Source organism: Paenibacillus tyrphae (genome assembly GCF_027925525.1).
GTDB lineage: Bacteria > Bacillota > Bacilli > Paenibacillales > NBRC-103111 > Paenibacillus_G > Paenibacillus_G tyrfis_B.
This window is the reverse complement of sequence record NZ_BSDJ01000002.1, coordinates 346029-391336: the sequence shown is the minus strand read 5'-3', so window position 1 is coordinate 391336 and position 45308 is coordinate 346029. Positions and strand designations below refer to the sequence as shown.

At 55.3% G+C, this 45308-nt stretch carries 26 protein-coding genes, 1 pseudogene and 1 riboswitch; of the genes and pseudogenes, 23 read left to right on the top strand and 4 right to left on the bottom strand.

The window, feature by feature from the left end:
* Positions 1-67 precede the first annotated feature (67 nt).
* The 18 genes and pseudogenes from QMG93_RS03570 (at position 68) to QMG93_RS03485 (ending at position 16756) form a co-directional block, all read left to right on the top strand.
* Positions 68-493 (top strand): hypothetical protein, encoded by a 426-nt coding sequence (locus QMG93_RS03570; protein ID WP_281933567.1) that lies wholly within the window; start codon positions 68-70, stop codon positions 491-493.
* A gap of 483 nt (positions 494-976) precedes the next feature.
* Positions 977-1513, top strand: a complete 537-nt coding sequence (locus QMG93_RS03565; RefSeq protein ID WP_281933565.1) for a hypothetical protein — start codon at positions 977-979, stop codon at positions 1511-1513.
* 515 nt (positions 1514-2028) lie between these two features.
* Positions 2029-2373, top strand: coding sequence for a DUF2512 family protein (locus tag QMG93_RS03560; protein WP_281933562.1), 345 nt, complete (start codon positions 2029-2031; stop codon positions 2371-2373).
* Positions 2374-2462: 89 nt separating this feature from the next.
* Positions 2463-2839, top strand: a pseudogene (locus tag QMG93_RS03555) (DUF2243 domain-containing protein); the annotation flags it as partial.
* Positions 2840-2866: 27 nt separating this feature from the next.
* Entirely contained in the window at positions 2867-3142 is a 276-nt protein-coding gene (locus tag QMG93_RS03550) for a hypothetical protein (protein ID WP_281933588.1), read from the top strand.
* 641 nt (positions 3143-3783) lie between these two features.
* Positions 3784-4077 carry a DUF3349 domain-containing protein gene (locus QMG93_RS03545; protein WP_281933560.1) on the top strand — a complete coding sequence of 98 codons (294 nt, stop codon included), beginning with the start codon at positions 3784-3786 and terminating at the stop codon, positions 4075-4077.
* 485 nt (positions 4078-4562) lie between these two features.
* A riboswitch (cobalamin riboswitch) is annotated at positions 4563-4766 on the top strand.
* 160 nt (positions 4767-4926) lie between these two features.
* Positions 4927-6009, top strand: a complete 1083-nt coding sequence (locus QMG93_RS03540) for a FecCD family ABC transporter permease (RefSeq protein WP_281933559.1) — start codon at positions 4927-4929, stop codon at positions 6007-6009.
* Positions 6010-6024: 15 nt separating this feature from the next.
* Complete coding sequence (locus QMG93_RS03535) at positions 6025-6831, top strand: ABC transporter ATP-binding protein (protein WP_281933557.1); 807 nt, start codon at positions 6025-6027, stop codon at positions 6829-6831.
* Positions 6828-7838, top strand: a complete 1011-nt coding sequence (locus QMG93_RS03530; protein ID WP_281933555.1) for an ABC transporter substrate-binding protein — start codon at positions 6828-6830, stop codon at positions 7836-7838. Before QMG93_RS03535 ends, QMG93_RS03530 begins: the two co-directional genes overlap by 4 nt.
* Positions 7839-7859: 21 nt before the next feature.
* A complete protein-coding gene (locus tag QMG93_RS03525) occupies positions 7860-8951 on the top strand; it encodes a class I SAM-dependent methyltransferase (protein WP_281933553.1) in 1092 nt (363 codons plus the stop codon).
* A 179-nt stretch (positions 8952-9130) separates the two neighbouring features.
* Positions 9131-10006, top strand: coding sequence for a sensor histidine kinase (locus tag QMG93_RS03520; RefSeq protein WP_281933551.1), 876 nt, complete (start codon positions 9131-9133; stop codon positions 10004-10006).
* 50 nt (positions 10007-10056) lie between these two features.
* Entirely contained in the window at positions 10057-10857 is an 801-nt protein-coding gene (locus QMG93_RS03515) for a nicotianamine synthase family protein (RefSeq protein WP_281933549.1), read from the top strand.
* A gap of 131 nt (positions 10858-10988) precedes the next feature.
* Positions 10989-11327 carry a DUF6262 family protein gene (locus QMG93_RS03510; RefSeq protein WP_281933547.1) on the top strand — a complete coding sequence of 113 codons (339 nt, stop codon included), beginning with the start codon at positions 10989-10991 and terminating at the stop codon, positions 11325-11327.
* Positions 11328-11465: 138 nt separating this feature from the next.
* Complete coding sequence (locus QMG93_RS03505; protein ID WP_281933545.1) at positions 11466-12785, top strand: c-type cytochrome; 1320 nt, start codon at positions 11466-11468, stop codon at positions 12783-12785.
* Positions 12782-13804 (top strand): cytochrome c class I, encoded by a 1023-nt coding sequence (locus tag QMG93_RS03500; RefSeq protein ID WP_281933543.1) that lies wholly within the window; start codon positions 12782-12784, stop codon positions 13802-13804. Before QMG93_RS03505 ends, QMG93_RS03500 begins: the two co-directional genes overlap by 4 nt.
* 258 nt (positions 13805-14062) lie before the next feature.
* Positions 14063-15571 carry a monooxygenase gene (locus QMG93_RS03495; protein WP_281933541.1) on the top strand — a complete coding sequence of 503 codons (1509 nt, stop codon included), beginning with the start codon at positions 14063-14065 and terminating at the stop codon, positions 15569-15571.
* Positions 15572-15646: 75 nt separating this feature from the next.
* Positions 15647-16132, top strand: coding sequence for a MarR family transcriptional regulator (locus QMG93_RS03490; protein WP_281933539.1), 486 nt, complete (start codon positions 15647-15649; stop codon positions 16130-16132).
* Positions 16133-16195: 63 nt separating this feature from the next.
* A complete protein-coding gene (locus QMG93_RS03485; protein ID WP_281933537.1) occupies positions 16196-16756 on the top strand; it encodes a nitroreductase in 561 nt (186 codons plus the stop codon).
* Between the two features lie 6 nt (positions 16757-16762).
* Here the strand turns inward: QMG93_RS03485 and QMG93_RS03480 are convergent, their stop codons facing one another.
* Positions 16763-17968: an MFS transporter gene (locus tag QMG93_RS03480; protein ID WP_281933535.1), complete on the bottom strand. Its 1206-nt coding sequence runs from the start codon at positions 17966-17968 to the stop codon at positions 16763-16765.
* Between the two features lie 121 nt (positions 17969-18089).
* On the opposite strand from QMG93_RS03480, the gene QMG93_RS03475 reads away from it, so the two are divergent.
* From QMG93_RS03475 to QMG93_RS03455, 5 genes are all read left to right on the top strand, one after another.
* Entirely contained in the window at positions 18090-18965 is an 876-nt protein-coding gene (locus QMG93_RS03475; RefSeq protein ID WP_281933533.1) for a LysR family transcriptional regulator, read from the top strand.
* A 336-nt stretch (positions 18966-19301) separates the two neighbouring features.
* Positions 19302-20480, top strand: coding sequence for an ACP S-malonyltransferase (fabD, locus tag QMG93_RS03470; RefSeq protein ID WP_281933531.1), 1179 nt, complete (start codon positions 19302-19304; stop codon positions 20478-20480).
* A 25-nt stretch (positions 20481-20505) separates the two neighbouring features.
* Complete coding sequence (locus tag QMG93_RS03465; RefSeq protein WP_281933529.1) at positions 20506-41889, top strand: non-ribosomal peptide synthetase; 21384 nt, start codon at positions 20506-20508, stop codon at positions 41887-41889.
* Positions 41890-42011: 122 nt separating this feature from the next.
* Entirely contained in the window at positions 42012-42539 is a 528-nt protein-coding gene (locus QMG93_RS03460; protein ID WP_281933527.1) for a GNAT family N-acetyltransferase, read from the top strand.
* A gap of 25 nt (positions 42540-42564) precedes the next feature.
* Positions 42565-43035, top strand: a complete 471-nt coding sequence (locus tag QMG93_RS03455) for a DinB family protein (protein WP_281933525.1) — start codon at positions 42565-42567, stop codon at positions 43033-43035.
* A gap of 58 nt (positions 43036-43093) precedes the next feature.
* Here QMG93_RS03455 and QMG93_RS03450 read toward each other — a convergent pair whose 3' ends face one another.
* From QMG93_RS03450 to QMG93_RS03440, 3 genes are read right to left on the bottom strand one after another with little or no spacing between them, the layout of a single operon-like run.
* The gene (locus tag QMG93_RS03450; protein WP_281933524.1) at positions 43094-43402 is read right to left on the bottom strand and encodes a hypothetical protein; all 309 of its coding nucleotides are present in this window, start codon (positions 43400-43402) and stop codon (positions 43094-43096) included.
* On the bottom strand, positions 43399-44259 hold the full coding sequence (locus QMG93_RS03445) for an aminoglycoside phosphotransferase family protein (protein WP_281933522.1): 861 nt from the start codon (positions 44257-44259) through the stop codon (positions 43399-43401). The genes QMG93_RS03450 and QMG93_RS03445 overlap by 4 nt, the downstream gene beginning before the upstream one ends.
* Positions 44260-44279: 20 nt before the next feature.
* A complete protein-coding gene (locus QMG93_RS03440) occupies positions 44280-44876 on the bottom strand; it encodes a TetR/AcrR family transcriptional regulator (protein WP_281933520.1) in 597 nt (198 codons plus the stop codon).
* Between the last annotated feature and the right edge of the window lie 432 nt (positions 44877-45308).

Below are 45308 nucleotides of genomic sequence, written 5' to 3'. Positions count from 1 at the left end.
AAAGAGAACTTTTTTGATAAGTCTATTATGAAATATTTAATATTTCATGAGGATAGGCGGTGTTTTTTTGAGTCTAGTTGAGCACACCTACAGAGTTTTCAAATCTACATGGGGAATTTACATCAAAATAATTGCCAAGTATACTTCAATATCAAATTACAATGAACAAGATGGCATAATAGAAGTGTGTGATGGGTTAAAATTGGTTTTTGCTAATAAGCAAATAGTCGGTGAAGATACCATTTTTGACGAAGATGTTATTTATTTGATAGAAGGGCTGAAGAAAGTAAGCGGCCAAATTCTGAGTAATTCAAAGTATGAAAAAAATACAATAATTGTCATCCACTCTATAAATATAGCACCGTGTGATTTTCAAGAAGAGGGTTTAGTAGTTGCTATGATCGAATGGGCTTCCATAGCATTTGGTTTTGAGGTCCCCCCAATTGATGTTACTTTTAATAAAGAAACAAACAAGTATGAATTCTTATATTAAATTTGCAATCTCCTTGAGTGGTTTCCGTCACTCAAGGTTTTTTTCTTCAGCGAGGTTACTCGATGAGAAACCCATCATTTAAATAAAAATATACTTAAATGGCGTATGAATATTTTCCAGATTTTTTTTAAACACCTCAACAAGTTACACGTTTATTTTACTGACCTTAAATAAAATTCATCTTCCATGATTCCGGATTAATGAAACTTTAGTGAATAAGCTTTATGTTTCATACAACGAATCGGATCGACTGTCGGGCCTGACCGTACAGGATCTTATGCTGAAATGGTCGTACGGAAAGCTGCGGCTTGAAGAAATAAAAATGACGCGGTTTCCCGGAGCTCATGCCCGAATGCAGCTCGGGGGCATCATGAGCGAGGAAGAGCCAAGCTTTGGTGCGGCAAGGCAGCTACCGCGACCCTATCGGCCTGTATGCAGCTCAGGAAGGGCAACCGGAGGAACCGTTGTTCCTCGGTCAACTGCATGAAATCTATGGATTTTCCGTTTAATGTAAAAGGACGCTGTTCTTTGCCCGAGCTATATGGTTGTAAAAAAGAAGGGGGGGGTCGACAACTCTTACCTAATATAATAGTAAGTATCCAAGAACTAAGCCAAAATAATGGAGGAGTTATGAAAAATAATCCGAAATATGTTACCAAATCGGCAAGAGATTTTCTCATAGAAAAGTTAGGTTTGCCAGAACCTGATGAATTTTGTCAAGATTGGGAGTACATTGTAGCAAACGCATCTCGTATAGAAGAATTTCTTGCATTTTATGAAAATACTCTACTTAATATTGAAGGAAAATTTGCACTTATGGTGATAATTATAGCCTCATTTAATGATTATCTTAATGAAAAAAATTTCAGTCCTTTAATATGGAACAGAATAAAAAATTTTCTTGAAAAGGATGATAAAACCCATATGAATACAATTTTATATTGGTCCTTAGGGGATGAAGATTTGGAAAATTGTTTTGCAGTAACTCGCTACATGAGAGAGATAAAAGTTAGAGATTGAGAAAATGGAACAGTTTGTTAAACCAGTCGCTCCCAAAAAAATGGATTTCTAGCTCAAGAATACGGGCCGCAAAGGGTACAGCTTCCATTGGTGTCATGACGGCCCAACCCACCGGAGCGCACTGCGTTCATACGTACGGGGACGACTAAGGCACATCACATACAATTTGAAATGCCCACAGATGAATTTTTTGAATCATGTTCCAAAGAAATTAATAGAAGTTTCCGTATCCTTGGCCTATATTGATATTGATAGTGAAGTTATGTATTGATAACGGGTGAGTATATAGATATTTTTAATCGTTCCTGAGAGAGCGATCTTTATGATCGAAATATCAAGATGATCTATACCCATGCCTTTGACAATGAGCCGAATATATTTTTGATTAAAATAAGGGAGGTTGTGTAAGGCATCTCATTGACGAGATGCCTTTTTCCGTTCAAACTCACTCCATGAATTTGTAAAGAAAATAATGAGCACATTAAAGTTACCATCCTAAAAAAAGGGGCTTTGTTGTGAAAATTCTTTTCAAGCTTTTGCTTAATGGAGCGATTGCCGTTACGATCCTCCTTTGGCTGACAAAGGCAACGTTCTGGGAAGCGACCATAGCTTCCGTTGTCCTTAGCGTGATAGCTTATTTGGTGGGGGACCAGTATGTGCTGAGGATAAGCAACAATACAGTCGCAACGCTTGTTGATGCGGTACTGGCCTTTGTATATTTTTGGGTCGTCGCTTCCTTGCTGAAATGGGATTTGAGTATCGGCGGGCTCATCTTCCTCACGCTGTTTCTCGGGGTCGGTGAAGCGGTGTATCACCGATTTTTGGCAATCGACCGGGAAAGAAAAAAGGTTACCGGCTAATTGGCGAATTTATGGCTAGTCAAACGATAAAACCGAAAGACACACAATCCCATTTTGGGCGTAATGTAGGGGCAGGCTGTCTGTTCTGACTGGTCTTGGTAGCTTTTATCGATGAAGTCGTATTTCATCAATTGCTGCATTGGCACCATTTCTACGATAAATCTACAACCGGCATCGGCTTGGTCTCGGATGGTTTGTTTCACGCTTTTAGTTGGTTTGCAACGATCGGCGGGCTGTTTATGTTTGCCGATCTTCTCCGACGAAACGCCCTGCATCTCCAAAGGTTTGGGGTGGGGTCTTTCGTGGTAGCGGCGCTTTCCAGTTGTATGACGGAACGATCCAGCACAAGCTCATGCGAATCCACCAAATCCGCTATGTCGAGAATGTCATCGTCTACGACCTGATATGGAACTTTACCGCCATAACCATGATCTTGGCCGGAAGTATGTTCCTCGTTCGTTCGAAAAGGTCAAGCTTGGAAGGATGTCACCGAATGAATCATGAGTCGTTTCATTACGAGATGAGGGGTTTTGTCGAGCTTGGACTGGCGATGTTGGCCGTAGTGGTTTTCGTTCTTTATGTTTATGCAGCCATCGCAGTTGGACGTCGCTTCAAGCCATGGCCGTTTTACCGCTATGTATGCTGGTTTATTTGGTGTTGGCATGGCGGCTATGGCTGTGATCGGACCATTGGCTCAACGGGCTCTTACGGATTTTGCGGCTCATATGACCGGGCATTTGCTGCTTGGAATGCTGGCATCAAAGTTTGATTATACATCTCCTAATGCATGTCCATGTTTTTTTGGCGGGTTTATTTATTTACGGTGTCCATGATCTATGTTGACCCGGTGCCGCATCGGAAGAGCTTCTTTTACCGCGCGACTGTGCTTGTATTTGCCTTAGCGGCAAACGGCATGTTTTTTGCCTGCAATGGTTTAAAGCAGCCCGTCCCCGCATGAAAGTGGCCGCAGCGGCTTAACATCTGAATACTACAAGGAGGAAAATATTATTCCATGTCCCACCAATGCTATTATTGCGAAAAAAACACCGAAACTGCACACAGCATTACGATCTATGACGACAGCGGCATTGAAGAACGTCTCGAAGTCCTTTGCAGTCCCTGTTATGAGGATTGGCTGCTTTCGCAAAAAGGATAATTGTAAAATATGGAATCTCATCGAAGCCACAATACGGAAAAAAGCCGTACTGTGGTTATTTTTTTGTTGGAATATTTTATTGTGTGTCCAAGAACTGATAGAATGTTGGAGAGAGTATCGGTGCCAAGGAACTGTTTTACGGGAAAAGAGTTTGTTTTTATGACAATAACGAGAAGTGCAGACAGGTCCTCCGCTGGAATCGTTTCAGAGGAAAATTTTCCCGGCTTGGCATCATCTTCTCAGGAGGAATTAACATGAGCGATCCAATACCGGACCATTTGGAAAGGACTTGTAACATGTTAAGTAAAGCGTTCCCGGCAGGCATTGGAGAAGAGGAATACTATCCGCTGCTCGCCTTATTGTACGAACATCTGACGGATAGAAATTTAGCCGAGGTCATTGTTATAGTTACCGGTAAAGATAGCGCTGCAGCTCATAATGATGTCCATCGATCGGTAACGACAAATCGGCCTGGGCAGGAGAGTCTAGACTTAGTAATAGGGAAGCTAATGCCCCATGGTTACGAAGCATGGCTAAATGAAGAGTAATGAAAGTGTGGGAATGTTGGAGAGGGTACCCGTATTTGCGATATCTATATTGGACCAAGGCGCTGAACTTATTTTAAAAAATCCGGATCGTAAAACTTGAAGGTCCGATGGAGGAAGCCCGGGCGCATTTTAAATTCACACTGCTAGATGATCAAAGCGATCCGATGGAGATAGCCCACCGTATACCGTTCTTTTATCGATTTTGTATTCTGCGACGAATTAAAAAAATATATTGCATCAAGCAAAGAATCCATCCATAGACTAGTTTATATAGGTAGCTTCAACTTACCCTATGTGATGACGAGCGAAGAGCTGGACATTTGGGAGAAAGGCAGAGCATCCTATCCTGTGGCAATATGATAGGAAACCGGCCGTTATTTCAAGCGATCGTCGAAAACTTGCAAGAACAGGGCGTCACGGTTGTCTCTGCATGAATAATTTCAGTTGACATTGGCTTCCAGACTGCTATAGACTTACTGTGGACAACCGAATAGGTGGAAACAGGTGCTTCAGCGCTCGGCTGAAGCTTAAAAGGGAAGTACGGTGCAAATCCGTCGCGGTCCCGCCACTGTTATGGGAGCCGGAAAGTCCGGCTATTTTTTGGCACAACGTCACTGGAGCTTATTTCCGGGAAGACGCCGAAGGAGAACCCCTGAGTCAGGAGACCTGCCTGTTTTGACAACACTGCTATAACCTGCGGAGAATGGGGAGGTGTTAGGATGCTGGAGCTAATTCGAGACCTTGATGGGTTCATCGGGTCGTCATCTCTTATGGAGGAGCATTTCTAACCGCTGAGCGTGGTTGGAGATGCTCCTTTTTGCTTGTACATAGAAAAAGAGGGGGAGTCCGATGAGCAGCATCATACAAGAGAGGTCTGCGCCAGCGGACCGGGCCGTAGCCGAAGGACGTTTCCCCTTGGTGCTGTTGGGGTTGTTCGGAATTTTGCTCGGTTCGATTACACTTGCAGTCATGCTGGGACCGGTTCGCATCGAGCCGTCGACCGTCTGGAAGATTGCCTTCTCGCATATTCCTGGATTAGACCGGTGGCTAGAGCCCGATTGGTCCAAAGCGCAGGGCAACATCGTCTGGGATATCCGTTTCCCGCGGGTGCTGCTTGGCGCCGTCGTTGGAGGCGGACTGGCTGTGGTGGGCACCGCGATTCAGGCATTGACCCGCAATCCGCTGTCCGACCCGTATATTCTGGGCGTGTCCTCGGGGGCATCCGCTGCCGCGACGCTCGTCATTTTGTTCGGCGCTTTCCAGTTGTTCGGGCAGTATGCTTTATCCGTGTCGGCTTTTATCGGTTCGCTCATTGCCATTGTTCTGGTGTACATGCTGGCCCGTGTTGGAGGCGCGCTGTCCAATACCCGCTTGTTGCTCGCCGGTATTGCGGTATCCATGATGCTGTCGGCCTTGACCAGCTTCATCGTCACGATGGCTCCCAAGGAAGAAGGCATCCGCTCGGCGATGTTCTGGATGATGGGAAGCCTGACCGGGGCCAAATGGAGCTACTTGACGTTTCCGTCCTGTATTGTCGTTGCCGGTACGTTGTATCTGCTGCTCCAATACCGTTCGCTGAACGCGCTGCTCATGGGGGAAGAGACGGCCGTGACCTTGGGGGTGAACATGGACCGCTTCCGTAAAGTCCTGGTGATTCTGACCTCCTTGCTGACAGGGGTGATCGTTGCCGTGAGCGGAGCCATCGGGTTTATCGGCTTAATGATCCCGCACTTGGTTCGGCTGATGGTCGGTTCGGATCACCGCCGCGTTTTACCGGTTAGCGTATTGCTGGGAGCGTCGTTCATGATCTGGGCCGACGTGTTTGCGAGGCTCATCATTGCGCCGGAGGAGCTTCCGGTCGGGATCGTGACCGCGCTGTGTGGCGGACCGTTTTTCATTTGGCTGCTGCGCCGCAGCGCATACTCGTTCTAGAGGGGGACCAAGAAGATGAAGGTGGAGGTTCAAGGGCTCTCCTACGGTGTGAAGGGAGTGCCAATCATTCAAGACGTGGACCTGCGGATTCAGCCGGGCGAATTCGTCGGCATTATCGGCCCGAACGGAAGCGGCAAATCGACGCTGCTCAAAAATATCTACCGCGTGCTAAAGCCTCAAGCGGGGTGGATCTCCTTGGACGGGCAGCAGCTGTCCGAGCTGACCCATAAGGAAACGGCGCAGCGGATGGCCGTCGTCAGTCAAGAGACGTCGTCCGCGTTTGATTTTACGGTGCGGGATATCGTGCTCATGGGACGCCATCCGCACAAACGGATGTTCGCCGCAGACACACGGGAAGACGACGCCTTGGTCGGCGAAGCGCTGGAGCGCGTGGGGATGGAAACGTATGCGCGGCGGAGCTTCTCCAGCCTGTCTGGAGGGGAGAAGCAGCGCGTGCTGATCGCTCGGGCGCTGGCGCAGCAGTCGCAATTTTTGATCATGGACGAGCCGACGAACCACTTGGACATCCGGTACCAGCTGCAAATGATGGACTTGGTCAAAACGCTCCGGATGACCGCCTTATCCGCGCTGCACGATCTGAACATGGCCTGTTATTTCTGCGACCGACTCATTGTGATGAATGAGGGCAAAGTGTACGCTTCGGGCACGCCCGAAGAAGTGATGTCAGCGGAGCTGCTGCGCCAGGTGTTCGGCGTGAGCGCGCAGCTGGCCGTGCATCCGGTGACCCGGAAGCTCAGCATTACGTATTTTCCAGAATCGCTACAACTTCATTTGAAGCAAAAAGGAGCTTTAATTTCATGAAACGCATCTTAGCCAATACAATATCATCCTTACTGTTCGTCTGTTCGTTGCTTCTCTTGGCCGCTTGCGGTCAAACGACGTCGAAAAGCCCGGCGGCAAGCGGGGACACCCCGCAGAACGGTACGCCCAAGACGGCAGCCTACAGTCCCGTGACGATAGAAAATATGGGCCGCACGCTCACCTTCAAGGAAGCGCCCAAGCGGGCCGTCAGCTTAAACCAACATACGACGGAAATTATGCTGTCGCTCGGCCTAGAGAAGTCGATGGTCGGCACCGCATATATGGACGACGAGATTCTCCCGGAATTGAAGGAGAAGTACACCGCCATTCCGGTGTTGGCCGACAAATATCCTTCGCTGGAAGTGCTGCTCGGTGCGGAGCCGGATTTTGTCTACGGCCGGAAAAGCGCTTTTGCCGAAAAAGGCGTCGGCACCGTCGAAGCGTTGAAGGAAAAAGGAATCGAGGCCTATGTGTCCAAAGGGACGTACGTGCCGTTCGGCACGCTGGAGGACGTGTACGAGGATATTTCGAATATCGGGCGGATATTCAACGTGCAGGCCAAAGCCGACGCGCTCGTCGAGTCGATGAAAGCGAAAGTGAAGGAGATTCAATTGAAGGTCGGGAAGCCCGAGAAGCCGCTGCGGGTATTTGCTTTTGACAGCGGACAGGACACGGCTTATACGGCGGGCAAGTCGTTGTCGACTGAGTTGATCCAGCTTGCGGGCGGCAAAAATATATTCGACGATGTCGAAAAAGGCTGGGCGAAGGTCAGCTGGGAGGAAGTCGTCAAGCGCGATCCGGAGGTTATTCTGATTTTCGACTACGACAAGCCGTCGGCCGCGGAGAAGATTAAGTTTCTGCAAAGCCTTCCGGCCTTGGCGAACGTAACGGCCATCAAGAACAACAAGTTCGTTATTATGCCGCTTTCCGATGTGTTCGAAGGGGTAAGAAACACGACGGCTTTGGAAAAAATGGCGACGGGTTTTTATCCCGAAAAATTTAATTAAAAAACGTCAGGAGGAGCGGCGTTGACCACAACGGAATGTTCATTTTGCCATTATATTTATGACGAGTGGTTCGGCGATTGCCGCAACGGCGTGCCGGCGGGCGTGGCGATCGGGGCTTTGGCGGGAACGGTCTGCTCGCGGTGCGGCCTCCAGGGCGTGCGGCACGAGCCTCGGGCCAACGCGCCGTATGCGGGGCTGGAAGCGGAGCTGTACGACCAGTTCGCCGGGAAAGCCGGCGTCGTCTTTGCCCGCGACTGGATCATGGGCACCGCCGCCGGCTTCTCCGAGCCGCCCAGCGTGCTGGAGCTGGGCACCGGCACCGGCCGGATCGCGGTGGAGCTAGCGCAGCACGGCATCCGGGTATGCGGCGTGGACCGGAGTCCGGACATGCTGAAGCTCGCGGAAACGAAGCGCCAGCGCGTGCTTAAGGACCGCGCGGACACGCTGGAGCTGGTGGAGCAGGACATGCTGGAACTGGAGCTTGCGGGGACGTTCACGCATGTTCTGTGCCCCGAGGGAATTATCCAGCATGTGACCCGGATGAGTGAGCACCGGACCGTGCTTGGGAAGATCCGAAAGCATCTGGTTCCTCAAGGGCTGCTTGCCGTGGAGCTGCTGCTGCCGCCCGTGCAAGCGAGCTGGAAGACGGTGCAGCGCAAAGTGCTACCGAAGGACAAAATCGTCTACAAGCATGTGGAAGGGGAAACGTCGCTACGGCGTCAAATTTATCGGCTAACCGCCACCTACGAAACTTTTGTACAAGGCTTGGAGCAGCCGAGATACCGGGTGGAACGGGAGTTGGCCCTGATGACGCCGAAGGAGCTTGTGCTGCTGCTGGAGTCGGAGGGCTTCGAGGTGGTCGGTCTCGTGGAAAACGAAGGCGGCAGCAAGCCGTGGAGCACCGTGCTTCCAAGCGGGCTTGACCGGGGCGTGTCCGATCTGAAGCGGGACGATACCTTGGAGACGCTGGAAGCCGAGGGGCGTCTCGGCTCGACGACGTTGCCCTATGCCCCCGAAGTGTGGCTTGCTGGAAGCTTTCCGGTCGGAACGGACGCCGGAATGAACGCGCATGCGGCGGCTGCGTCCTTCACGATCCTGGCGAAGAAGCGCTGATCCGGCTATATCTATACCATAATCCTTGTCGAAAGGCGGCAGGGATTATTTTTTTTTGCAGACGTTTTTTGATCGAAAAGATAGCCCCGGCGAGTCATAGGCATGGGTACTTCATTTATGTTTAGATGAAGGAGCGTGGTTTTGCCGACGCCGAGTTCATACCGGGAGGATTTTTCTCATTGTATAAGCATTTGAAGAGTTTGATCTTGATCATTCCTACGCTAACGATCGGGATATGGGAATATACCCGGCATGCGTTTTTGCTTCCTTATATTTCGATGGATTTGGGCAATTGGCTGGCGCCTTTGCTCGTTTACCTCGTCACGATGACGCTGCTTCGGAAGCTGTTCGCGCTAATGGAGCAGTTGCAGGAGCAGCTGCAGCAGGAGCGGGCCGCGAAGGCGGCTTTGGAGGAGCGGGAAAGAGTGGCCTCGGAGCTTCATGACGGCATCGCCCAATCGTTATTTCTGTTATCGGTCCGCGTGGACCGAATGGAGCAAAGCCATGCGGTTCCACTGGGCGACCTGTATCAAAGCCTGCGGAAAACCGTGCACGAAGTGAACGACTATGTCCGCCAGGCCATCGACGGCCTGCGATATCCGGCCGTGCCGCAAGCACAGCCGTGGATGGAGTCCGTCCAGCATCTGATCGCGGATTTCAGGAAAGATACCGGCATTGCCGTCCACTTGGAGTGGGGACTGTCCGAGGAGCGCATGACCGTGAAAGAAAAGGTGGAGCTGTACGCTACGCTGCGCGAGGCGTTAATCAACGTCTTCAAGCATGCGGCGGCGGAAAATGTCTGGATACAAGGCAAGGACGCCAGCGGACCGGGCGGCGGCTGGAGGTGTACGGTTGCGGACGACGGCCAAGGCTTCGCATCCGATCCGCTGTCGAAGAAGAACGGCTACGGCTTGAAAATCATCCAAGACCGCGCGGCCAAGAGGGGCTGGACGTTCGCTCTCCGTAGGGAGAACGGGCACACTGTGCTGGCCGTGAGCAAGCCGGATGACGCAGCATTCGGGCATAAGGGACAAGAAAACCAAATACGTATTTGAGTAAGCCGCACAGTTTCCTTGGAAATGGAGCAAGAAACGGAGGGAGCTTATTGAAGCACAGGGATGCTTTTTTGCTTTCCTTGAAGCTACTCGAATACGAGATCCGTCAATTAACCGATTTGTCCAGACAATGCCCGGATGGCTTTGACTTGCTTCAAACCAAATTGGGCGATCTTTGCCGGTTTATGATCAGCGAAGAGAACGAACGGCAGTGGCTCTTATGGAGCGATCATGAAGAAGTAAGACAGCATGGCGAGCGGTTGCGGGAGACGTCGGCGCGGGCGCTGTGCGATATGGAGAAATATCAGTCCATCCGTACGCTGGAGCGGCGGACGGACATGGGTCGGTATTTATCCATCTTGTCGGACACGGTCCAGGACGAGCTTCGGCATTTTCGGATCGGCTGTACGTCGAAGGTGCTGTTCGTCGGTGCGGGTGCGTTCCCGCTGACGGCCCTGACCATTGCGAAGGAGACGAGGGCGGATGTGCTGTGTCTGGATATCGATGCCGAAGCCCTCGATCTGGGAAGCAGAATAGCGAAAGTCTCAGGCTTGCACGATAAGGTGCAATTTTCGGGCCATGGTCTGAAGGAGCTGTCGTTTGCTAAAGAAGCCACGCATGTCATGATTGCGTCTCTGGTCAAAAACAAGCTTGAAGTTCTGGAGGACTTGAGGCAGGCCGTACATCAGGATACGAGCGTCATTTTGCGCTACGGCAACGGGTTGAAATCGATTTTCAATTACCCGCTCGAAAGCGATTTGTCGCAAGAATGGGAGCTATCTCCGGTCGTACAGGGCAGGAGCATTTACGATACGCTCATGATCAAGCCCAAATGGACGGAAGGACGCTGAAGCCGGTCATCCACCGTTTGTTCATAAAAAAGGCGGAAATTTGACTCAAAGGGGTCATTTTTCGCCTTTTATCGTTCGTTATAATAAGGACAAGGTCACGCGAAAAGAACAGAATGCAGGGAGGCAGCCTTATGCAGCGTAGAAATGTCGAAGGGATTAAAAAATTCAGCGAGCAAAAGACGGTAGAGGCGTACCGCAAGGCCGTATCGGCCATTGAACGGTTGAGGAAGGAAAAGCTGAAGATTAATTTCAATACCGTATCGATCGAGGCCGGCGTGTCCAAGCCGTTTCTGTATACTCATCCTGAGCTGCGCGACAAGATCGAGCGGCTGCGCAGGCAAGAGCAGACGGAGACGAGCGAGAAATGCAGGTTAACGCAGCGGCTGGAGGAAGAGAACGAGAGATTGCGAAAAGAAGTACGGAAATTGCAAGAAATTCTAAGAAAATCGAAGATACCCGTTATTATTTAAAGTAAATGACGTGTTTGTTCATTTTTTTATCAATATATTAGCCCTGAGGAGTCATTTTGAACGAAAACGACTTCTATACAATAATTCTTGTCGCTTGCGGCAAGGATTATTTTTTTTACGGAAAGGGAGTGCGGGAAGGTGGAATTTCCGACAATCGATTTCGGTTGGGTCGGCAACGGCAACCTGATCGGCATGATGGCGGTGCTGCACGTCATGATCAATCATGCCGTCGCTATTGGCGGGTCTGTTCTTATGGTCTCTATTGAGTATGCCGCTTTCAAAAGAGGTAGCGAAAGGCTGGAGGCGTACGCCCGATGGCTGAGCAAGTGGATTCTGATCATCACGACGACGGCGGGAGCGATGACGGGAGTAGGCATTTGGTTCACAACGACCGTTATACTGCCCAATGCGATCGGCTCGCTGCTGCGTATTTTTCATTGGGCTTGGTTTACGGAATGGCTGGTGTTCGTATCGGAAGTCGTCTTGCTGCTGACGTATTTTTACACATGGGACCGCTGGAAGGGAGAAAAGAAAAAGCTGCATTTGCGGACCGGCCTTGCCTTGTGCATCATGTCCTGGTTTACGATGGTGATCATTACCGGCATTTTGGCCGCCCAGATCAATCCGGGTGATTGGGTCGAGACGCTGTCGTTCTGGAGCGCGTTCCTGAATACGACTTGGGTGCCTTCGACGCTGTTCCGCACCTTCGCCGCCATCACGCTGGGGGTTGCGGTACTGACGCCGCTGAACCGATGGTTTGTGAAAGACCCGCTTGACCGCCACATCGTCTTGAAGCTGTACGGCAAATGGCTCGTCGTTTCCGTGCCGCTGATGCTCGCATCCGGGTGGTGGTATTTAAAGACGCTGCCCGATCAAGCGCAAACGCTGGTCGTCTGGGCGTCGGGTATGAGCGACTTCACGTTCGCCTTTATCAACGTGCTCGGCCTGCTGCTCATGTTCGTGCTCGGCGTCATGCTGATGGATGGCCGAACGAAGTATCCGGTGGTGCTCACTGTATTCACGGCGGCCTTCTCGCTGCTGCTGATTACCGAATTCGAGATCGTCCGGGAAAATATTCGAAAGCCGTATGTCATTTACAATTACATGTACGCGAACGGCGTGCTGAAAACGGATGTCGAGCGGTTCCGCAAGGACGGCGCGCTGGCGCAAGCGACGCTTTCACCGGTCCGGGAGGTGACGGAGGCGAACAAGCTCCAGGCCGGGGAAGAGCTGTTCCGGATGCAGTGCATCGCCTGTCACAGCATCGACGGTCCGCGGCGCAGCCGGGTCATGACGGAGAGGGCGAAGGGCTGGAGCGAGGAAGCGCTGGCGTCTTTCATCCCACAGATGCACAATATTCGTCCGGTCATGCCGCCGTTTGCGGGAACGGACGAGGAGGTTAAGGCGCTGGCCGCCTATATTCACAAGATGGTTTCGGAGAGGAACGGTGCAGAGTGAACGCCTATTTGACCGCCAAATCGCCGGTGCCCAACGATCTGGGACTGGCCATTCCGGGCGACCTGCCTTTTTTCGAAGTGCTGATGGTCGTCGGATTTATTCTTCATATCATTTTCGTTAACATTCTGGTAGCCGGCTCCGTGTCCGCGGTGTACAACGAGCTGAAAGGAATCGTTCGCAAGGATGCGGTTCCGGACCGTCTGGCGCAGCATATGGCGACGCACGTATCGATTGTCAAAAGCATCGCCGTCGTGCTCGGCATTGCACCGCTGCTGATCATCAGCACCATTTACACCCAGTTTTTTTATCCGTCGACGATCCTGATCGGCAAAATGTGGCTGCTGCTCATTCCGCTGCTGACCGTCGCATTTCTGGCGCTGTACGTCTATAAATTCACATGGGAGCGCTGGCAGAAGCGCAAGGCGCTGCACCTTAGCTTCGGCTTATTCGGCACGCTGATCTTGCTGTTCGTTCCGCTGCTGTTCATCACGAATGTGACCTCGATGCTCCATCCCGAGCTGTGGGACCCGGAGCGCGGCTTCTGGCGCTCGCTGTTCGCGTATCCGACCATCTGGCAGCGCTACCTTCACTTTATGGCGGCGAGCTTTACGATGCTCGGCCTGTTCCTGTACGGATGGGGGAGACGACGCGAGCGGAACGGGGCCGGACCGGTCACGGAGGCGGCCAAGCGCTACGGCAAAACGATGGCGGCGGGCTTCACGCTGCTCCAACTGCTTGCAGGACCGCTGCTCCTGCTTAGTATGGACGGACGCGTCCGCCATGCGTTTATGGGCGGGTCCGCGTTCCATACCGCGCTGCTCGCGACCGCGGTGCTGCTGGCTATCGGCTTATGCTGGCTGCTGGTCCGCCTGGTCAGGCAGGACGGGCGCAGGTTGTTCGCTGCCGCCGTTAGCGTGCTGCTGATCGTGCTGACACTAATGAGCTGGGTCCGGCACGAGGTGAGGGAGATTTACTTGCAGCCGTATATGGAGGAATCGCCGCGCACCGTGCAAAAATAAGTCGGGAAAGGCTGCTGAGGAGGCGGCGTTAAGTTATAAGTAATAAGTAATAAGTAATAAGTAATAAGTAATCGGAAAAGGGCCGATAGGGCCCTTTTTCATTACAACCTCCGAATTCCTGTAAAAACAAAGTGCAGCGGGGTTGTATAAAATTGCCAAACTGCTATAATGATATTGTTTCTCGCAAAACAAAATACCCATATTGTTTTGTGTGAAACAAAAAACGTAACGGTAATTGGAGAAAAGGAGAGGATACGAATGGATTATGAAGTGATCGTTGTCGGCGGAGGTCCGGTCGGCATGATGCTAGCCGGGGAGCTGGCTTTGGCCGGAGTAAAGGTATGCTTGCTTGAGCGCTTGAAGGAAACGATGCCGTATTCCCGGGCGCTGAATCTCCATCCCCGCTCGCTTGAGCTGTTCGATTTGCGCGGCTTGAAAACGAAGCTGGTGAGTATCGGAAAGCTGCTTCCGATAGGGCATTATGCGGCGCTGGATACCAAATTGGATTTTTCGTTATTTCATTCTGCCTCCAACTACACGCTGTATATTCCGCAGCACGATACCGAGAAAGTGCTGGAAGCGTGGGCGCAAAGTCTCGGCGTGGAAATTCGGCGGGAGACGGAGGTGGTGTCGGTGCGCCAGGATGCGCAAGGCGTGGAGATTACTGCCGTTGGTCCGAAAGGGGAAGCCGTACTGACCGCAGCGTATGTTGTCGGCGCAGACGGGGCAGGCAGCCTTGTCCGCAAGCAGGCTGGCATCCCGTTCGAAGGTACGGACGCGACCTTCACCGCGATGCTCGGAGACGTCGTTCTGGCGTATCCTCCGGAAACGAAAGTGCTTACCCGCTTCACCGAGCACGGGCTGGTCATGATTCTCCCCGTGACGGACCGGCTCCATCGGATTGTGATGATCGATCCCACGAGGATGAAGGTGCCGAAGGAAGAGCCGGTAACGCTGGAGGAGCTGCGTTCGGGGCTGGTGCGTATTCTCGGAAGCGATCTGGGCATTTCCGAGCCGTACTGGTTGTCCCGCTTCGGCAATGCGACTCGTCAAGCGAAGCGTTACCGGAAGGGACGGATTTTTCTTGCGGGGGATGCGGCGCATATTCATTTCCCGGCCGGCGGTCAGGGGTTGAACGTAGGGCTGCAGGAAGCGGTGAACCTTGGCTGGAAGCTGGCGGCAGAACTGAAGGGGCGGGCTCCCGCGTGGCTTCTGGACAGCTACCATGCGGAACGATTCCCCGTGAATACGGCGCTGCTTCGCAATACTCAGGCGCAAACACTGTTGATGGGACTTGAATTTTCGCCGAGAATGATTGAACTGCGCAGCCTGCTGTCCGACTTGCTTCGCATTCCCGAGGCGAATAAGGAGGTAGCTGCCCGGATCGGGGCGTTCGCTGTCCGGTATGCGCCGGATGAGGATGCGTTGCCGCACGCGTTGAACGGACGCCGCTTTACGGAATTGAAGCTGCGGCTGGACAGCGGTGCCGTTCTGAATGCTTATGAACTGTTTCACTCCGGCTGCTTCGTCCTGCTCCATCTCGCTTCCGATGACCAGTTGAACGACGTTGTCCCTCGGGAGGAGTACGGGCATGTCCGGGTCGTTCACGCCTCGACCGCCGGGAAGGAGGCCGAATGGGAAGACGTGCATACGGCGCTGATTCGCCCGGACGGATATATGGCGTGGGCGGTTCCCCGATCGGAGCCGCAGCCGTTGGAAGCCGTCAAGCGGGGAATTGCCCGCTGGTGCGGAAGCCGTCCTATGTAAAACACGATTGTTTTGTGAGAAACAATCGGTGTATAATAAGAAGGAGATGATGCGCGAAGAGGAGACCCTAAACCGATGTCCAAAGCCGAGCTTAACAAGCAGTGGATTTTCAAGCTTTTCCTAGAACTTATCACGCAGCAGGAGACGAGAGACAGCAAATTTGCCGTCCGATTCGGAGAAGAGAAGCGGAAGGTGGAATTCGAGCTGGACCAGAAGTTGGATCTCAATCTGTCCGAGGTTCACCTGATCGCCTGTATTGGGGATCATGGGCCCATCAACGTGACGACGATTTCGGAGAAAACCGATTTGACGAAAGGTTCCGTCACGCGGATTACCCAAAAGCTGCTAGCCATGGATTTGATCAAAAAACAGCAGCTTCATGACAATAAGAAAGAAGTTTATTTCCGCTTAACGGCCAAAGGCCAGAAGCTGTACAAAATTCATGACCGGGTACATCGCGAGATCGAACAGCGGTTTATGCACTTATTGGATAAATATACGCCGGAGCAATTGACCTTTGCCCGGGAGCTGTTGCAGGATTTGCTGGAATGGGATTTCTGAGCGGTTAACCATAACATCTGACATGCCGATTGTCTCATCGGCACAGTAAAGGAGACAGGCGCCATGAGCATCGCCCAAACGATCAGGGAGAGAAGAAGTATCCGGACGTTCAACCAAACCCCTGTTCCCCAGGATCTGGTTCTGCAGTTGCTGAATGATGCGGTATGGGCGCCCAATCACGGCCTCCGGGAGCCTTGGCGGTTTATTTATGTGGGAAGCGCCGAGGGAAGGGAAAAGCTGGCCGCCCTTACGCTTGAAGCCTCCGCCCACTTGAAACGGGTTAAGCTGCTGCCGTCCAAATTAAAAGAAGTGATGCGAAAAAAGCTGGCCGAAATTCCGGCCAATCTGATTGTCGTCATGACGGAAGATAAAAACGAGCATAAAAGAGATGAAGATTTCGCCGCCGTCTGCTGCCTGATGCAAAATATGCAGCTGCTCGGGTGGGAGCAAAAGCTCGGGATGATCTGGTCGACGGTTGACTTTATTCATTCTCCTGTGTTTCGCAGCGGACTGGGCGTCCGCGAAGGCGAACGGATCGTCGGCATCCTGCACATGGGGTATTTCGATAAAGTCCCCAAGCCGAAAACCCGCACGCCGGCGGAAGCTAAGCTTGTTGTATGGTAGGATCGTTCAAGAGGGGGAGAGCCCCCTCTTTTCTGCTTGCGGCTTCACTCGCGATGAGACCAGAATCGAGACCGCCAGCAAGGTGCAGGTATAATAAACCAGACCGTCCCAGCCGAACCGGTTCAGAAAGAAGCCGCCCGACCAGCCGACCAAGCTCGATCCCGCATAATAAAACAGCAGGTAAAAGGAAGAGGCCTGCGCTTTGAAATCTTTTACCGCCAATATGCCTACCCAGCCGCTCGCCACCGAATGACCGGCAAAAAAGCCGAACGCGACGACCGCAACCCCCAATACCTTGACGGCAAGAAGGCTGCTTAACGTCATCAGCGCGCCCAGAATAAAAATGGCGATCGCAAGGCCGATAACCCGTCTTCGGGAATAGCGGTCCGCCAGCTTCCCGAACCAGATCGAACTCCAGGTCCCTACCAGATTGACTACGAACAAAAAGCCGAAAATCGTTTGGCTGACATGATACGGTGCTTGCGTAAGCGGGTAACCGATATAGTTCAATACCGAGATATAACCGCCCATCAGCAGAAAGCCCGTAATAAACATGGATAGCAGATTTTTATCTGCCAGACTGGCCCGCATCCCGGCAAGCCATTGCCGCACGGACGTTTTGCTCGGGGTAAAGTTGCCGGAGGCCGGGAGATAGAACCAGAACCACAAACTGAGCAGCAAGCTGACGATTCCCATCATGAGCATGGCGAACTGCCAATTGAAGAGATCGGTCAATCCTCCGATGATAATCCGGCCTATGAAACCGCCTATGGCCGTTCCCGCCACATAGACCCCGATTACTCTCCCGATAGCCCGGGGAGAAAATTCCTCATTCAAATAAGTCATGGCGATCGACGGAAAGCCTGCGATGCTGATGCCCTCCAGAAACCGGAACACGAGGAAAGCCTGAAAATCATGAATAAAGGCCGAAGCGATGGCGAATATCGAAGTGAGCAGCAGCGAGAGGCTCATGATTCCTTTTCGACCCCAGATATTGGAGACGACCGTGAAAAACAGCAAGCTCATCCCCAAGGCGATGGTCGTTAACGAGATCGAAGCGCTGGCGGTGGCCGGCGAAACTTGATACTGCTGCGAAAATAAACGGATGAGCGGCTGCGGACTGTATAATATGGCAAACGTGACGATGCTCCCCAGCAGCATGCTGACCGAAGCCTTCCGATGCGCCGGGCTTCCGAGTTCGAGATAGTTCATCTTATGGCGCCTCCATCCGTTGAATTGACAATTCAAGTATAGGATTGACAAGAAGCGCTGTCTAATGCATTGTTTTTATTATAATGATGTTGTATGTGTAATAAGAGACGGAGGGATCGGAATGGAATGGCAGCAGCTTGAGTATTTTCATACGGTTGCCCGATTGCAGCATATGACCTTGGCGGCGCAGACGTTATGTATTACCCAACCGGCTTTAAGTCGCTCGATTGCCCGGCTGGAGAAAGAACTCGGCGTCCCGCTCTTTGAGCGCAACGGCCGCGCAATCGTGCTCAACCGGTATGGACGCCTGTTTTTGAACCGCGTCAACCGGATCATGAACGAATATCAAGAGGGCAAGCGGGAGCTGGAGGATTTGATTCATCCGGAGCATGGGGAGGTATCCTTGGGATTTCTTCATACCCTCGGCGTCCACTCGATTCCGGATGTCATCCGGTCCTTTCGCTCGGCTTACCCGCAGATTCATTTTCAGCTGCATCAAAACAGCACCCAGTTCCTTCTGGATCAGCTATCGGCAGGGGCGATCGACCTTTGTATGGCTGCCCCGCAAGAAACGAAGCACATGCAATGGGTCTCGTTATGGAATGAAGAGTTGTTTGTTATCGTTCCGAAAAATCACCCGCTCGCCGCTTCCGAATCCGTTCTGTTGGAGGACATACGCAGCGAGCCGTTGATTTCGTTCAAGAAAGGCTACGGACTGCGAAAAATTACCGACAAGCTGTTCGAAGAGGCTGGAATCGCTCCCGATATCCGGTTCGAAGGGGACGAGGTCCATACGATCGCCGGGCTCGTCGCGGCCGGGCTTGGCGTTGCCGTCATCCCCGACACGAAAGGAATCGAACGCGCCAACATTTCATTCCTGCGCGTACGTTGGCCCGAGTGCCGCCGGGTGATCGGCATCGGCTGGATCGAAGGACGCTACCTGTCGCCTGCGGCGGAGCGGTTCCGCGATTTTGTCATCGATTATTTCAGAAGCTGACGTAACTGTCCTTCCGGCGGTTACGTTGCCTAAATTATTTATGAATTAATTCTTAATATGTAATTAATTGGGTTGACATCTTTGTGCTCTATCTTATAATCTATCATAAAATATGTAATATATTTAATAATTACATGAATCAAGATTTAATGGCAATTAATGGTTTTGAATTGAAAACATGCATCCTCCAAAATTCACTCCTCAGCTTCGCGACTTCTACGTACTGCATTTCCTATTTCGTTTCCATTTGCAAATCACTCATCTTACGATTCGGTTAACAGCTTCATATGGAAACATTCCATGGTTCATATGTCGGTGCTCGGAAAGGGGTTAGACATGAAGCGTGTCGCCTTATTATTTCCAGGTCAAGGGTCCCAATACGAAGGGATGGGCAAGGTTTGGTCCCAAAAATTTCAAGGTGCCGACCGATGGTTCGAGGAAGCGAACGACATCCTCGGGTATGACTTGAAGTCGATCTGTACCGAAGGCAGCGACGCCAACCTGTCGAGAACAGAGCATACGCAGCCGGCTCTGCTGACGGTAAGCGTCATGGCCTTGGAACAGTACAGGCAAGAGATTGGCATCGTCCCCGCGTTTTCCGCCGGACACAGTCTCGGGGAATATTCCGCGCTGGTGAGCAGCGGCGTTCTTTCGTTTGCGGACGCCTTGCGTCTGGTGCGGCAGCGGGGAATTGCTATGCAGGAGGCCGCCGATGCCGGTATAGGCGAAATGGCCGCCGTGCGGGGCGTGGAGCTTGAGACGCTGGAAGCTTTGTGCGAAAAGCATTCGTCGCCGGATCAGCCCGTTGCCATCGGTTGCTACAATTCCCCACGGCAGTATGTGCTGACAGGCCATCAAGCGGCCGTTGCACGGGTAACGATCGCAGCGGAGCTGAGAGGCGCTCAAGTTACCCGTTTGCAGGTCAGCGGTCCGTTTCACAGTTCGCTGATGTTGCAAGCTGCGGAGCGTTTGTCGGGCGTTATGCGAAAGTTTACGTTTTGGGAAAGTCGATGGCCGGTCATATCCAACGTGACGGCGCTGCCGTACGCCCATGCGGAGCAAATCCGGGACGGCTTGATTTTACAGATGACGCATCCTGTCAAATGGCTGCAAACGATGCGGTATTTGGAGGAGCAGAAGGTGGAGCTTGCCGTCGAATTAGGTCCGCGGTCCGTCTTGAAAAATTTGGCGAAGGATATGACCGATAAGATCCGGACGTTCGCTTTCGAGCGGGAAGAGGACGCTGTCCAACTGGCCCAGCAGTTTCCGCTTCACGTTTTTATAGCCGACTGTCTGTCGGAAGCGGTAACCGCACCCAATGCCAATTGGAACGAGGAGGAATACCGCAGCGGCGTGATTCAGCCTGTGCGCATACTGAAAGAAATGCTGCAAAGCGCAAAAGAAAGCGGTATCACAGGAGCTCAGGGCCGTGCGCACAAAAAGGAAGCATTGGATTGCATGAATCTTGTACTGCAGACCAAGCGGGGGCCAGGAGGAAAAGGGGATTCTCATTAACTTCATATCGTTGCGGAGGGATACGATGAATCAGTTTCTAACGTTAGTCGACGTCTTGCAGGACCGAAGCAGGCTGGAAACAAGCGGCATCATTTACATTTCAGGAGACCAGCAGGAAGAGTACGAGTCTTACGGAACCTTGTTTGACCGGGCGCTCTGCGTGCTGCACGAACTGCAGAACAGCGGCATGAAGCCCGGGGATGAGCTGCTGATGCAGATCGACGATAACCGCACGTTTTTGTCGGTGTTCTGGGGCTGCCTGCTCGGAGGCATCGTACCGGTGCCTGTCACGGTAGGCAACAACGACGAGCACAAAATGAAGCTGTTCAAAATATGGGGGACGCTGAACCGTCCTTATCTGATGAGCGATGCCAAAGTGCTGGACCATCTGGAGAAGTACGCCGGACAAATCGAACTGCAACATTCGTTCGAAGCGATGAAGCAAACGGTTTTATTTACGGATAAACTTGATTTTTCCTCTCAGAATAGAGGGGTTATTTATCCGGCCAAAGCGGAGCAGCTTGCCTTCATTCAGTTCTCTTCCGGGTCGACAGGTGATCCGAAAGGAGTTATGCTGACGCATGAAAATCTGGTTCACAATATTCGGGATTGCGCGTTGGAGGCGCACATGGACGAGCAGGATAGCTACCTCGGCTGGATGCCTCTAACGCATGATCTGGGGTTGATCGCTTTTCATCTGACCTGTGTCATTGCCAATGCCAACCAGTTAATTATGCCAACGGCGCTATTTATCCGGCGTCCGACCTTATGGCTGAAAAAGGCGTCCGAGCATCGGGTGACCCAAATCTGCTCTCCGAACTTCGGCTATAAATTTTTCCTGGCTCAATATAAACCGGAAACGGCTGCCGATTGGGACTTGTCGCATATCCGAATCGTATACAACGGCGCCGAGCCGATTTCTCTCGAAGTTTGCAATCAGTTTCTTGATGCCATGGAGAAGCACGGGCTCCGGAGATCTGCGATGCTGTGCGTCTATGGGATGGCGGAAGCCTGCGTCGCCCTCTCCCATCCACCGCTGGAAGAAATGCTGCTTCCCGTACACTTGAACCGGGAGAGGCTGAACATCGGCGAAGCGGTCGTGCCCATCGAGCCTTCCGACAATCGCTGCGTAACCTTCGTCGATGTCGGTTATCCGATGACAAGCAGCCGGATCCGCATCTGCGGCGATGACGATACGATGCTGGCCGACAACGTGATCGGGCACATTCAAATCAGCGGCAAAAATGTGACCGCCGGCTATTACAACAACCCGCAAGCGACGGCCAAAGTGATGGCGACGGACGGCTGGCTCAAAACCGGCGATCTGGGCTTTATGCACAGCGGGCGGCTGGTCATCACCGGACGGGCGAAGGATATTATTTTTGTGAACGGCCAGAACATTTATCCTCACGATATCGAGCGGGTCGCCGAGGAAGTCGATGGCGTGGAGCTTGGCAAGGTGGCGGTGTGCGGCGTTCACGACGCCGAGGCCCGGCAGGACCGCATTGTCGTTTTCGTGATGCATACGAAGAAGATCGAGGATTTCGTGCCGGTCGCCCAAAGGCTGAGAAAGCATCTAAACTATCGGGGTGGCTGGGAGCTTCACGATATCGTACCGATCCGGCGCATCCCAAAAACGACGAGCGGCAAGGTGCAGCGCTTCAAGCTGGCGCAGGAGTACGAAGCAGGGCAGTTTCAAACGGTCTCGGAGCAATTGGCCGAGCTGTTGCAGAAGGAAAAAGAGGCGAGGTCCGTCGCTATTCCGCAGAACGAAGCGGAGCGCAAGCTGCTGGACATCTGCAGGCAAATTTTGCAGACCGATGCCATCGGCACCGACGAAAGCTACTTCGATCTCGGCGCGAATTCGCTGCAGCTGACGCAAATGGCGGAGCAGCTCGAAAGCCAGCTCGGCGTGAACATCGCCGTGACCGACTTCTTTTCGTATCCGACCATCGCAAAGCTGGCTGCCTATATCGCCGAAGGAGAGCGGGAAGCGTTCGCAGAGCACGAACCCGAGGCGGAAGACCCAAGGGATCGGGATATTGCGATTATCGGCATGGCCGGCAAGTTTCCCCAAGCGGATACGCTGGAGCAGTTCTGGGCGAATCTGGCGGAAGGCAAAGATTGCATCGGGCCCTTCAACGAAAAAAGAACGAAGGACGCCGAGACTTATATCGCTCATCTGCATACCGGCGATCGGGATCTTCGACCGGTGGAGGGCGGCTATTTGGACGAGATTGATACGTTCGACTACTCGTTCTTCCGGCTGACGCCACGCGAAGCGTCGCTGATGGACCCGAACCAGCGTCTTTTTCTCCAGACGGCGTGGAGCGCTCTCGAAAACGCGGGCTATGGCGGAACTCTGTTGTCCGGCAAAAAAGTCGGCGTATACGTCGGCTTTTCCAAAACGAGCTTCGAATACGAGCGCCTGCTGACGGAAGTTGCGCCGGAAGCGCTGCCTCATTTTGTGATCGGCAACTTGCCGTCGATCATTTCGAGCCGCATCGCTTACCTGCTTGATTTGAAAGGGCCTGCGGTCACGGTCGACACCGCCTGCTCGTCTTCGCTTGTCGCGGTGCATCTCGCTTGCCAGGCGATTCTTGGCGGAGATTGCGAGATGGCGCTGGCGGGCGGCGTCAAGACCATTCTGCTGCCGCACAAAGCGGGCATCGGCATGGAATCTTCCGACGACCGGGCCAAAGCGTTCGACGACAATTCGGACGGAACGGGTTGGGGTGAGGGTGTCGGGGCCGTGCTCCTGAAGCCTCTGCGCAAAGCCGTTCAGGACGGGGACAACATTGTCGCCGTTATTAAAGGGAGCGCGATCAATCAGGACGGAAGCACGGTTGGCATCTCCGCTCCGAACGCCTCGTCGCAAGCGGAACTGATTGCGCAGGCTTGGCGCAGCGCGCGCGTCGATCCGGAAACGATCACGTACATCGAAGCGCACGGGACAGGGACGAAGCTGGGCGATCCCGTCGAAATCGACGGCTTGACGAAAGCGTTCCGCAAACAAACGCAGCGCAAGCAATTTTGCGCCCTCGGCACGGTGAAAACGAACATCGGGCATTTATACGAAGCAGCGGGGATCGCCGGTTTGATCAAAGCGGTGCTGTCGCTTCAGCATCGACAAATTGCTCCCTTGGTGCATTTCCGTCAACCAAATAGCAAGATCAGCTTCGAGGAATCGCCGGTTTACCCCAATACAGAGCTGAAAGACTGGCAGCCGGACGGGATTCCGAGAAGATGCGGCATCAGCTCGTTCGGATTCAGCGGGACGAACTGCCATATGGTGCTGGAAGAGTATGCTCCCGACGGTACGGCGCCGGTTCTGCCGAAATCACCCGACAGCGGGCCGATGCTGCTGACCTTGTCGGCGCGCAGCGAAACCGCGCTGCGGGCGATGGTCGGGCGGTATGCGGAGCTGTTCGAACGCCGCCCGGAGCTGGATATGCGCAGCGTATGCTTTACTGCGAATACGGGGCGGAGCCACTTGACGCACCGGATTGCGGTGACCGCTGCCGGGGCAGCCGAGTTGCGGGCGAAAGTGATTCGGCTGTATAGCGAAGGCTTTGCAGACGAAGGCGTATACCGGAGCGCAGCTGGCGGAACGGCCGAGAGTCCGTCCGGCGGGACGGAGACGGGGCTTCTGCGCTGTGATACGTTGGAGGGAGTAGCGCAAGTAGCGCAGGAGTATATACAGGGAGCGAAGGTCGACTGGAGCTTGCTGAACGCGGATCGGCGTTATCCGAGGGTGTCGCTGCCCACGTACCCATTCGAACGGAAAAGATGCTGGATCGATGTGCCCGCAGCACGGCCCGGGCGCAGCGTCACGACGCCGGCCTTGGCTGCGATAGCAGATAAAGCAGAGGAGCGTGTTAAACCGATGAATGACCATTACGGCACAGAGGCCGTCTCCGATCTCCATCGGCAATCGGTCACAATTTCCCTGATGCAGATGATCCGTAACGTATCGCAGCTGGACATGGACGAGCTTCAGCCGCAAACGCACTTTCTGGAGCTCGGACTGGACTCGATCATCTTAACTCAGGTGCGGCACGGCATTAAAGATACGTTCGGACTGGATATTCCGATGTACAGCTTCTTCGAATCGTTAACGAATCTGGAGCTGTTGACGGATTACATCGCGCAGCATACGGCGCTGACGCAGCCTCTTGTCCCGCAGGTCCGGGAGGAGGGGAACAAGGTTGCCGAAGTCGGGTCGGCTCCGGTCGCTCAACCGTCAAGCCAGGGCTCGGCACCTGCGTCCGGCTATTGGGAGGCGCCTCTTGCTGCGGTGGAAACACCGGCAAGCGCCGCCTCTGCCGGAGTGGAACGCATCATGGAGCAGCAGCTCCGTCTGATGTCCCAGCAGCTTGACGTGCTACGGCTGCATCCGGCGCCCTCACCGGCCGTGCTGCGCGAGCAGGTCGCATTACCTGCGCCCGGCGTTGTTTCCCGGCAGGACAGCCTCGTTCATGCCGATGCAAGCAGGGAGGTGGCAGCCGCATCGAGCGTGACCGCCGTCCGCCAGCCGGAGAGTGCCGAGGCGAAGCCGTTTACGCCTTTCAAGACGATTGACGTGAAGGCGCGCGAATCGCTGCCGTTCCGGCAAGAGAAGCATCTGCGCGATTTGATTGAACGGTATACGGCACGCACCCGCCGGACGAAGGAATATACGCAGAAATACCGCCCCGTCTATGCGAACAACCGCAATGTGGCCGGTTTCCGGCCGGTGCTGAAGGAAATGGTGTACCAGATCGTGGCGGAACGGGCCGAAGGGTCTAAAATTTGGGATCTGGACGGCAACGAATATATCGATCTGACGATGGGCTTCGGCGTCAATTTGTTCGGACACAACCCGGATTTCATCCGGGAAAACATTGAAGGCGGGCTGCAAAACGGCATGTGCGTCGGTCCGATGTCCAATCTGGCCGGGCAGGTAGCCGAAGGCATATGCAAAATGACGGGGGTAGAGCGCATCGCGCTGTTCAACACCGGCACGGAAGCCGTGATGGTGGCGCTGCGTTTGGCCCGGGCGGCAACGGGAAGGGCCAAGGTCGTCCTTTTTGCCGGATCGTATCACGGCACGTTCGACGGCGTGCTGGCGCTCGGTAGCGCCGGATCTGATCCGGAGCGCTCCGCGCCCTTGGCGCCGGGCATCCTGCAGCATATGGTCGACGATGTGGTCGTGCTGAATTACGGCACGGAAGAGGCGCTGGCCTACCTTCGCGCGCATGCGCATGAGCTGGCGGCCGTGCTCGTGGAACCGGTGCAAAGCCGACGGCCCGACTTCCAGCCGCAGGCGTTTCTGACGGAAATCCGTCGGATTACGGCGCAATCGGGTACCGCGTTCATTTTCGACGAGGTGATTACAGGCTTTCGCATGCATCCCGGAGGCGCGCAGGCGTGGTTCGGCATCCAAGCCGATCTTGTAACCTACGGCAAAGTTATCGGAGGCGGCTTGCCGATCGGCATCGTGGGCGGGAAGGCAGCGTTTATGGACGGGATCGACGGCGGCTTCTGGCGCTTCGGCGACGATTCGTATCCACGGCAGGAGGAGCGCCGGACGTTCGTTGCCGGCACCTTCTGCCATCATCCGCTGGCGATGGCGGCAGCTCGGGCCGTGCTGGAGAAGCTTGAACAAAGCGGAGGGAAGCTGCAAGCCGAGCTGAACGCCAGAACGGCAGCTTTGGCGGCGGAGCTGAATGACTATTTCGTCGAAGACAACGTACCGATGAAAGTCGTACACTTCGGTTCCTTGTTCCGCTTCGTGCTCAAAGGCGATTTGGAGCCGTTCTTCTATCATATGCTTGATAAAGGGGTCTACATCTGGGAAGGGCGCAACTGCTTCCTTTCGACGGCCCACTCGGAATCGGATATCCGGCGGATCGTACAGGCGGTGAAAGACAGCATCCGGGAGCTGCGCGAAGGCGGTTTCTTGCCGGATGTGCCTCCGGATGGTGGCGGTCCGGGCAAAAGGTCACTGCCTGCAACAGAATCGCGGGATAAAGGGCAGGGCGCCGTCATTTCCTTGACGCCGGAGCAGAAGCAGCTATGGTTCGCTTCGATGTCCGGCCGGAGCGAGGCGCAATCGCTGCACGAGACCGCGCTGTTTCGGCTGCGCGGGCCTCTGCGCATCGATGCGTGGAGCGAAGCGGTCAATGCCGTCGTCCGGCGGCACGAAGCGCTGCGCACTTATATGAGCGGAGACGGGGAGACGCAGGTTGTTGCACCCGAGATGACGATCCGCATTCGACTGTTCGATGTGAGCGACTGCGCCGTCGACGCACAAGAGCAGCGCCAGCGCGAATGGCTGGACCGGAATGCGGAAGCGCCGTTCGCCATGTCGGCGGGCGAGCCGTTGTTTCGCATTTGTCTGCTGAAAAAATCCAGGGACGAGCACATCGCGCTGTTTACTTTTCATCATTTGATTGCCGACGGCTGGTCCATGGGTGTATTCATCCAGGAGCTGGAGCGTATTTACTCCGCGTTCGTACGGCAGGAGAACTGGGCGCTCCCTGCTCCCGTTGCTTTCCGGGACTATGCCGCTTGGCAGCGGCATAAGCTTGAGCAGCAGGAAAGCCGGGAGGCCGCTGCGTACTGGGCGGCTTTGTCCGACAGGCGGCTTCCGGTGCTGGAGCTGCCGTCGCTCCGGCGGGGAACATCGGTGCCGACCTCCCGTGGAGGCCGGCATACGGTTATGCTGGACAGCCGGCTTGCGAAGGAGCTTAAAGCGGCCAGCATTCGGCTGGGCAGCAGCTTGTTCGTGACGCTGCTGTCCGCGTTCCAGCTGTTTCTGCACCGGCTGACGGGGCTGCAGCAGATCACGGTGGGCATACCGACAGCCGGACAAGCGCAGATGGAGGCTTTCTCGCTCATCGGCAACTGCGTCAATCTGCTGCCGGTCGCGAGCGAGGTCAAGCCGGAGCTTACGTTTGCCGAGTATGCGCAAACCGTCAAGAGCGGAATGAACGAGATGGAACCGTTTCAGCCTTACAGCTTCGCCGCCTTGGCGGAAAGAGGGCTCGGGCAACTGCCGGCGATCACGGCCGTCTTCAATATGGACCGTTTGCCGAGGCTCCGCTTTCACGGGTTGGATGCCGAGCTGCTGCCGAATCCGATTTCGTACAGCAAATACGAGCTTTTCCTGAATGCGATCGAGATCGGAAGCGAGCTGCGGCTCGATTTCGATTACAGCGCCGATTTGTTCCCGGACGAAACGATCCGGACATGGGCGCGATACTATGTGCATTTGCTGCATTCGATCGCGCAGGAGCAGACGCTGCGCATCTCCGGGCTTGCCTTGCTTGATGGCGGGGAAATCGCGCAAAAATGGGCGGCGTGGGCAGCCCTTGCCGATGCGGAAGGCAGCTATCCTTGCGTGCTGGATGCATACCATCAGCCGGTTCCGTCAGGAACGATAGGGGAGCTGTATATCGTACGGCCGTCGGACAGAAGTTCCGGGAATTCCCGTGGCGCCTTACTTCGCACCGGAGAATGGGTGCATTGTGCGGAAGACGGAAAGCTGACGTCCGTCGGAAAAACGTCCCGTTTTGTCCGGCTTCGCGGACATCAGGTCAACCTTCAGCAGCTTGAGGAGCACGTGCGTCGTACGTTCGGTCTTCACGCATGCGCCCTTACCGTTCGCTCCGAAGCAGATACGGACACCGCTGCCGAGCTGATCGCATACATCGTTGCCGATCCGTCACATCCTTGGGAGGAGTCCGAGCTCAAGCAAGCGATGAGCGCAGCCCTCCCGGATTACACGCAGCCCCGCTACGTGGTCAGGATGGCGAGCCTCCCGCTTATGTCAAGCGGAGAGCCGGACTGGTCGCAGCTGCCGGAGCCTGGAGAAGGGGGCGGCTTCACCGCAGCCTCCGATGTTCACGGCCCAGACGCTACGGAGGAGACGCTGGTCCGCATCTGGAAAGAAGTACTTGGGGCAACAAGCGTAGGTCGTCGCGACAACTTTTTCCAGCTAGGCGGGGATTCCCTGAAAGCAACGGTGATTTTGTCCAGAGTGAACAAGGAATTTCAGGTTCAAATTCCGCTCGGTCACCTGTTCGAGCTTCAGACCATTGACGAGCTGGCCCAATATATCCGGGGCGGGGAAAAGGGCGCTTACGCGCCGATTGAACCGATAGAGCTCCGGGAGGCGTACCCCGTGTCGTCTTCGCAAAAGCGCATGTACGTGCTGCATCAGCAAGGCGACAGCACGACATATAACATTTCCGGGCAGCTTAAGATCGAAGGGGAGCTGGATACGGGCCGTTTGATCGAGGCCCTCCGGCAAGTATTCGGGAGGCATGAGTCGCTGCGCACTTATTTTGTGCTGGAGGATGGCGAGATCGTTCAGAAAATCAGCCCGGACGCCGTATTGGACGTTCAGGTGACACGGATCAGCGAAGAAGAGGCGGATGAAACGCGAGCGCGGTTTGTCCGGCCGTTCGATCTCGGTCTGGCTCCGCTGTTCCGCGCCGAGCTGCTGCAATTTGCAGTTGACCGCTTTATGCTTTTGGTCGATATGCATCATGCCGTAGCAGACGGATTTTCGATGGCCGTGCTGCTGGACGAGCTGCTTCAAACGTACCAGGGAAGACAGCTGGCGCCAAGAAACGTGCATTACAAGGACTATGCTGTCTGGCAGCAGAACCGGATTGCCGAATGCGCCTTTGAGCAGCAGGAAGCGTATTGGTTAAGCGAGCTTGGCGGCGAGCTTCCGGTGCTGAACATGCCGACCGATTATCCGCGCTCGCAGCTGCAAAGCTTCGAAGGAGACACCTTCTCTCTAAAGCTGGACCCCGAGCTGACGGCATCGCTGTACAAGCTGGCGCAGGAATCGGGAACGACGCTGTATATGGTGCTGCTGGCGGCGTACAATGTCCTGCTTGCCAACTATTCGGGACAAGACGATATTATCGTCGGGACACCGGTATCCGGCAGAAGACATGCGGACGCGGAAGCCATGATTGGGATGTTCGTCGGAACGCTTGCTATGCGGAATCGACCGAGACAAGAACTAACGTTCGGTGAATTTTTGCGGGATGTCAAGCGGCAGGCGCTGCTCGCCTTCGAGCATCAGGACTATCCGTTTGACGAGCTGACGGAGAAGCTCGGACTCGTGCGGGATTTGAGCCGCAATCCGATTTTCGACACGATGTTTATGCTGCAAAACGAAGCGGTGCGCATGCTCGAAGCCGGCGGGCTGACGTTCGAATCGGAAGAGCTCAACCCGGGCGTGTCGAAATTTGACTTTTCCTTAAGCGTAACGGCGGATCAGGCAGGACTTTTCTGCACCTGGGAATATGCGACGAAGCTGTTCAAGCCGGAAACGATCCGGCGGATGGCGGAGCATTATGTCCGTGTGCTGGAGGGCGTCGTTGCTGGGCAAGAGCTGCGGCTCTCCGAAATCGATATGCTGACGGAAGCGGAAAAGCGGCAACTGGAGCGCGTTTCTGGCGAGACGGCGCTGCCGTACCCGGCGTCTGGAACGATCTGCGAACGGTTCGAGCAGCAGGCGGCCCGGACGCCGGAGCGGACGGCGCTTGTGTTCGGCGGGCAGACGATTTCGTACGGAGAGCTGAACCGCCAAGCCAACCGGTTGGCACATCGGCTGCAAACGCTCGGCGTCGGGCCGGACACGCCGGTTGGCGTCTGCTTGGACCGCAGCCCGGAGCTGGTGGCGGGGCTGCTCGCCGTACTGAAAGCCGGCGGCGCTTATGTGCCGCTGGACCCGGCGCTGCCGCCGGAGCGGCTTGGCTACATGACGGAGCGCGCGGGAGTGAAGGCGCTTGTAACGAAGCTTGCGTGGGCGGAAGGGCTCGCGGTACGGCCTGATTTGGCGGTCGTCTGCCTTGATGACGGAACGGCGGGACTGGAAGCGGAGCCCGAGCAAAACCCGGACAGCAAAGCAGGACCCGGGCATTTGATGTACGTGATCTTTACTTCCGGCTCCACCGGGACGCCGAAAGGGGCAAGTGTCTACCGGTCCGGCTTCGAAAATCTGCTGCAATGGTACACCGGCGAATTTGCCATGACGGAAGTGGACCGGGTGCTGATGATCTCGTCACCCAGCTTCGACCTGACGCAAAAGAACATTTTCGCGCCAATCGTGACCGGAGGCCAATTGGTGCTGCTGCCGTCCGGTCCGTATGATGCCGCTGAAGTGGTGTCGCTGATCGAGCGGCATGGGATTACGCTGCTGAACGGGACGCCGAGTGCATTTTATCCGCTGCTGGACATCACCGCGTCAGCGGGCTACGGTCCGATTGCAACGCTGCGGCACGTCTTCCTTGGCGGGGAGCCGATTGCGGCCGACCGCCTCACGGCATGGACGGCGTCGGAAGCATGCCGGGCCGAGGTGGTCAATACGTACGGCCCGACGGAATGTACGGATGTGACGGTGTATGGCCGTTTAACGAACATGCCGTCCTTGGTCGGCAAGCCGGTGCCGATCGGCCGTCCGGTGGCCGGCACGCGCGTGTATATTTTGAACCGGGAGCTGGGCTTGCAGCCAATGGGGCTGCCCGGCGAGCTGTGCATCGCGGGAGTGCAGGTCGGCGGCGGCTATGTCGGCGACGCGGAGCTGACGGCGGACAAATTCGTGGCGAACCCGTACGGAGACGAGCTGTCGCCGGTCTTATACCGCACAGGGGATCTGGCGCGATATTTGCCGGACGGAACGATCGAGTATTTGGGCCGGATCGACCATCAGGTCAAGCTGCGGGGCTACCGGATCGAGCCGGGCGAAATTGAAGCGGCGCTGCGGGAATGCGCAGGCGTCAAAGATGCGTTCGTGATGACCCGGGAGGATCAGCCGGGGGACGTCCGGCTCGTTGCCTATGCCGTGCCGGAAGAGGAGGCGAAGGAGCAGGCGGCGTCCGGAAGCGGGCTTCCGGCGCTATGGCGCAGCGAGCTGCGACGCAAGCTGCCGGACTACATGGTGCCGACGGCTATCGTTGTCATGGCGGAGCTTCCACTATCGCCCAACGGCAAAGTCGACCGCAAAGCGCTGCCGGCGCCGGAGGTCGGACTTGTTACGGACGCGGAATACGTCGCTCCGCGCACACCGGTAGAGGCGGAACTGTCGGAGCTGTGGAAAGAGGTGCTCGGCCTGTCCGCTGCCGTTGGCGTCAAGGACAACTTTTTTGATCTTGGCGGCCACTCGCTGCGGGCAACGACGCTGGGCGCGAAAATTCACCAGTCGCTCAACGTATCGCTGTCGCTGCGGCAAATGTTTCAGCACCCGACGCTTGAGCTTATGGCGCAGGCGATTGAGCAATTGCAACCTAGCCCTTATGGCAACATTCCCGTCGCCGGACAGCAGGTCACGTATCCGCTTTCCTCGGCGCAAAAACGGTTGTACATTTTGAGCCAGCTGGAAGGAGCCGCGACCAGCTACAACATGCCGGGCGAACTGCGGATGGAAGGCGAGCTGGATGCGACGCGGCTAGAAGCGGCGTTTCGCGGGCTGCTCCGTCGTCATGCCACGCTGCGCACCACTTTCGAGCTGGATGCGGACGGCGAGCCGGTTCAGCGCATTGCGGAGACGGCGGATTTTACGCTGGAGCGCATCCGGGTAAGCGGAGAAGCGGAGGCTGAAGCGGCAATGGCCGGCTTTATCCGGCCGTTTGATCTGGGGAAAGCGCCGCTCCTGCGGGCGGCTTTGGTCGAAGAAGCGTCGCAGCGTCACCGGCTGCTGTTTGATATGCACCATCTGATCTCCGACGGCGTGTCGATGAACATCCTGCTGGAAGAGCTGGCTCAGCTGTACGAGGGCAGCGAATTGCCAGCGCTGCGCATTCAGTACAAGGATTATGCGGTATGGCAGCAGGCGGATAGCGACAGTGAACGGATGAGCAAGCAGGAAGCGTATTGGCTGGAGCAATTGGGCGGGGAGCTTCCGATTCTCGAGTTGCCGACGGATTATGCGAGACCATCTGCCCGCAGTTTTTCCGGCGGTACGCTATCCTTCGCGATCGATTCTCGGCAGACGGACGGGTTGAAGCGGCTCGGCTCGCAGACGGGAGCTACCTTGTTTATGATGCTGCTCGCCGCCTATACGACGCTGCTGTCCAAATACAGCGGACAGGAGGATATGATCGTCGGAACGCCGATCGCAGGCAGACCGCATGCCGACTTGCAGCCGATGATCGGGATGTTTGCGGGAACGCTGGCGCTGCGAAGCTGCCCGGCGGGAGAGAAGACGTTCCTGGACTACTTGCAGGAAGTGAAAGAGTTGGCGCTGCGAGCGTACGAGAATCAGGACTATCCATTCGAAACGCTGGTGGAGAAACTGAACGTGAAGCGGGACCTGAGCCGCAATCCGGTGTTCGACACGATGTTCGTCTTGCAAAATACGGAGACGGTTGCGCCCGGGTTTACATCGCTGCGCGTAAGTCCGCACGAGAGCGAGCATCCTATCGTGAAGTTCGATTTGACCTTTACCGCGGCCGAGGAAGCGGGCGGCATTGCGTTCAGCATCGAATATGGCGACCGTCTGTTCAAACGGGAAACGATCTCGCGCATGGCGCGGCATTTTATTCAGCTGATCGAAGAAATGATTCAGACTCCCGAAGCGAAGCTGTCATCCTTGAACATCCTTACTGTCCATGAGCTGGCGCAAATTTTGGAGACGTTCAACGAAACAGCGCTGCCGTACCCTGCGGACATGACGATCCACGGCCTGTTCGAACGGCAGGCGGCGCTGACACCGGACCGGATTGCGGTTGTGTTTGAAGACCGGCAGCTTACGTACCGGGAGCTGGACGAGCGGGCGAACCGGCTGGCGCGCACGCTTTTGGCCAAAGGGGTGGAGGCCGAGCAGCTGGTTGCCATTATGACCGAGCGGTCGCTGGACATGGTTACCGCGGTACTCGGCGTCATGAAAGCGGGCGGCGCATACGTCCCGGTCGATCCCGAATACCCGGAGGAACGCATCCGCTACATGCTCGGCGACTCCGGCGCACGGCTGCTGCTGACGCAATCGCATTTGCGGGATCGTACGGCGTTCGGCGGTGAGCTGCTCCTGCTGGACGACGAGCGCAGCTATAGCGGCGACGGGTCCAGTCCCGGAGTGGCCGTCGGTCCGCATCAGCTGGCTTATGTCATCTATACGTCAGGTACGACCGGCAAGCCGAAAGGTGTGATGGTCGAGCATCAAGGTGTATGCAATAACAAATTGTTTTTTGAACAATCCCTTCACATTACGACGAAGGATCGCATTGTCCAGTTCGCGAGCTTCTCCTTCGACGCGTCGTGCTGGGAAATGACCATGGGCCTACTAACCGGGGCAGCGCTGTATGTGCCCGATGCTTTCGTCATAGCGGATTACCGTCTGTTTGAGCAATATGTCCGCGATCACGGGATAACGGTCGCGACTTTGCCTCCGACCTACGCCGTTTATTTGGATCCCGAGCATATGCCCGAATTGAGGACGCTCATTACGGCGGGCTCCGCATCAACCAGCGAGCTTGTTCAGCAGTGGAAGGACCACGTTCGCTATTTTAACAACTACGGTCCGACCGAGGATTCCATTTGTTCGACTGCGTGGTCTTATACAGACCATACGCCGATGGAAAAGACGGTGCCCATCGGCTGGCCGATCCCAAATCATCAAGTCTTCATTCTGAGTGCGCATAACGCGCTTGTTCCGGTCGGCGTGGTCGGGGAGCTTTGTGTCGCCGGTATCGGTCTGGCCAGAGGCTATCTGAACCGCCCCGACCTGACGGCGGACAAATTCATGCCGGTTCCGTTCGCCCCCGAACGGCGGATGTACCGGACAGGCGATTTGGCCCGCTGGCTGCCGGACGGCAGTATCGAATATTTGGGCCGGATCGATCATCAGGTCAAAATTCGCGGCTATCGCATCGAGCTCGGCGAGATTGAAGCGCAGCTGCTAAAGGTGGCAGCGGTACAAGAGGCGATCGTTCTGGCGCGAACGGACGAAACCGGGCAAACGTATTTGTGCGCCTATTTTACCGCCGATGGGGAACAGGCGGCCGGCGCGCTGCGCAGCGAGCTGGCGCGGGAGCTTCCGGGCTATATGGTGCCGTCCTTTTTTGTTCAGCTTGAGGAGATGCCGCTGACGCCGAACGGCAAAATCGACAGCCAAGCGCTGCCTGCGCCGGAGGGTATTGTGCCTACAGGCGCAGAGTATGCCGCTCCGCGGACGCCGGTGGAAGCGAAGCTGGCGGAGCTATGGCAAGAGGTGCTTGGGTTGCCGAGCGTCGGGATCAGGGATAACTTCTTCGAGCTCGGCGGTCATTCGCTCCGGGCGATGAGGCTGGCGGCCCATATCCAAAAAGAATTGCATGTAAATGTACCGCTGCAGGACGTGTTTGCCACCCCGACCATTGAACAGTTGGCGGCGGTCATTGAGGGGCTCCGGCAGCAGACATTTACAGCCATACCGGTTGCGCCCGTGCAGTCGCATTATCCCGTAGCTTCGGCACAAAAGCGGCTGTACGTCTTGCAGCAGTTCGAAGGCGGGGAAACGAGCTACAACATGCCGGGGGTAATGCTGCTGGAAGGCGCACTGGACCGGGAACGGTTCGAGGAGGCGTTCCGTGGACTCATCCGGCGTCACGAGACGCTGCGGACCGGCTTTGAGCTGGTGGATGGCGAACCGTTCCAGCGGGTGTATCCCGAATCCGAAGTGGAGTTTGCCGTGGACTACGCCAAGAGCAGCGTCGGGGAAACGGATACGCTGGATAGCATCCGCCGATTTGTTCGGCCGTTCGATTTGCGGCAGCCGCCGTTATTGCGGGTGGGCTTGATCCGGTTGGATCAGGACAAGCCTGTTGTGAATCAGGAGCCGGAGCGTCATCTGCTGCTGTTTGATATGCATCATATCGTCTCGGATGGCGTGTCGATGGGCATTTTGGTCAACGAGTTCGGCCGGTTATACGGCGGGGAGACGCTGCCGACGCTGCGCATCCAATACAAGGATTACGCGGCGTGGCAGCAGGCGGAGCTGTCCGGGCAGCGGATGAGCAGGCTGGAAGCGTACTGGCTGAATGTGTTCCAGGGCGAACTCCCTGTGCTGGATATGCCGACGGATTACGCGCGTCCGGCCGTACAGCGCTTTGAGGGAGGGCTTGTTCCCTTCGCGCTTGGTTCGCAACGAAGCGACGCGCTGCGGAAGCTTGCGAGCGCAACCGGCACGACCTTGTATATGGTGCTGCTGGCGGCTTACACGGCGCTGCTGTACAAATACACGGGGCAGGAAGATATCGTGGTGGGCACCCCGGTAGCGGGCCGAACGCATGCGGATGTGGACGGACTGATCGGCATGTTTGTCGGGACGCTGGCGCTGCGCAGCTATCCGGCCGGGGAGAAGACGTTCTTGGATTACTTGCAAGAGGTCAAGGGCATGACGCTCCAAGCGTTCGAGCATCAGGACTACCCGTTCGAAGCGCTGGTCGAGAAAGTAGGCGTTACGCGGGATTTGAGCCGTCATGCGCTGTTCGACACCATGTTTGACATGCAGCATGAGGTGGCGGAACAACGCACCGTACATGGGTTGGAACTCAAGCCATATGAAATGGAGTCGAAGACGGCGAAGTTCGACCTTAGCTTCCAAATAACGGAAGAAGAGGCAGGGACGCTTACGGGCGGCATCGAATACGCCAGCTCGCTGTACAGCGTGGATACGGTCCGGAGAATGGCCGGTCACTTCACGCAGCTCATCGACGGTATTGTGGTGGCTCCTGAGGCGAAGCTGTCGTCTTTCGAGATCGTCACGCCGGAGGAAAAGGCGTTGCTAACGGGTGCACCCGCCGACGGCGGAGTCGGCGCCGCAGCATGCGGTTGGCAGGAGAAGACGATCCATCAGCTGTTGGAGGAGGAGGCGGAGCGGACGCCGGATCAAGTGGCCGTCATTTGCGAGGACGAACGGCTCACCTACCACGAGCTGAACGAGCAGGCGAATCGGCTTGCGCGCACCTTGAGGGGCAAAGGGGTGCAGCCAGACCAAACCGTCGGCATCATGGCCGAGCGCTCGCTTGCGATGGTCGTCGGAATGTTCGGGATTTTGAAGGCGGGAGCCGCTTACGTGCCGATCGATCCGGACTATCCCGAAGAGCGGATTCGCTACATGCTGGAGGATTCGGGAGCACAGCTGCTGCTGTTGACGCATCGACGCTTGCAGGAACGAGCGGCGGATGCGGCGGACAAAGTGTTGTTCCTGGATACCGCCGAAGTCTATGAGGCCGACGGAACAAACCTTGTGCCCGAAGCGCAGCCGCATCATCTGGCCTACGTCATCTATACGTCGGGAACGACGGGGAAACCGAAGGGCGTGATGATCGAGCACCGGCAGGTAATCGCTTTGTCCGAAGCGTGGAGGCAGGAGTATCGGCTGCGGGAGGAACCGGTACGGCTGTTGCAGTGGGCCAGCTTCTCATTCGACGTGTTTACGGCCGATATCGTGCGGTCGCTGCTGAATGGCGGCCAGCTCATCGTATGCCCAGGCTACGCCCGGCACGACCCGGAGGCGATTTACGGGCTGCTGCGGCAGCATCGCGTCACGATGTTCGATGCGACCCCGGCGCTTGTCATACCGCTGATGAATGACGTGTATGAGCACGGGCGGGATATCGGCTTCCTGAAAACGCTCATTGTCGGCTCGGATCAATGTCCGGTAGGCGACTTTCAGCAATTAAACGACCGGTTCGGCGCATCGATGCGGATCGTAAACAGCTACGGGGTAACGGAAGCATGCGTTGATTCGAGTTATTATGTTCAGCAGACGGGGGACGTCGGATCGCATCCATATCCGTATGCATACCGGAGTTTGCCGATCGGCAAGCCATACCCGGGCGTAAGAATGTATGTTTTAAGCGCAGCGATGGCGCTGCAGCCGGCCGGCGTGCCGGGCGAGCTGTATATCGGCGGACGCGGGGTGGCGCGTGGGTACCTGAACCGTCCGGAACTGACCGCGGAGAAATTTGTAGATGACCCATTCGAGCCGGGCGGGCGGATGTACCGGACGGGCGATGCGGCGAGATGGCTGCCGGATGGAAACATCGAATATTTGGGGCGGCTCGACGATCAGGTGAAAATCCGCGGCTTCCGGATCGAGCTGGGCGAGGTGGAAGCGCAGCTGCTGAAAACGGAATCCGTGCAGGAAGCAGTTGTCATCGCGTGGGAAGATGAAGCCGGACAAAAGCAGCTGTGCGCGTATGTGGTGTCGGACCGAGAGCTGGCGATAGGCGAACTAAGGAAGGCGTTGTCGCAAACGCTGCCCGAGTACATGATTCCATCCTATTTCGTGCAGCTTCCGCAGCTGCCGCTGACGCCAAACGGGAAGGTGGACCGCAAAGCGCTTCCTGCTCCGAAGGAAAGCATGACTGCGGACACGGATTACGTCGCTCCGCGCACGGCCGTGGAGCAAGTGCTGGCTTCCGTCTGGCAGGCAGTACTCGGGATCGAGAAGGTCGGCGTGAATGACCGGTTCTTTGCACTGGGAGGCGACTCGATCAAAGCGATTCAAGTGTCGGCGAAGCTGCATCAAGCGGGGTACAAGGTGGAAATGAGACATTTGTTCGCTTACCCTGCGATTGCGGAGCTGAGCGCGCATGTCAAGCCGGTTACCCGTATGGCGGACCAAGGGGAAGTGAAGGGCAGGGCGCCGCTAACACCGATTCAAGCATGGTTTTTCCGGCAAAACAATACTGCGCCGCACCACTATAACCAAGCGATCATGCTGTACCGGGAGCAAGGCTACGACGAAGCGGCGCTTCGGAAGACGGTGCGGAAACTGGCGGAGCATCACGATGCGCTGCGCACGGTATTCCGACGGACAGAAGGCGGCTATGCGGCATGGACTCGCGGCATCGCCGAGGGCGAGCTGTACACTTTGGAAGTCATGGACTTCCAGAAGGCAGCCGACAACGTCGCGCAAGCGATAGAAGCGAAAGCGAACGATATCCAAAGCAGTATCGAGCTCGTATCGGGACCGCTTATGAAGCTGGGGCTGTTCCGTTGTACGGATGGTGACCACTTGTTGATTGTCATTCACCATTTGGTTGTCGACGGGGTATCGTGGCGCATTTTACTGGAAGATTTGGCTTCCGGCTATGAGCAGGTCGTGAGCGGACAGGCGATCCGGCTGCCGGAGAAGACGGATGCGTTCCGGACGTGGGCCGAGAAGCTGGCGGGCTATGCGAACAGTCCGGCGTTGGAGGCGGAGCGGGCGTACTGGCAGCAGCTCGAACAGTCTGAAAGCAAGCCGCTCCCGCGAGATTTTGCGCAAGCCGGTCAGGAACAAGCGTACGGGCTGATGCGGGATAGCGAAACGGTGACGGTGCAGTGGACGCGGGAGGAAACGGAGCTGCTGCTGAAGCAGGCGCACCGGGCCTACAACACGGACATCAACGACCTGTTGCTGACCGCGCTGGGGATGGCGGTATACCGCTGGACGGGAAGCGAGCGGGTATGGATTGGTCTGGAAGGACATGGAAGAGAATCTATCCTGCCGGATATCGATATCACACGCACCGTCGGCTGGTTTACGAGCGAGTATCCTATTGTGCTGGAGATGGGAGCAGGTGGCGGTTCCGATACGCTCGCTTACCGGATCAAACGGGTGAAAGACAGCTTACGACAAATCCCGAACAAAGGAATCGGTTACGGCATACTGAAATACTTGTCCGAAGTGTCCGAGGACGTCCGCTATGCGGCAAAGCCGGAAATCAGCTTTAACTATTTGGGCCAGTTCGATCAAGATTTAACCCATAATACGCTGCAAGTATCGCCTTTTGCATGCGGCTCGGAGATCAGCGGGCACACCGAAAGGTCCCATGCGCTGGATATTAGCGGCAGTATCGCAGGCGGAGAACTGGCGTTTACGGTCAGCTACAGTGGCAAGCAGTACCGGCGGGAAACGATGGAGCGGCTGGCCGGATTGCTTCATACCAGTCTTCAGGACATCATTGCGCACTGTGCGGCGAAAGAAAGGCCGGAGTTGACGCCAAGCGATGTCGTTTTCAAAGGACTCGCCGTGACGGAACGGCTGCGGCGGATCGGCGAAATCGAGAGCGTGTACCCGTTAACGCCCATGCAGCAAGGGATACTGTACCACCGGCTGTTGGATCCGGAGTCGGAGACGCACTTGGGGCAAACGGCGTTCACCGTACGCGGGAGCTTGGACATCCGAGCGTTCAAACAAAGCTTGGACGCCATCGTGCAGCGGCATGACGCGCTGCGGACGAATTTCTATAACGGATGGGCCGGTCAGCCTTTGCAGGTAGTGTTACGCAGCAAGCCGGCCGATTTTGTTTACGAAGACGTGAGGAGACTGGGGGAGAGCGAGCAGGAGGCACATATCGAAACGCTCGCGAAGGCAGACAAGGCCCGCGGCTTCGAGTTGAGCGAAGAATCGTTATTGCGCGTGTCGATTCTGCGAACCGGCGACGAAACGTACCGTCTCTTGTGGTGCTTCCACCAGATCATAATAGATGGTCGGGATATGGCGCGGATGATCGAAGAGGTATTCGCGGCGTACTCCGCCTACCGGAAGCAAGCCCGGCCGGAGCTGGGTGCAGCCACGCCTTACAGGCGGTATATCGAGTGGCTGGAGGGACAGGAATTTGCTGCGGCATCCGCTTACTGGAGCCATTATTTGGCGGGCTACCGTCATCAAACCGTGCTGCCGCGGGTCCAGGTTCAAGGGCAGCAGCCAGCAGGGTATGCGGCCGAACGGCTGACAAGCAACTTAGGAAAACGACGGACCCGGGAACTGCGCAATACCGCAAAGCGGCATCAGGTGACGGTAAATACGCTGCTCCAAACGGCGTGGGGACTGCTGCTGCAAGCCTATAACGGCACGGACGACGTTGTGTTTGGAACCGTCGTGCCCGTCAGACCGGCGCATGTGCCGGGCATGGAAACGATGATTGGAGTATGCAGAAATACGATTCCGATCCGTATCCGCAGCGGGGTCGGGGCGACGGTGGCGGACGTTTTACGGAGAGTTCAGGAGCAGGAAGCCGCATCCGAAAAGTATGCCATGCATCCGCTGTACAATATCCAAGCGCTTAGCGCTCCAAAACGGGAGCTGATGAACCACATTCTGGTATTCGAAACCGATAGCCCGCCTTCGGTTGCAGCCGAAGCGGCGGCAAAGGCGGCAGGGCTGGAAATGACCGGGTTCCGGTCCGAGGGACAGACGAGCTATGATCTGACTGTCATCATGCAAGCGGGCGATGACATGCGCATCCGTTTCGATTACAACGCCCGGGTATATGAACGTGAGGCGATGGAACGCCTGCAGGCACACTGGCTGCGGATCGTGAAACAACTCGCGGCGAATCCTGACATGCGAGTACAGGAGCTTCAGCTGCTATCCCCTGCCGAACAGGAACAAATGCAGGCTGGCATGGAAATGATTCTGCATTCACCTTGCACGGAAGGTAGCGCGAACGCTTTAGCGGAGTACGTCGCACCGCGAACGCCGGTTGAAGCGAAGCTGGCTGAGCTGTGGCAAGAGGTGCTTGGAGCCCCGCGCATCGGGGTGAAGGACCATTTCTTCGAACTTGGCGGCCATTCGATCACAGCGATGCAGCTGACCGAAAAGGTTAATAGTGTCATGGGGGCAGAGCTGTCTCTGCGTGCCGTCATTGCCTCGCCGACGATTGAAGAAATGGCGAAGCTGCTCACTTCCGGACTTGCCCAGGATGAAGGCGACAGGCCGATGAAGCTGAACGATCGTGGACGGATGAACGTCTTCTGCTTCCCTCCCTCAGCAGGCTATGGGCTTGTATATAGCGAAATGGCCAGGATGCTGGAGAATCAATATGTCGTCTATGCGTTCGATTTCATCGAAGGATGGCGTGATGAGGAGGAGTTGTTGAACCGGTACGTCGATGCGATTGTGAGCGTTCAGCGCGAAGCGCCTTATGTGCTGATAGGCTACTCGCTCGGCGGCAGTTTAGCCTATCAGGTTGCCAAAATGATGGAGCGCAGGGGATACGCGGTATCGGATATTTTGCTGCTTGATGCCGACAGGCGGGATGGAACGAAGAAACTTTCCGGCGAAGAGCTGGAACGGGGAGTCGATGCCATGCTCGAAATCGTCTCCGAACGGAATGCGTCCTTCTTGGCCAATCGGGACGACTGGGAAAAAGCCAGGAGTAAAATATTGGCATATGGCACATACAGCGGTCAATTGATCAACGACGGAGTGGTTCGAGCCAACCTGCACGCTTTCATTACGGAAATGGAAGCTGCCAGAGCCGAGGATTGGAGCGAGGCGACGACAGAAGAGGTTGTGGAGTATGCACTGATTGGCGGTCACCTAGACATATTTGAACCGGCCAATATTGAGCACAATGTTCAGGCGATCCGGCTTGTCTTGCAGGACATCGTTCGGGGCGCAACTCTCGCGGCGGACTCCGTACGCTAACGGAAAGCCCTCTTGTTCCAGCCTTTTTGGCAAAACAAGAGGGCGATTTTTTATGGTGCGATCTCTTTTGGTATCATCATCTGGTACAATATGGGGGAACCCTGCGATTAGGAGTGAGAAAGATGCCCGAAACGAATGCCTTACAAGTACGGATCGAGCCTTGGACGGAAGCTGATCTTGAGCTGCTGTATCGCTTGAATACACCGGAGATGTTGGAGCATCTTGGAGGCCCGGAGACGGAAGAGCAGCTTCTCGCGCGCCACAAGCGGTACGTTGAGATCGGACGGAAGGGGACTGGCCGCATGTTCGGCATCGTCCTGCCGCCAAGTCTCGAAGCGGTCGGCAATATTGGGTACTGGGAGCGGAGCTGGCAAGGAGAGACCGTGTACGAGACCGGCTGGGGCGTTCTCCCGGCATACCAGGGCAAAGGCATCGCGACCATGGCAGCCGTGGCAGCTATTGCCAGCGCCAAGGCCGAGCGCAAGCACAGGTACATGCACGCGTTCCCGTCCGTCGATAACCCTGCATCCAACGCGATCTGCCGGAAGCTGGGCTTCCAGTTCGTCGCCGAATGCAGCTTCGAATACCCGCCGGGGAGCACTATGCGATGTAACGACTGGTGCTTGGACCTTGACGCGAGCGTAGTGTAGTTATGAGATAGGGAGGATTCCAAAAGTGGAAGCGTTGATTGAGGAATACGGCCGCGGATATGAGCTGCTGCGGGAAGCCGTCGAAGGATTGACGGAAGAGGAGCTTCGTTTCAAGCCGGCACCGGACAAATGGAGCATTCATGAAATTCTCATTCATCTTGCAGATTCCGAGCTGGTCTCGACACAAAGGCTGAAAAAAGTGTTGGCGGAGGACGAGCCGCTTATTATGTCGTGGGAACAGGACGTATGGGTGAAAAACCTCGGGTATGAGAAGCAGGACCGTGAGCAGCATCTGCTGCTGTTTCAAATGCTGCGTGCCCATATGCAGCCCGTGCTGGTCCATCTGACAGCCGATCAAAGCGAGCGGGTGGGGGTGTATGAAGACGGGGCGAGGTTCACCTTTCGCCAAATGCTGGAATACCGCGTCAAGCATGTCCGTATCCACCTTGCTCAAATCGAGCGGGTGAAGGAGGCTTACCGGCAGAGCAGGGTATAAGCTTTTTGGAGGCCATCCCATCGGTTGGGCATGGCCTCATGCTATCGTTTCCGCCAGATTACCCTTCCAGCACATCCGCGTCCAATTCGCCTGCAATCTCCATCATTTTGGGGATTACCGCTTCATTGGAGCCGGATACGTAAATATCCCCCTGGTAATGCCGGAAAGGGATCTTGCTATCGCCGAAGGTCCACATGAAAAAATCTCCCTCGATCGACATGGTAGTAGCCCCTGTCACCGTAAATACCGAGGTATAGGCAAAGTCGGGTTTGGTCGAAAAATACTGTCTGCATTCCTCCAAAGAAATACCTTGCTCCGCAGTTCCATTTTCTTTAAATTCTCTTGTAATCCGAAAACGTTTGCTCATGGAAATCCTCCTATTTCGTTCTTCAAATACTTATTTCCGATGATGATCTCATTGACTCGGTGGATCGTCGTCTCGGTTCTGGGGATATCGGCGGTTCTATGGAGCAGCAGCCACCGGAGACATGCAATCGCTTCAAACCTCCGGATTTCTTCCGTATCGAATTCACTGCCCGATAAATAGGCATTCCGGAATGCAGATGCCAGCATTTCTCCATTGTAAATATGGATTAAGAAACTTGACCAAGCCAAATCGTACCTGGCGTCCCCTAATTGCGCATTAGTCCAGTCGATGATGGTGTACTTTCCTTGGTTGTCGAGGATGTTGCCCAAGTTAAAGTCGCCGTGAATCAGCTTGTTTCGTTTCAGTTCGGAGCCTGCAACTAACGGGAGCAGTTCGGCCCAAATGTCTTGATGCTCTTCAATTCCCGGATAGAAATAAGGAATGAAATCGTATGTTTTAAGGAGCGCACGGTCCAGCTCCCGAACCGATAATTGATGCAGTCCCAGCAACAAGTCGGCGAAATCTTTTGCGTGTCGGCTCGTGACTGTTGAAGGCGGGCTGCCGTCGCAGCTCGTCAGCAACACTTTATGCCGGGAAGGGGTGTGTCCCCAGCCATAAGACGTTGAAACGGGAATACCTCTGTGCCGAAGTGCGGCCAGCAGGCCATGTTGAAAATGCACATCCGGATTCGAAGCCTTGTTCCATATTTTAAGCACAGCGCAGTCCGTAGGGGAACAAAATTTCAACACGTTGGCTTCCAGTCCGGCCGGTATGGGGCTAACGGTTAGTTCTTGGTCCAGCAATTCGTCAACGAAGCTCGTTTTCTCGACCCAAATCACCTCGTCCAGGCGCTCCACATCTGGCCTCCTTTCTCACCCTAAATGCGATGTTCCGGGGATCTCCCGATGAAGCCGAAATAAAAAAGCCGATTCAAGTCTTGAAGCATGGATTCACTTGCTTGCTGCAAAAACCCGGGCCGCGCCAAAGCTTCTTTAAACAGTTGGATATACACCATTGCGGCTTCCATCGAAATACTCGGGTCAATATAGCCTTCCTTTTTTCCTTGTTCAATCAATTTTTCGAAAAAAGGTAAGGTTTTGTTTTGGTAAAACTGTTCCAGGTAGTCGCGGATCGCCGGATCGCCGGCCGTTGCTCGAATGAGGTTCACATTCAATTGGTTGGCGATTTCGCTGCGGTCGCACAAGATCAGATCCATTTTTTGCTGAAACGGCATCTCTGCCCCTAAAATGTCTTCGTACTTCTCCAGCGTCGTATCCATGTAATGAACGAATGTCATTCGGATAAGCTCATCCCGGCTTCCAAAATAATTATAGATAGTAACCGGGGAGACGTTTGCCTTTCTGGCGATATCGGCAATACTCAGCTTATCGAGCTCGTAAGCGAAAATTAATTCGAATGTCGTTTTGAGAATGAGTTCTTTCTTCTTTTCCGTACGAAGCCGGTACCCGTTCATGTGTTCACCTCGCAACTACTATACTAAATGATTTGTAGCGAATCAATTTGTAAAAGGGAAAAAAAGGTTGAGCCAAAGCATGAAAGTCGTCAACGGTACCGGACCTGTCGGCTTAAAACCGCGCATACCGGGTCCGCGGTCGGTTTTGGGCTGGAAATGAACATGCTGCGCTTTTTCCGCAGCCCGTTTGCTTACCAGCGCTGGTTGTACGATACTTACGGCAAGCTGGTCGCCTTAAACCAAGGGGGACAATCCTTCCGCCATTTTTGCCTTCGGGCCCGAGTATAACCATCAAATCGTTACGAATCCGGATTTCTTCGAGATCAGCTCCGGACTGATCAAGATCCCGAAGCACACCGTCTTGGGGAAAATGATTTTTCTGCTGAGCCAGCATCCTGACATCATGTCTGACCTTCTGGAGGAGCTGAACGG

Excerpts from the sequence above, each read along its gene's own strand:
- QMG93_RS03540 (WP_281933559.1), top strand. The coding sequence starts at position 4,927 with ATGAGCAGCATCATACAAGAGAGGTCTGCGCCAGCGGACCGGGCCGTA.
- QMG93_RS03510 (WP_281933547.1), top strand. The coding sequence starts at position 10,989 with ATGCAGCGTAGAAATGTCGAAGGGATTAAAAAATTCAGCGAGCAAAAG.
- QMG93_RS03460 (WP_281933527.1), top strand. The coding sequence starts at position 42,012 with ATGCCCGAAACGAATGCCTTACAAGTACGGATCGAGCCTTGGACGGAA.
- QMG93_RS03490 (WP_281933539.1), top strand. The coding sequence starts at position 15,647 with ATGTCCAAAGCCGAGCTTAACAAGCAGTGGATTTTCAAGCTTTTCCTA.
- fabD (WP_281933531.1), top strand. The coding sequence starts at position 19,302 with ATGAAGCGTGTCGCCTTATTATTTCCAGGTCAAGGGTCCCAATACGAA.
- QMG93_RS03535 (WP_281933557.1), top strand. The coding sequence starts at position 6,025 with ATGAAGGTGGAGGTTCAAGGGCTCTCCTACGGTGTGAAGGGAGTGCCA.
- QMG93_RS03495 (WP_281933541.1), top strand. The coding sequence starts at position 14,063 with ATGGATTATGAAGTGATCGTTGTCGGCGGAGGTCCGGTCGGCATGATG.
- QMG93_RS03530 (WP_281933555.1), top strand. The coding sequence starts at position 6,828 with ATGAAACGCATCTTAGCCAATACAATATCATCCTTACTGTTCGTCTGT.
- QMG93_RS03475 (WP_281933533.1), top strand. The coding sequence starts at position 18,090 with ATGGAATGGCAGCAGCTTGAGTATTTTCATACGGTTGCCCGATTGCAG.
- QMG93_RS03550 (WP_281933588.1), top strand. The coding sequence starts at position 2,867 with ATGAATCATGAGTCGTTTCATTACGAGATGAGGGGTTTTGTCGAGCTT.
- QMG93_RS03465 (WP_281933529.1), top strand. The coding sequence starts at position 20,506 with ATGAATCAGTTTCTAACGTTAGTCGACGTCTTGCAGGACCGAAGCAGG.
- QMG93_RS03450 (WP_281933524.1), bottom strand. The coding sequence starts at position 43,402 with ATGAGCAAACGTTTTCGGATTACAAGAGAATTTAAAGAAAATGGAACT.
- QMG93_RS03545 (WP_281933560.1), top strand. The coding sequence starts at position 3,784 with ATGAGCGATCCAATACCGGACCATTTGGAAAGGACTTGTAACATGTTA.
- QMG93_RS03485 (WP_281933537.1), top strand. The coding sequence starts at position 16,196 with ATGAGCATCGCCCAAACGATCAGGGAGAGAAGAAGTATCCGGACGTTC.
- QMG93_RS03440 (WP_281933520.1), bottom strand. The coding sequence starts at position 44,876 with ATGAACGGGTACCGGCTTCGTACGGAAAAGAAGAAAGAACTCATTCTC.
- QMG93_RS03480 (WP_281933535.1), bottom strand. The coding sequence starts at position 17,968 with ATGAACTATCTCGAACTCGGAAGCCCGGCGCATCGGAAGGCTTCGGTC.
- QMG93_RS03565 (WP_281933565.1), top strand. The coding sequence starts at position 977 with ATGAAATCTATGGATTTTCCGTTTAATGTAAAAGGACGCTGTTCTTTG.